Here is a 52,725-nt window from a genome sequence, read left to right as displayed (position 1 = left end):
AACTCCTAGCAGATGCACCCGTAGGGATATTGGCGTGAGTTTAGACAGTAAGTGGAGTTACGGCCAATAGAAATCTTACAGGTTTATTGAAAGTTCACGAACAAACCTTGTTTTTTAAGTAACAAAAGTATTTTAAGTTTTTACGTGTATTCCCTTAGTGTTTTAGCTAGGTTATACCGTAGTGTTATCGAAACTTCATTCTGCACAACTTCGAATTAACCAGTGCAGTTTGGTTGTGCAATCGCCATTTAACTCTTCATCCATAAATTCAGGTGCTATCTATGAGGCTGTTTAATCGCTCTGCTAAGCGGCGTGCTGCTCAAGGTTTTGCTGCTCCAAACAATGTTCAAAGAGCGCAGACTCAAACCTTCATCCTTGAACCCATCTTGACGCCCAGTGGTTTGGTCGATGGAGGAGATGAGACACCTGACCTCGCTGTTTTAGACGCAGATGCGGCCTATAGTACGGATAGTGGAATTGTAAATATCAATCTCGATGCAGGAAGCACTGCTCCTTCAGATGCAGAGCTGGCAACAGATGGAGATAGCTTTCAGGAGCCAATCCCGAATGATACTAGCTCTACCCTAAATATGGATGTGGATGGGGAGCTAGGTGAAGGGATAGAGGACTTCCCTGATTTTGATATGGGTGATGAAGAGATTGAGCCCATTGCCTTTATCTATCAAGCTGACTTTGAGCCAACCGAATCCCCTGTTGATTTAGAGGAGAATATAGAGAGTTTTAATCTCAGTTCAAACTCCCCATTAGACTCAACAGAATTTGACATAGAAGCCGATGTTAAGACCGAGCTGAGCCTTGATGCAGATGATGCAGCACAAAGCGACATTGATGCTGAAGTTAGCGAGCAAAACATTGATCCCACAACTGTAACGGATGCTGAGCAAACGGCTGAGGAGTTACCAGAGGGTGAAGCAAGCACAGATGTAGAGATTGAGCTGACCGTTTTAGAAGAAGCACCCCCCAGAGTTAGGTTTGATTCTGGGGTCTTCACAGTGGGGGAGACTGGGGAAGTTGGGATTGATTTCTTGTTCGATGGCGGTAGCTACAAAGGTGAGCTAGCTGTCTTCAGTTTGGATGGAATGGAGCAGTTTGAACCTGGATCTGAAGCGTTTATTCAGGAAGCAGCCCGCCGTGCTTTAAGTGATTCTGATCTGGGTCATGTGGTCATTCGCGATCGCCTAGAAGCAGCCAAGTTTAGTGGCAGCTTAGGTGAGAGCACTAACTGGAACATGGGTGAATATCTGGGCGTGAAGACGTTTACCATGCGACCAGGCGATGAATTCGGCATCATGCTAGCGCCAAATGGTCAGGTTCAGACAGTTTTTGATAATCCAGCTGTTCATGGTGCGAAGCTGCCCTTGTTCTCAATGTCAACTGCTAACCCAGATGATGCTTTTCATGTGGGCCAAGCTGTAGATGTGACAGGCGAGGGTAACACCTTTGTTATGGAAGACCAACGAGTTGATAAAGGTAGCGACCGCGATTACAACGATTTAATTTTTCAGATTCGGGGAGCTACAGGTAAGGCAGCCTCCCTTGATGAATATATTGCCCCGGCAAAAGACTGGCGTCCCAGTGATATGGGACAAGCCTTGATTGAATACGCGAAGCCCTACATTACTCCAGATAATTCTATTGCTCCAAGCCTAATCATTCCAGCTTTGGAAGGTCCAGAACCTGTTCTATCAACAGCAGATCCTACAGTCTTAGATACAGCTGGCCCATACTCTGACGACCCAATTGACTTCAGTTCTACATCTTCAGATCCTCAGTCTCCAGAGCTGAGTTCAATTGCTCCGGATAAATCTTTTATTCCAACAACAGATCCTAATGATTCGAGCATTCTAGATTCAATTTCAACTTCAGCAATTGGTACAGAACATTTTGAGTTCTCTAAAGAAAACCAACCCCTAATAGGCATTATTGATACAGGATTCAGTACTAACAACCCTGACATTGACTACAGCAAAATCTTCTTGGGACGCGATCTCATTGATGGGGATGCTAACCCATTGCTGTTATCTGGGGAGGGAAATGAGCACGGTACCCATATTTTAGGGATTATTGGGGCGACTCAGGACAACGGAGTTGGAATTGATGGTATTAATGACGATGCACCCCTGTGGGTGGGACGTGCCGTTGGTTCTGGAAAATGGGCAGATTCTTTAGTTGAATTTGTAGATGCTGCTAAGGAGTCAGGACAACCAAATGCCGTAGTTAACCTCAGTCTTGACTTGACTCAAGTTAACCCCGATGGCAGTGTAACGACCCGATATGAGTTTACTCCGGCTGAGAGGGCAGCGATTGAATATGCCCGTCAGCATAATGTACTGATTGTGGCAGCGGCTGGTAATGATGGCGGTGTGATGTCCGTACTAGGTCAAGCTTCGCAGGAGTTTGACAACATTATCACTGCAGGTGCGGCTGAACGAATTAATGGCGAAGTAGCACTCTCCAAAGCTTTTGACCGCGATGCTTATTCATCTTATGGTAGCGGTTTGGATATTATGGCTCCCGGTGGAACAGTTGAGAATCCAGAACTGTCTACCACTGGCGATGGTGTAGGTGCAATGGCAGGAACTTCTATAGCCAGTGCTAAAGTCACAGGTGCAGTGTCTCAGGTTTGGGCGGCCAACTCTAGTTTGAGCTACCGCCAAGTGATTGAAATTCTCAAGAATAGTGCAACCGATCTGAAAACGCCGGGATGGGATGGCGAAACAGGTGCTGGTTTACTGAATATAGCTGCGGCAGTGCATTTGGCAAAGGCAACAAAACCCGAAGAATATGATGTGCCAGCGACGCTAATTCCTGAGACTTGGAGTGGTGAAGGAAGGGTAACTCCTACTGAACGGGCAGCTTCAACTGAATTCATGGGCAAATATTATGAGTGGGAGTCATACACAATTCGGTCTGGAGATACGCTGAGTGCTATTGCTTATCGAACCATGGGCAATGGAACAGTATCCTATTACAACTTTATTGCCCAGAGAAATGGTATTGCTAATCCCAATCTAATTTATCCAGGTCGCACGATCCAGGTTCCACGAGAAGTCTCTGCTCCAGCACCTCAGCCACAACCCACAACTCCTGACTGGCAAAGAGCAATTGAAAATGAATGGCAACAGACCAAGCACTTACTCGGTAACCCCACGAGCGAGTATAAGGATGCAACGCGATCGCCGCAAGGGACGAGTGGTAAATACCGCGACTACGAAAACGGTACGATTCATTGGACGCCGCAGCATGGTGCTGTTGCTGTCTGGATTGATTTGCAACGGGAATATAGCGAATACTACTCTCCAAGCGGCTCTGGGGGTTGGCTAGGCTTCCCCACGCGGCGGGAGTATCCGTGGAACGGTGGAATGCGAACAGATTTTGAAGGTGGATACATCTATTGGAACGGGCAACGGGCAAAAGCTTATCGTTCTTGGGAGATGCCAAATGGTACTCAACCTAATCCGCAACCACAGCCAATTCCTCAAGTTCCGATTAATGACAAATCTGATAATTATCGTAAAGGGCCAGTGAACCCCTTTGCCTATAACTGGATAGGACAATGCACTTGGTATACCTATGGTCGAATGCTGGAAACTGGGTTGCTACCCGCAGCTATTAAGGCCAATGCTTTGTTCCGCGGTCATGCGGGAACATGGAAGCGAGATGCCGAAAGGGTGGGCTTGCCTGTCACCTCTACACCAACCGCTGGTGCACGAGGGATTGTAGTCTGGCCTCCCAATGTCAAAGGCGCTGGAAGTGTAGGACACGTTGCCTTCTTGGAAGAGGTCTACCCTGATGGTCGCATCCGCATTACTGAGGCGAACTGGCCTACAGGTAGTTGGGTTAAGGAACGTATCCTAACTCCGGCTCAATATGCTGGAGTGTCTTTTGTCCGTCTGGAAAATGCTCAGACAAATTCCTATTACACACCTCCAGCAACGCCTGGACAGCAGCGACAGTACATTGTCCGCTCCGGTGATACGTTATCAGGAATCGCCCAGCGTGAACTGGGGAATGCTAACCGTTGGCGTGAAATTCAGAAACCAGGCGGCGGTACGTTTACTGAAGCTGAGGCACGGCTGATACAACCAGGACAATCGGTTTATTTACCTGTAAGTTATCAGTCAGGACCAGGTACACCTATTACTCCTGTTCCTAATTCTAAACCAACGCCTGCTGGTATCAACATCATCAGTACGTCTCCAGTGAGCGGACGAGGTGTACTAAAAGCTAACACTAACTTCCGCTCGTACCCCTGGGTAAACCCAAGTACAAACCCCACTCTGCTGTCCGCGAACACTGTCTTCACGCTGGTTGAGTACTTAAAGACAAATGACCATACATACCCTTATTGGTATAAAGTACAGCTTGACAACGGTCAAAGAGGATACCTCTGGGCTAATAATGTTCAGAAAATTAACTTTGGAAATCAGCTACCTAGAACAGGTGTAGGTGCAGACGAAATTCCAGATATTAATTCTCTATCGCTGTCTACGAATAGCTCCGACCTAGCTACAACTTACAGGATTGGTTCCCCCACTCGACCTGACATTAAGCACGATGACGGTTTTTCAAAATTCCCCAAAGAGTCACCGACATGGAATGACTATCTCCTTTTTGAAGAATGGAGGTTGAAGGCGAACGTAGCTTGGACACCCAACCCCTGGAGATATTTACCGGATGGAGCAGCAGCGTACTTTCATTACCAGGATGGTAGAGGGGCAAACCGCAATTTCTCTTATGACACGTTTGTTAATGATGATGCAAACGGTAAGATTGCACTGAGAAACTTGATTCTTGATGCACAGAGTGGAGCCGAGAACCTTTATCGTCAAATCATTGTACAATACCCTGCCTACGCGAGTAAGGAAGTCCAGTTCAACATAACCAGCAGTCCAATTGTGGTTGGTAGCGATCCGAGATTTCCTTACCCTGAGACGGAAAATTGGGAAAAAGCGATAGGTGGCCACTCAGTATGGTTAAGTAGTTCAGTAACTGTCACCCCTGGTCAAACACCAAGCTACAAGCTGAATTTTACACTGCACGCTGAGGATCGGTATAACTTCAATCCAGGCCAGTCAGACATTGCATCTGGAACTCCTGATGCAGAAAATGGAAGGCTTGTAGTTGTTGGTTTGGCTAATGAGTATATGCAATACTCGACTTTAGAACGTGAGGTTACTTGGAAAGAAGGCGATCTGAATGGTGCAACAGTTAGCAACGGTTCAGGTCGGCGCTAAGTTTTTAATTTTGGCGTTGCTGAAAAGTAATGATTTTTCCACGAAAGAGCCTGTTCTGGGGATAGCTATATCGTTATCAAATCAGCAACGCCTTAATTTTTAATTAGGTTGGGCGTTTAGAGAATACTACAAACTATGACTTCAAAATTATGGGTTTCAGTTAGAAGTCTGCTATTTGTCTCGTTCTTTGTCCTACTGCTCAGTTGTCAACCATCGCAAGTCAAACCTAAACTAGCTTCAAATAATATGGCAGTCTCTACCAATGTCAAAACATTAGGCAAGTATATTAGCTTGCCCAGTCCGCCAATTAGAGTTTTCTGGCAGACAATGAACATTACTAAACCGAGCTTAGCACCTGGGCCTACGGATTGGTCATTGATTGGAGTTCTCACATTCAGTGAGGAGGCACTTGAAAATATCATGCAAGAATCAGTTCGCTCTCAGCAAATGAATCGCCCATATATCCAAGAACAGTTTGTCTTAGATTGGTTTCCTCTAGAGCTGAAAAACAGCTTAACACCATCTGAGACACCCGGTTTTTTAAGAATTAATCAGGATGGCTATGAGCCTGACTTTTTCGAAAAAGCACCTCTCCTGCATGGTTACTTCGTTAGGGTTGGAAAAACTACAGATGTCTTTCTTTATCTTCATACACAATGAAGAAAAACCGCGATTACACCAACAACTAAGTACAGGACAAAGTCTTGCAAAGCCTGATTCATAAGGGTTTCATAAGAATTACCACATTCTTTAACCATGAAACCCTTATGAATTAGGTTACTCCGCTTACAGAAGGTACTGGAATGGGCCAATCTCAAACTGGCATCCGTTGTCACTGATATTAGTGGCGTGTCTGCCAGAGCCATGCTCAAAGCGCTAGCAAGGGAACCGAGAACCCAGAAGCTCTAGCAGAGCATGCAAAAGGACGACTGCGGCGCAAACAACCTGCCTCAAGCGAAGCCCTCACAGGCTGAGTACGAGAACATCATCGCTTTTTGATCCAAACCCACCTCGAACAACTGGAGTTCCTCGAAACTCATCTGCAACAGTTCGATGAGCGCATTGAGCAGTTAATTCAGTCTCAATCTCCCCCAATTCACTCTGAGCATCCCAGACCTTCCGACTCCTCTTGCCCTGATGGCTTTGAGGGATGGTGATCATGGCAGCAGACAATGACGCTCCTCGATACCATTCCTGGGGTGGCTCGTCGCAGTGCCGAACTGCTGTTGGCAGAAGTCGGGGTAGATATGGGGTGCTTTCCCAGTGCGGCTCACTTGTGTAAGTGGGCGGGAATTTGTCCGGGTAATCATGAGAGTGCAGCCAACGATAATTCGGATAAGACGCCCCCGAATTATCGTTGGCTGCGGGGGATGTTGGTGCAGATGGCGAATGCGGCGGTGCGCTGTAGAACCTCCTACTTTGCCAGCGCCTATCGTCGCTTAGACCCGAGACGAGGGCACAAGCGAGCAATCATTGCCGTGGCCCATCGATTGTTGATCGCGGTCTATCACATGTTGAAGCAACATCAGTCCTATCGTGATTACCGGGCTAGCGACACTGGGCAGCGCTCTCAATCACAACGTTTGAAGAAACAGCAGGTGGAACGGTTAGGCTATCAGGTTCAACTCGTTCCGCTTACCTTGCTCAACCACAGGTGTAGAGCTTGATTTTCAAAGCATGTTTAATCAACTCATCAATTAATCTATGTTTCAAAACGTCATAGCACTGATGAGTTCTGATACGTTAGCACTACGATATTTTGACTGCTGCAATGTTGAGCGGGTACGAACGAGTCTCTGCAGATGATCAAAACTTGACTCTGCAACACAATGCACTGCTAGATACAGGTTGCGATCGCGTTTTCTCAGACAAGATGAGCGGAGCCAAAGCCGATCGCCTTGAGCTGAAACAAGCTTTTAACTTTGCTTGGCCAGGAGACACGTTAGTCGTCTGGCGGTTCAACTGCTTAGGGCGATCGCTCAAAGACTTGATTACTTTGGTTGAGGAATTGGAGGGGCGCAAGATTGGATTCCGATCGCTTCAAGAGAGTATTGATACAACCCTAGTTGTGGCTGATGCTGGCGGCAAACTGCTTACAAAATCCATTAACTTCCCAGAAGATTTGGGTCATATCCAGGCGCGATACGCTCGAGAACATCAGCTAGGCCTAATTCTTTAAATCCAGTCTCAGCTTTTCTTTTGCCAATTGCCACTCCGTCGAATTGATGTTTTTCTGTAAACTCTTAACTATTAAGCGTAGAGTTGCTTCCGAAAAAGCTCTTCAGTTGAAAACCTCTTAAAAAGTAATATTTTATGGGTCGAGTTATTTCACTTTTTAATCAGGCTGGTGGAGTTGGAAAATCAACTCTAGCTTTGAACATAGGCTATGGTCTGGCCAAAAGAAAACGTCGAGTGCTTCTAGTGGACATGGACCCCCAATCATCATTAACTACCTTTCTTGGAGTGGACCCAGGACAAGTAGACCGTAGCGTTTATCATGCGATCGTACCGGAAGAGCAATTGCCGATCCTGAAAAATATCCACAAGATGGATCTCGTACCCGCTCAACTCAAGCTTTCAGATGCAGAGCAGGAGTTGGTAACTGCTTATATGCGAGATACCCGGCTCAAAGATGCCTTAGAGCCAGTCCAGGAGCAGTATGATTTCATCCTGATTGACTGTCCACCCAGTTTAGGAATGTTGAGCTACATTTCGTTGGTAGCTTCTGACTATATTCTGGTCCCGATTCAGACTCAATTCAAGGCGTTTCAGGGAACTGATATGCTTTTGCAGACGCTTCAGAAAGTGAAGGCTAAGCCAAACCGTAAGCTACAGATTGCAGGCTTTATCCCGACCATGTATGACGGACGCAATTCTCATGATGAGTTGACGTTGAAGGCCATCCAAGAACAACTTGCTCCCATTGCGAAGGTTTTTCCGTTTATTCCTAAGTCAACTACATTTGCAGATGCTTCAATGGAACGAGTTCCCTTAGCGGTGTACAGCCCAAAGCACCCAGCTAAGAAAATACTAGATGGATTAGCGAAAGACTTGGAGAAGTTGGCATGAATCGAAAGCGAGAGCGTGTGTTTGGAGGCAAGATCACAGCTCCAGTCACTTTATTTGAAAATGTGGAGGTCTCGTCCTCGCCGGAGAAGTTGGCGATCGCCCAAATTCAGCTTCCTGCTCAACAGCCTCGTCGCTATTTCGATCCTCAAAAGATGGAGCAGTTGGTATGCTCCGTTAAAGAGCATGGCATCTTAGAGCCCCTACTTGTTCGTACGCTTGAGCATTCAGATAGCTATGAATTGGTCGCTGGCGAACGGCGTTACCGTGCTGCTCAGGATGCAGGATTAACTGAAGTGCCGGTTATCATCCGCGATCTGTCCGATGAGCAAGCCATTCAAATTGCTTTAATTGAAAACCTTCAGCGTGAGGACCTCAACCCTATCGAAGAAACAGAAGGGGTATTGCAACTTCTATCTTTAAAGCTTCAAATCCCGATTATTGAGGTGCCAAAGCTTCTTTACCGGATGCAGCATGAAGCTAAAGGTGAGGTTGCCCATAACGTTATGGGCAATGACGAAAATAGAGCGGTCCAAGAGGTGTTTGCTAATTTAGGAACGATGGCTTGGGAATCTTTTGTCAACAATCGGCTTCCTCTGCTTAATCTTCCACAAGACGTTTTAGAGTTTTTGCGTCAAGGGAAGCTTGCCTATACAAAAGCCCAGGCGATCGCTCGAGTCAAGGACGATAATCAGCGTCGGAATTTGTTGAAGCAAGCCATTTCTCAGGATCTTTCACTGACCCAAATTAAAGAGGAAATTTCTAGGCTTAGGGCGGCTTGGATAGCGGATGATGAGCAGAGTACACCATCTCTAAAAGGGCAGATTGATGATGCCTTGCGTCTGATCAAGCGATCCAAAGTCTGGACAGACACGAAAAAACAAAAGCGCTTAGAGAAAGTCTTGGCAGAGCTTAAATCCTTGATCTCCGATGCTGAATAGTTGAATTACGAGCTACTGGAGTGCTTTGAAAGGAATAAATGATTCTTTGAAACCCTCTCTCAATGCAATCGAAGACAAGGCTCAGAGCCCTGGTACTTTTTGGAGAATCTTTTGAGTCACTAACATCTCAAATTGAGAACGGATAGCTCTTGCAGTAACTCGATTAGAAATCAAAACTCCCGCCTCAATGTTGCGTTTATGAGCTGCTTCTGTAAAATTGGCTGAGGTAATAAAGACTCGCTCTTCATCAACTACAACACATTTAGCATGTAGGCACGCATTAGCATTAGTGGATAACTCGAGTGCCCTTGGGTCATGAAATACCTCTGGTAATTTTTGTCCTGGCCAAACGTGTTTGCGAAAATTTTCTGAAAATTGCCGTAACAAAATAGAAGCTGGCATCTTATCGTTGTACTGGCGTTTGACGTTCAGGAACATTCGGACGCTGAGTTGAGGCTTGGCATTCATCCGATCTACTAATGGACGAAATAGCTCATGCCCTTTAGCTCCTTGATCGATCGCAAAGCTAGAAATGAGAACGCTGTGACAGGCACTACTGAACAACTCTCGTACCACCACTGCCGTCTCTCTACTTTCAGTCCCAATCGCTTCAGGGCCTGTCCAGACTAGATCAACCTGCTCTTGTTTTTGATGAGAGACTGCTCGTTCCTGTGCCAGCAATTTCAGCATGTAAGCTATGTGTGCTGTATCCATTCCTTGCTGGCGCAACTTGTTGAGCTCGCTCGAGATTACAGCTCCAAGTTCTTCTGGAACGTAGCTGGCCAAAGAGAATCGGTGGACCGGAAAACTGAGCCGTCCCATCTCCAATGCAGCAGCCAATCCACTCAGGGCAGGACGACTCAAACTCAGGAAAGGAGCCATCATTGCAGTGTATCTGGAAAGAACTCAGATCCCAACCCTGCTACTGTGTTCACTATCAATGCCCGATCCAACATTTCATTACGGCGTTCACAGGAGGTTTCAGCAATCAACAAGCAGCCATGACATGCCGCACCATGCAGCAGACGGTCTTCCTGTTCATCATTGGGTTGATGCTGGGCACAAACTGGATCATTAGAGCATAGCCGCCCATACTCCAAAGCCTTGCCCAGATGATACTCAATGCGTCTACCCACCTCAACGAGTCCGCCGAGAGTTCCTTCTGAACCTGAGGTTCCGGTATGCAGCAAGATCCCATAACCAATCTCGTCAAAGGCATAAATCCGTTCACGAATTGCACTAGAGGCGTAGCCACAATCGAGCGACACTGCGGTAATGAGCAAATGGGAAAGGGAGTGCAACATGATGTAAGCTGCCCCTGGAAATCTTGCTTTATCACGGGGAATGCCTCTAGTGTCTAGCCACTTGTAAAAGCCCTGTTCTAGCTTCTGGGTACGAGCTTTTACAGCTGGGCGCTTTAGCCACTGCTCGATCGCTGCTTTATTGAGACTGATAAAAACCCCTTCACCCAGATTCTCGATCGTCGGTACCCATTTGGGCTCGAAGTCTAAATCTGCCCGACGGATATTAATCGCCAAGTCATCGATTTCACCTTCAATGTTGGACATTGCAGCTTCAAAGCGGGTGAATCCGATGAGTGCAACGACTTCACGCAGGCGATGAACTAGAACAACGCGATCAATAGACGATCGCCACTTTGAATCGAGTGTGTCAAGGCGACGAGCGTAACCCTGAAACTCCTGGTCACCAGACGGAACCTCTTTACCCATTTCTTCTGGGCAGGCGAGCAAAGCTTCTAGTTCCACCTGCTTAATACTTTTTTCTGGGGTAGTCAGCCCACTTTTACGGCGCTTAATTTCTGTCCAAACAGTATTGGCTCCAAACCCAGCGAGATCGGCAAATTTAGGCTTTTTGAGTTCCTTTTGAATATCTGTCAGATCCTCGGCATATTGCAAATCTTCTTCGTAAAAACGATCAACCGCCTTCTTGAGTTCAGCGTCTTGATCTGGCATGGAAATAACACTGAGGATTTGGGTGAAATAAGCATTGCTCGCAGAACGTACCAGCAAACGGTTGTACTCTGGTTGATTCGTTTCAACAATGTCACCAGCCTTGTTGATAACGTGTCCCACACAAGCCTCTTGCCCGCGTGAACTAAGCCAGGGGCGATGCCCTAGGCACTTTCCTAGCACTTTGGAATCTTTTAGTTTTGCTTCAGAAAGCGGTCGTCGTTTGCCACATTCGCAACGAACAAAGATTTCTTCAAAGTCATTCCCAGAACCGCCTTCATCTAACCAGAGTGGCCTGCGGCAGGGTGTCTCAAAATCGTTATGAGCAAACGCATACCAGTTAATGTCGCTCAAGTGCCCATTGGTACAGGCTTGGACAAAGCGAACGGGCACCGCCTGAACTTGTTTGCCCTCAAATTTCAATCCATCTTTGACTGCGCTCCAGGAGACTAATGGGCGCGTGCGGTAGACCTTCCGATTGATTTCAAAGGTTCGGTCTACTTGAGCTAAAAACCAGGTCGGGAAGACAAAGGCATCAATCCCAGTCATGGCTGCTTGAGGATCGTTGGATTTCTGGGGTGGGGTATAAAGCTGAATGTCCTGTCCGTCTAGAAGCCTCAGACTTTTTGCTACTTTATATCGCAGACGGTCTTCCCGAATAAATTGGCGATCGCCTTTCCAGTACGTCAGCCCAGAAATCACCACAGAGCGAGTCGGCAAATCAACCATTGAGCCGGGACCAAAGGTGGTCAGAACTTGGCTCTGACGCAATTCGCCGCTAGGTTTGCGTTTCTTATCACTCATTTGCTTTCGTCCTCCACGCTCATGCCATAGGGATCTCGCACCCACAGATTGACGGTTGCTTCCACCTCCCGCAAACTGCGATACGCCTTAAATTTTTGTCGTTCCAATGGTTCTTTATCCGTGTCCGGGTTTAAGGCATCGAGCAATAATGCAGGTGCTAAATCCGCTTCCCGCTGATATTGCAGCCGCTTATCCCGATCGGCAATCTGTTTCCAAGTATCAATCAAATCCAGTACCTGTGCTCTCACCTGTTGGCGTAGCGTACTCGTCGTCATCGCATTTAAGTCGGGACTGTGAGCCTCAGCTCGACTGACAATTGTTTCAATCACGGCATCAATGGCATCCGCTTGGCTAGCAATATTCGAGGCTCCCAAAGCAGAGGTCATTTCTGGAATACTCAGACGAGCCAGCGCTACAACCACACCTGCTAAGCCTCGATCGAGAGCTCGTGGCGAAAACGGGGTGACGCTAGTAGCTTCCACTGCCCGGTAGAAACTGTTATGCCAGCTTTGGAACCGCTCGTAGTGAGAGCGATCGCGAGGGCGATGAATATTCAGCAGCGTCACAACTAAACCTGGCTTCTTCGCCTCTCGGCCCACTCGGCTAGTGGCTTGAATGTATTCAGCCGCTGTCTTCGGTTGCCCTAAAACGACCATCAATCCCAGTCGCACGATATCAAGACCGACTGAAATCATATTAGTGGCGAGCGCAACATCAACGCGCTCTTCCTCATGAAATGGGAGTGCTAGACGACGCTTCGTATTGGCAACTTTGTTGGTACTGACCCGCGACGTAAGTTCTTCTGGTTCATCGTCAATCTTGCGGTTGGAGAACGGTCCAGCTGACTCCCCATGCCGCAAGCGATCGCCATATTTAGCGAGTCGGGAGCTGACCTCATCTTCCACAATCCGGCGGCTTCCCCCTAGTTCACGCAGAGAGTTGAAGTATCCCATCAACGTCATGTAAGGATCAGCGGGATTGTCTTTGTTGCGCTTGCCGCCCTGTTCTACATATTGCTTATAAGCAGCTGCCATTAATGCCAGGTAGGTTCTCAGCAAAACCACTTTTAGGCTACGCCCTTGAGCGGCAACCCCCAGATAGAGACGCCCAGGGACTTCAAAATCTGTTTTGGCAAAGAAAGAATCATGCCGCTCAGGGCTCGGCGGTGGAAAAATATCAACATGGCTGCGTCCAAAAAGCGCCTGAATCTGGCGACTAGCTCGGCGGACGGTTGCAGTGGACGCGATGATTTTGGGTCGAATCAGTTTGTCATTTTCTGTATAGGAACAGAGGGTGTCGATCGCTGTTTCATACAGCCCAACCATCGTGCCTAGTGGGCCAGATATCAGATGTAACTCATCTTGAATTACCAGATCTGGGGGTGGCAAATAATGCTCCATTCGCTTGCCCGCCACTGTCGGATCTCCAGCGCTATAAAATCCCTCGCCCTCGTTGTAGTGGCTGACGCGCCCAAACAGTGCGCCCGTTTGTCCAACCCAAGGAAGTGCCGCAAACTTGTCAACTGTGGCAATGATAAAACAGGGCAATCGTCGATAAATTGGTTCATCCACAGCAAGAATCGGTAGGGGGTTGCGGCTGCGGAAATCACAATCTCGGTTGACGCAAGCCACCGTAAGATTTTTTGGGGCATCTTCGGTTGGGTGCAGCTGAAAGGAGTTGGCAGAAAACTTCTCTCCACACCAGGGACAACGCTCTAAGGGAATGGGGGAAGACTTGCTTTTGCTATCTCGTTTGAATGCGAGAGTGCGTTCACGGGCGGAGTATTCATCTTTATCCCCCCGCTTACCCATTTTATTAGGGGTAGCACTTTGACCCACCCAAAGCCCAATCTCAAAAGGCAGCTGACCTAACTTAGCTGGATCTTTCTGCCGTTCTAGTTCTAAAGCACAGATCAGACGAGCTGCTCGCTCCAATTGATCCAAAGTGAGCAGCCGTAGGGTATAGCGCATTAACACACTCATTCCCGATGACTGTATTCCTGGATGCTTGAGGCGGCGCAGTACCAGCGTAAAAGCTGCCAGTCCCAAATAAGCTTCGGTTTTGCCGCCGCCTGTGGGGAAAAACAGCAGATCAACAATTTCTCGATTGTGGTGATTGGGTTGAGCAATGCTGACTAGATTGAGGAGGATAAAGGCAAGCTGAAAGGGTCGCCACTCAGGAGGGTCAAAGCTGTCCGGTGGTGCACCTCGGTCTTGACTTAATTGGCGACGACGGGCGACCTCGACGACTCTATTGGCAATCCGAAATGCCTCTAGAACGGTGGCATCATTTAGGGCATGAAGACCCGCATCAATGCGATCGCAGGCGCGACTGGCATCGTTCAACAATTGGGCGACTTTTTCAGCATACGGTGGTGCGAGTGGGGTATTGCGCTGAGCCTCAATCCAAGTGCGATATTCCGTCACCATTGGGTTAAGCATCTGCCGAATGGCATCCGCACTTTCCGCATCAGCTAAAGCTTTCATGCCCAATCTCACACCTGCGATCGGGGCGGGCTCAACTCTGGGCACAGTGGCGGTGGGAATCCAAGTCGTGCAGACCTCCGTGCAGTGACCCGGATGCATCGAGTGGGCCAGCGCTGAAACGTTGTGACCAACCGCAAACTCGTAATCATGGCGATATTGGAGACTGGCAACTGCTTCATCCCAATCGTCGCTGTCCACACCCCGCAGGTCTGAGCGAGGCACAAATCCCGCCGCACACTGCACCATCAGGCAGGTTTGGAAGGCGAAGGTGGTATCTTTCTCGCTGGCTTGCATCTTGCGATAGTTCACCAGAAAAATAGACACCGAAAGGGTCCCCACCTCAAACCGAGGGTCGTGAACCGGACGGGAGTTGACGACTAGGGTTAACCCACTGCCACCAGGGATATCGATTTCAAAGGAGTCCTCGACGGCTGCGATTGGCACAGTGAGGGTTGCTGCTTGGGGAAGACGCTTCCATCCCTGAGGCTTTCGTTTCTTTTGCTCGTCTGACTCTTGAGTTTCAGAGGTGTCCCCTTCCAGTTCAATGGGAAGATAGTCGCCCCAACTGGCTGTGGCTTGCAGCTCTTTGGTTTGCTGCGAGACCAGGAAACTCAGCCCCATAGACGAGGGGAACAATGCTTTCCGAGCTGCGGCGGCTTCGGGAGTTTGGCTATCTTCGCTAGAGTCCCCTGCCCCGACCTCATCTGATATCTCATCTGCGGTGGGATCGGAGCGATCGTCAGGTTTTGCCCCAAAGGGAGCTAGGAAACCAGTGAGATACCACTTGGAAGGAGCTTGGGTTAGCACTTCCTCAGCGTGCTCGGTGTCGGTGGGTTGGGGACCTACTAGGTCAAGCTGGAGAGCATTGACTAAGGTGGAGCGAATTTCAGCGGAGATGAGTTGGGGCACAAACACTAACCTGATTAAGATTCAGGGACAGCTAACGAGGCAGGATATCGTCTAGACGAAGCTGAAGATGGGGCAGTAGGGGAGAGTGGATGGGTTGCCCTAGGCGATATTGCTGAAGGGTATATTCTTCGCCTGCAAGTTGACAGACCGTTAAGGTGGGTTGTTTGGGTTTGCCAATAAAAGCGATGCCGCCTAAGCCGCGATAGTCCACAATCCAGTATTCAGGAATGCCAAGCAGTGCATATTCTTCAACTTTGCGGGCGTAATCAGTCTCCCAGTTGGTGCTGACTACTTCCACAACTAGCTTGATTGATCGCCCCAGCGTAATGACGGGTTCGTATTCCCATCGAGGTTCGCTAGAAAGCACAGTTTCATCTAAAACAACAACGTCGGGGCGGCGAGCTGTAGCAGTGTCAGAGAAGGGACGAATTAGGCAAGTGCGGGGAATAAACCAGGGGTGTTGTGCCTCAGTGATGGCGATGCCAATTTTGGTTGCCAGTTTGCCGCCAACCGCTTCGTGCGGTCCCGTTGGTTCCATGTCGATGAGTTCTCCGTCGGCGAGTTCGTAGCGAAAGTCATCACTATAGTGGGCGATGAATTCATCGAAGGTGAGGGTTTGAGTGGGAGTGTAGGTCATGGCACTGGCTCCTGGTTAGAATTCACCTGCCTTCAGTGTATTCCAGCGATCGAGTTGCTCCTTGGCCGGCGGAATAGCTCAAGTGACGGAGTAGGGAGTGAAGTAGTTTCTATGTCGGTAGCTATTCGAAAGTCAAGCCAGTTTTGTCAGGCAGCAGTAGAAGCGTGACTTACGGAACCATCCAACCGCCAAAGTTGCTTTAGCCGCTTGAGAAGTTCTCTTTGTCGGCGCTCAATGACGTCAGGAGTCCATTTCTGTTCTTTCAATACCTGGGTTGTGAGGGCAAAGGGTGCAACCCCATCGCTACCAGTAAAGTACTTCTCTTTTTTGGCCTCAAACTCAAAGTTTTGAGCCTTACTGTTCTTAGAGCGGGAAAGTAGCACTAGGTTACCTAGACGATGAACATGCTGATTTCTCAGGTCCTCGTTAGGAAACCATTTCATCCATTGACTATTCACATTTGGATTTTGGGGCAGAACGTGCTCGACTGTAATTTTAGGGAAAGTATAGATCGCTTCTCCATTAGATAAGGTGGTATCGAGGCGTAATAAGACATATAGGCGAGTCTTGGTGTTGCAGTAGATGTCACCATTTAAGTTTTCAACTATAGAGGTGCATTCGTTTGAAGTCAGTTGTAGTGGAGAATTTGGAGCATACAAATCTGCATCTTTTTCAATGCTTGCAAGTAAATTCCCGTAGCGTTTGATGCGATCGTTAATGTTGGAGCGGCGAATCATGAGCCCGGAGGCTAATCGATCGAGGTCTCGGAAGAAGCGCAGTACTTGGTTCGGCTGGTGGCGATATTTAGATAAATAGAGGATAGCTGGGGGAATCCAGTCAGCGTTATCAATGCGATTCAGGTACTTGAACAGTGTATTGATCTCTTCAGAATTTTGGATGCTTTGGTAGTCAGCATCTGCAATATTGGCATAAGCTTCTGCCAAAGGGCAGAGAACCGTATCCATGAAATGAGCAGGTTTATCGCTTGGTTTTACATGCTCGCGAAATTCCTTGAGAACGCTATCTTGAGACTTGGCTTTACGATGGATCATGCGAATGTGGGAAAAAAGGTCTTGAAAAGCCTCTCTTCCCAGCAGTTCTTCGGCATCTTCCCACTGTTTGTTATAGACTTCTTGCTGAGTTTCTGGGATTCGACCAATGATTTCGGATTTGAGGATATCCGTATGGGATAGATCTAGCCCCCGATCGTTGAGAACCGAAAAAATGCGATAGGCAGAATCCAGATCGGGTGTAGAAACAATAACTAACAGACAACCCGTGATAATAAATTGAGCTAACCGGAAACACTGATCAGATGGAATCTGTTCAAGTCGCTTTAGGAATATGAGCGCATTGTCTCGAATGTGAGCCTGGCTATCGGTTAGAACTGCATCTTTTAATCCAACTAGTTTTTTAAGGCCGCCTTGGTCTTGGATGTATTTTTGAAAAAAATTCGCATCTCGATCACGTAAAGTGAGACGGTAGCGGTTCTTGTTACCCGTGAATTCATCTCCCTCCTCGTAAAGGAATTTGGTCAATCTGTCTGGATTACGTTCAGGTGGAAGTACCTCACGCAGGACAGCAATAAGGATAGCCAACGTTGTTAAGCGCTGTTGCCCATCAACTACCTCTGCTTCTGGGAAGCCTTCAGGTTTGATCAGGACGATGCTGCCCAGGAAATAAGGGTTAATTTCATTGATGGGATCGTCGCTATCGCCTAAAAAGCCTAGTAGGTCATCTAACAATGCTTCTGCTTGCTCAGTTTCCCAAGCATAAGGACGTTGATAGAGGGGAATGAAGAAAACGAAGTCATCACAGAAGACCTTTTGAACAGGGTACTCCGCACCGTGGATTTTAGTTGGCATGGTTGGCTTATAGGGTTAACTAACTGTGATAAATCAGGCTATTGGTGTTTAGCAGGGAATCGGGGGAGTGACCTAAGTCTCTTGAGCTGGTCTAGCAAAGTGGGCAGTAATGTTGTAGACCCTGAGCATCGTTTTAATAATGTCTCTGAATGCTCGAAATGACTTTCTCTAGAGAGCTAAGCTGTCTCTCTGATAGGCGAACTTTGCAACCACCCCTGCAATGACTCCATAAAAAATGAGCCAACCAACGTGGAGCAAAAGTTGATTATCATAATCCATGCCCGCAGCAAACTGAATAATTTCTCTGTAATGGAAGAATGGAGAGGCAACAATTAGATCCTTGATGTAGGCTGGATTTTCAATAGGAATCAAACCACTAGAAACGACTCCCAATGGAATTAAAAGCGCCGCAATTGGGTCAAGCGCTTTAGGTGAAACCACATAGCCTAAGGCAAGACCAAGAATTGCAAATGGAATAATGCCTAGAAGTAGACCAGTACCAAGGACTAGCCATTGAGCTAAACTTTGTTCTGCCCCAAACTTGAAAATACCAATGGCAAAAATGGTAGAAAGACTGCATATTAGAACAACCATATTTGAAGCAAGCTTGGCAGCGATATAAACGCTTGGCCTTAGGGGTGTTACCTTCAGCAGTTTCAGCCATCCTTCAACCCGTTCAATCGCAATACGCTTGCCTAAACGCTCAAGCGAAAATATTAAGAGGCTGATTGTGCTGAAGAGAACAATCCCGTTGTGGAGTTTCTCAACATCATTACCTAATGGCATAACTGCTATTAGACCTGAAAATAGGAAAACTCCTGCAAGGTAGGTTGGAGATCTAAAGAGCTGTAGCATTTCTGCCCAGGTTTGGTGAATCAGTACCTTCAAAGGATTTGTCGATTGGTGAACCAAAGAACTAACCGATTGATCCTTAATAGGTACTTTCTGTTGAGATTGTTTATCGTAGGTCAGTTTTCCGTCTGCCAAAGTGATGATGTGGGTAGCGAGACTCTGAAGCTTGTCTTGATCAGATTTAATATGAGTGACCATTAAAATTGTCACTCCATTCTTCTGACAGTGCTCAACCTGCTGCCAGAAGGCCTCTTGACCTTCTATATCTAGATTTTTGGTAGGCTCGTCTAAAATCAGCAGCTTAGGATTGCCGACAAGTGCGATCGCAAAGTAAAGCCGTTGCTTCTGTCCACCTGCCAAATCGCTGGGGAAGGCATTTTGTTTATCTGTCAGACCAACAGTTTCAAGGATTGCTTGCGTTGAAATGGCATTAGGGTAGTAGCTTCTAACCAGGTCAACGAGTTCTCTAACTTTTAGACTACTAGGCGGTGTAACCTCCTGAAAAACTGTGCCTATTTGGAGCTTAGATTCTGGAGACTTGGGTGAAGTCCCAAAGAGTTTAACGCTACCGCTATCCGGTTCTTGCAATCCAAGAATAATCTTGAGCAAGGTGCTTTTGCCTGCACCATTGGCACCACGCAACACAACAAAATCACCTTGCCGTACTGTCAAATCAACGTTCTGTAAAACCATTCGTCTGCGAAACAGACCTTCTTGAAATCCTTTGGTGACGTTTTCTACTTTGATGAGGTTCATAGTTATTAGTCCTAATTTGTTTTCTTAGCGAAAGGATTGGAATAGCCACCAAGCAGCAACGCCAGCAGCGGCAGCAGGTATTAGAGGTACCCCTATTAAAGTCAGTGCCACAAGCACAATTGCACCGCCTGCAAGTGACAATGGATCAGGACCTTGAGGAATAACGTGATCTGTAACGACATTAAATTTGATCAATACGATAAAGACGGCTCCGAAAACGAGAAGGAAAAACCCGGCTTTCAGAATCCGAGTCATAAATATAGGAAGGCTAAGCCAAGCAAGCTTTATCGTGGACCACTGAATGCTGTTTGAGGGATTTTCCATAGTTTCTCTCTAAATAGTTTGAACAAGGTTTTCGGCCATGCTGCTTAACTGCCAGACGAAAGAAGTGTGCTTGCAGCTAACCACACAATAATTCCGACTCCAGCCGCGATCACAATTGGAGTTTCCATCACAGCTAGACCCACTACTGCTATAGACCCAGCAGCCATCCCTACCAAATTTGATGAAGCACTATTACTACTGCTCTCTTCCTCACCCTTTTGGGGGCTTGGTTCAGTGGATACAGTCCTTGTAACCGCTTTTGTCGTTTGACGATTAGCTTCTGAAGCTTTTTCTGTAGGTTGAGAAGATCCAAAACTATCTGAAATTTCTGGTGGACATCCTTTTGCTGAAAGGTCTGTCCACTCCAGAAGAGGTTTACAGGAATGCTGAAGCTGTATGGTGTATACAGTCAGCAGTGATGCCCAACTTACTAGCAGCAAGACGCTAAGAGATTTGGCTGCCTGATGCTGAAGTGAGGTTAACCAAAGAGAAACCTGATTGGTTGCCTGCATGAGTAAAAGGTAGTGTGTACTCTCAAACTAAACCCCTTGAGAAAACAGCAATAGCAGTTATTCTTCTAAAAGATTTTTGTTCTTTTCTAGGGTTCCCTTTGTCTTTAAAGGATTCACACTGCTATCGGTTTCTATGAAGAAAAATGGAGCCAGCTTAAGGAAAATAGTTAGTTGAAAGGCAAAGGTTGCAGTAACAAAGCTGGTAGAAGCTTTCAGATCAGATCGTTCAGTCCACGTTTCCAATTGCAACTAGAACGGCTACAGGTGAGGAATATCTGTCCTGTTTCTCCACTTTGTGCACCACGCAGGGATGAACCGCAGGCTTCACAGGTGCGTCCCATGAATTGGGCATAAAGAGTTGCGTCTTGCCGATTCATGTTTCGTCCCTGGTGGGGATGTCTGACACAAGTGATACGGGGATGAGAATATCGATTTTGAGCAGGTTGGGGCCAGAGGGGCTGAGCACAAAGTTCACAGGAGCCAAATGGAGCTTGATCGCCTGCGAGCTTTTGTGCCACACTTGCTCCGCTATCGGAAGGAGTGAGCTGAAAAAAGGTGTAAAGAAGATTTACTGTGTTGGAAAGGTTGATTTTGAAAACAGGAACTTGGGCATTGGGACTGGTGTATACCCAGAGAGTTTTCTGATCAATGCCAACAATGCCCATACTGCTAAAAGAATCGGCGCGCCATACTCGGGTGTTAGGCAAGCCATTAACAATGGATGCTGCTTCTGAGCCACGCACAATTACATTCAGTCCAGATCGCAGCGATGCTAGAGAGAAATGTTGAGCGGGATAGAGCCGTGTGGGCCAGTCAATCGCAACGGCATGTTGGGCAGCAGCAAGATCCTCCTGGATGGCCAGCCGAGCGGCGGTTGGATTGGGATAGATCGTGACACCGGGCAGGGCAAATTGCCAGGGAACAGAATTGGATGCATCGGTAAATATTAAAGGTAGAACTTGAGAGCTACTGCGAAGGCGATCGCTAAATTTGCGAAAGATATTGAATGAATCTAGCTGTTGCCGTAGGAAAGAGTCATTAAATAGCCCAATAAATTTGCCTTGGGCACGGCTAATGGCAACGTTGGCAAGCCGAGCGGCGGTACTTTGGGGGCCGCCTTGTAGCAACTTTCCTATTTTTTTCTGGGGAGTGCTATCAACCGCATCAAAGATGATTAAATGCTGCTCAGATCCTTGAAAGCGGTGAACAGTTGATGCTTTGACTTGTTCTTGTTTCGTTTCTTTTAAGATGCGATGCAGTAGACGAGCTTGAGCTTTATAGGGTGTGATGATGCCGATACTTTCTGTTTCTGCTTGCTGGGCTTTATAGGCAATGTCTGCGGCGATGAGAGCAGAGATGAGGTTGAAGCGGCTGTGGTTTTCTTGGTCGCTATAGCAAAAGGCAAAAGCACCGCTGAGATCGTAGAAGATGAGGGACTTCCCTGGGTTTGGTGGAGCATCGACGATCGCCTGTGTATCAGCTTGCACTGTCTCGCCATCTTTAAGCCAACTACTGTAGAAGAGGTGGTTGGAGACTGCGGCAATGGTGGGGTGCATCCGATATTGAGTTTGGAGGAGCACCATGCGATCGTCGGGTTGCTCGCGGTTAACGCGATCGATGATGCCTGACTCTTCAAAAATGTCGCGTTGCAGCCAAGTTTGAGTATTGTCGGTGTCAGCCTGAGAGATGGGGCCTAGTTGGCGGAAGTCACCAAAAATAGCGATACGACGTTTTGCTAATGTTGCGGCATAGGCACAGTGAGGAATGTAAGCCATGCTGGCTTCATCAATGATGACTGCGTCAAATTGGCGTTCGTAAATCTCCTGGGCGATCGCGGCCTTCGACAGAGTACAACCGACCACCATTGCTTTTCGGACTAGCTCAGATTCCCTCTGGCGTAATTGTTGTTTCAGAGGTTGCAGCTTTTCCCGAATTTGGGCAATTCTCTCTTGCAGGTTGTTCTTTTGGAGAGTGGTTAAATTAGAGGCACGAGATTGTCGAGCCAGCTCTCTTCTCTGCTGTTCAAGAGTCTCAATCTCTTCAATCAGTTGAGGATTTTGTTTTTTGGCAATGCCCCGAATATTTAGTAAAGGGTATTTATCGTAAGTACCAGGGGTCGCAATGCCAAAGCGGAGGATCAAGCCTTCTCTGTAATAGCTAGATTGGCAGAGGTATTCACCAAGGCTTTTCATCGCGGCATCTACCGCTGTGTTGCTGTGGGCGAGTACTAGAACAGATTCACCTGCATGAACCAGAGAAGCAACCGTCAGCCCAAGCGTACTCGTTTTTCCGGTTCCAGGTGGCCCCCAGATAAAGCTCACTGGATGTTGGAGAGTATGAGTAATGGCTTCGGCTTGATAGGAATTATATTTAAGGGTCTGTTGAATTTGAGCTTCGATGCGAGGGGCAAAGTCACTAAATTGACTGTTGTTAGTTGAGGCAGATTTGGTTGAGCTGCTTAGCAAGTCTACGGCGAGTTGGCGGTTAGCGTTTTTGCTAGCGGTCGCGGTATCGAGGCGTTTCTGTAATTCCTGAAGTAGAAACCAGGGTTCGGTTGTCATCCGGGCAGATGGCACCTGCTCACCAATGTTTTTCTCAATGGCAATGAGGAGATCAAAACCTTCGATCGACAACAGAATTCCCGGATAGCGTTGTTTTTGATGAACGAGATCAACTGGCGTATCGTCAGGAAAGCGAATTTCGGTGTCTGTGGTGAAGGAATAAAGGTGCTTGCCACTCCGCTTACCAAGATGGCGACCATCGGTGATGGTGGTGGTTTGTCCACCTAACTTTCGTAAGGATTTAATCTCATCACCAAGAGCCTGATGGAATTGCTTTTGATACTTTGTGAATGGTGAGGTAGCGACTGAATTCGTAGAGGTCATGGCTTGGTGGTTTCCTCTGCGCTGTTAAACAGAGGCAAATCACCATAAGCAGTAGCGGACGCACGAGCTGACGTTTTGGTTTTGGTGTCAACTTTACGCCGGGGGGTACGACCTAATTTCTCTTCCTCAGCCCGTTCTTGGTTGAGTTTCAGCAGGCGGGCAAGGACTTCATCATGGACTTCTTCGGGCCAGCGGTAGCGCCAGGGTTTCTTACGTTTGCTAGTGCCTTCGTCGTCGTCTTCGTAGTCGAGCAGGAATTCACAGTCGGTGGGGATGTCTGTCCAACCGTAGGCATCGAGGACAGCACGATCCATCTGGGCATGGAGTTCGCGCAGTTTGAGGATGTCGGGGTTGGTTTCGTCAGGGTCGTGGAAACGGTTGTAGGTAGCAGTGAGTCCTTCGTTGTGGCGCACCATTAGATCGGCGCGGAATTCGTAGTAAGCTTTGCCTGCGGCTTCGAGGGTGAGATCGTTTCCCCAGTTAGGAGGAAAGGGAAAGGTTTCAAAGCAAGTCGATGGAGTATAGCGAAGTAAATCTAATGCAGTACTACTAAAAAATCGTCCCCAAATATCATGGGTGCGAGATTGGAGAACAGCGAAGGCAGAATATGAACTAAATGCAAAAACTACTAGCTGTTCTGAACAGACTATAGAAGTTGGTAAAAAAACAAAAGCTTCTGACCTTACTCTGGAAATGACTAGAACTCTATCTAGCGAATGACTAGCCTCCTTGAGACTAGGTCGATCTGTATGCCACTGCCACCATCGTTTAGCTAATGCTTCAGATTGAGAATTCTTAGGTCTACTCTCTCGATCTGGTTTTACCTTAGATTCGACAATTGCAACAAGCCGAGGGTATCTTTCTCTGCATTCCTCAAGACTCATTCGTCCAAAACCAATAACATAGCGTTTAGGTGTGAATGATGGGGAAGCGTTAATCTCTGCTCCGCTGGCGTATGGGAAAATAACTTCTGAATAGCTGGTATCACTGCTAATAATTTCATGCATAACTCCAATTGATGTCGCATCAATGGAATTATCTTCAAACAAAAATCCCTGTCCACTAGTATTACAGCCTTGGAAGCTCTTTCTAGAATTCTCAATTAATTCAGTAGGATTATTATTTCCACCTGTATGAAATAAGAAGGCTGTAATCACATCAACAGCTGTTCCATTGAGTATTTTGGTTCCTTGATATGATCCTTTATAAATATTGATAACGCTTACTACTACGCTTGCTAATCCAGGCCATTTTACTCGCTTATATGCCCTGTAAATTGTGCCTCCATTATTACAAATGAACCTTAAACCAGTAGTGCGTGTATCTCCTTGAGCAATAGTATTTGTGGCAATTAAACCAAGAGTTCTATCTTTGCGAAGCAAATTAAAAGCTCGTCGGAAAAAGTGGGCAACAAGGTCTCCATTACCATGAGATTCAACGTGCTGTGTTATGAACCAGGATTGATATGTATGCCCGAAAACCGTAGATATCCTGTTACCACCTAAAAATGGCGGATTACCTACGATCGCATCAAATCCTGGATTCTCTCGTTCAAACACTTCAGGAAACTCTAATTCCCAGTTAAACGGCTGTATTGCCTTGGTTCCCGTTGTTAATCTGGCAGCAATTGCTTGAATCTCTGATTCATCTACCAATTCCTTCTCATAACCAATCAACTTACCGCCAAATTCCTCACGATATTTTTGCCGTTGTTTGGCATTGTCACCCGCAAAAAAAGAAGCAACTGCAACTTTTGCAGTTAATCGAGCAGGTTTCAGCGTCCGATCCACATCCTGCAATAATGCCTGTTTTGCCTCCGCATCCCCATCCGTCCGCGTATCCGAGGTTTGAATCTGCTGTCGATATGCCAGAGCCCTCGTTGCCGATTGCTTGATCAACCGCTTGTGGTCTTCAAAAAACGTCGGTTCATAGGCGGCACTCGCCCCAAAGCTACCAATCTCCGCTCTGGTCAACCCCACCAACGAATCACCACACTTGAGCGCATGATCCAAAAACGTAAACGGCAAGTCTTTTGCCAGCGTCACCAACCACAGCGACAACCGCGCCAGGTTCACCGCAAACGGATTCTTATCCACCCCATACAAACACCGATACGCCACCAATCGCCGCGCTACCACCACATCCTCCACCGTTTCCGGCAGATCCGCAGGCTTCCCGTGATAATTCCAGGCTTCCACCAGCTTGTCTGCCAACTGCCGACAGGCTTCCACCAAAAACGCCGCAGAACCCATCGCCAGATCGCACACCTTCAGATCCAACAACTGCTCTGGTGTGGGATGCTCTCCTAAATTCTTCAGCACAGGTTCCAGCGTTTTCTCCACGATCGGCTGCGTCAACTTCCGAGGTGTGTAGTGAGATCCCGATCGCCGCCGTTCCTCTCCCGGTTGCAAAAACAGACTGCCTGCCGCTAACAAGTTAGGGGTTCGCAGTGAAACCCGCCGACCAATGGCAGCGGCAATGTCTTCTGCGGTTTTTGCCTCCTTCAACTCCTTCAGGGCTGCCCCTTTCAGTTCACACTCTGCCGTTTTCAGGAGATTAACACGATCGGCTGGCTTTGCTGCCAAAATCTTGTCTACATCAACCACCACATCCTTCGGGCGAACGGCGATCGATCGTCCGTGGGCAATCTCCACCTCGTAACCCATGATCGCCTCATAGACCGAGCCAATCTGCTCAACGTCAAGGGCACGATAGGACAGCCGCTCCCCATCCAGCACCAGCAGCTTATCCAGCATCCGGCAAATCACCCCATCTGAGATGCGAGGGGCTTCAATTCTGCCGAATGTGGCAAAGTGAGAAGCGATCGGGCGACCTTCCAAAAACGGATACTCATCGGGGTCAAATAACTGCCCATGCCGCGCCGGAAGGTACTCTTCGGTGGGTCCACCCCCGTCATACACCAGACGAAACAGACTCAACAGCGTCGCCCACGCCCCATACCGCTGATCCATTGTGTCCGGGTAGTTGCCTGCATCCTCTCGCAACTTCTCATACAGCCCCGACACCGCGTAGTTGCGCTGATACACTTCATCATCTGGCATCAGTCCTTCATCTTCGGCATACAGCAGAAACACCAACCGCATCAAAGTGGCGATCAGTCCTCCATAGATATGCTGTGGGTCAGTTTCAGCTAGCTCTCTGAGGATCTTTTCATTCACTGCCGCATCCGCCGCCTGAAATCCTCGCAGCAGTTCCCACAGCGCATCTAAAACCTGACCCGACAGCTTGGTTGAAACTTCTGCTTGATAGTTACGGCTATCCTCTAACAGCCGCTTCAATCGTTGATTTTCAGGCACATTAAACAGCCGATCCTCCCCCAGCAGCAGATCGAGCGCACCCAAGATCAACCGCCCCGGCACCTCCGTCATCGCTTGGATTGGAAAGGTCAGATGCCCAGAAGACTCCCCCTTAGGCGCGTAGACCAACCGAAGCTCTATCCCATTTACCAGCAGTCCTGCATTAACGCCCGTCTCCCGCAGCAACCGCTCAAACTTAGCTTGAATGCTGGCTTGCCAGCCATGCCCGTTTGTAGTGGCTGGATCATCCTCATCAAAAGGCAACCCCGGCGCAACTTCCTGAATCAAAAGAACCCACTGATCGCTGTCCGGATCACGAACCGCATACGTCGGCTTCAATACCTCCCCGTAACTGGGCAAAGACACCGATACCTCTTCTGGCAAGTCATCTTGGTTGGATGCGCCGATGAGGTCACGATCGCGCCACCCAAAAATCTTTTGCGTAAATGCTGGGAAGTTCTCAATCCAGGCGATCTTGTCATCCTGATGACGAGGAATAGGATCTGTTGAAATGACTGCTAACAATCGATCTTGTAGATCGACCGGTCTGCTGCGATCGATCACTGCTTGCGCTTTGATCAATGCTGGCGGTGAAACGACCAGACCCACAGGTTGTAGCAGACCCAACCATTCTTTGTGTCTGAGGATGTCTAAATCAGTTGCCATTGTTCCCTCTCCTCAATTCGACACAGGCCACAGGTAAATAATTCCCACAGGCTCAATGCGTTCCGCCTTGACCTGATACGTCTGTTGAATTCGCTTTGGCTCAGTCAAAATTTCTGTTTCTAGCTGAGTGATCCTGACCTCCCAATGCCGCCGATCGGCCTCGATTTGCCGCATTTCTTCGGGATTGAATAAGGACAGCTGCTGGATTTCGTATTGCTGAAACTGCTTCAAGATGCGATCGCGCTGCTCTTCTAGCAACGTTTTCATTTCTGCCGCTTCCTTTTCACCCCGTTGCTCCAACTTGCGTTTAGCGCGATCGCTCAGCTCTGTGGCACGGCGCTTTAGGTGAGACAACAAATCCTCTACATCGCGTGTAGTATGGGGCTTAAGCCGCTCTACCAAAGCAGGTGGCACTTCTCTTAAGCGAGGATGTGCCAGCGAATCCTCCAGAATTTGCATTACATCTTTTTTCTCGCCTTCACTTAAGGGCCGTAACCGTCCTCTCCCTCGCGTTTCTGGCTCAATCCAGTCTGCTGCCACTGAAATAATCTCGTCATGAAGTCGGGCAGCGCGATCGCCATATAGGGATAATCTGCCCAGAATTAGCACCCGTGGGATCGGGTCATCGGTTCGACAGACACAAGCACGAGTCAACTCGTCGTGCAAAAAGCCTTGAGAGAGAAATCGCCCCAGCAGTCGTTGGACGATGCGATGCTCCAGGTGTAGGTGAACGACCTTGCCATCAAGAGAACCAGGATCGCGAAAGACCACTGGACGAATTGGTGCTTCTTTGCGCCAATCCCAGAGCTTTTGCGTCTTTTGCCGAGGAGCCCGTAGCGTGTCCAGTGTGGTTGCCCAGGTTGGATCGGCTCCCGCTTGCTGGTCTAAGGCTGGGACAGACCACTGGCTACCCTCTTCCTCTACTAGCGCTGCTGCCTGCAATGATTTCAGTGGCTCAGCCCCGATGAGTTCTAAGGAGACAGATAAGGTGTCGCGGAAATGGCGATCGTCTAGCCCTAGCCACAGCTTGGAATCCCTGAGCATGGTTTCCAGTTCCACCTGCTGCTGCCGCAGTTTGTCCTGCCGCTGCCGAATCGCTTCTAACTCTTCTCTGATTGCCCCACCCCGTTCTTTGGACTCCCCATCTGCCTGGTCAGCTGAGTTGATCGCTTCTGTTAGCTGTTGTACATCAGCCTGCCGGATGCCCTTGTCTAGTAGCTGAGACACATGCTTCTCAACTACTGGCGACAGGCTCCCCAGTTCCTCCTGGATCTGCTTGGTCTTTTTCACCAGTACATCGAGCACCCGATCTTCTACCCGTTGAGACAGCACAAAGTAATGGCAGCGGACTTCGGGTTCGCGTTGAAGTTTACGGTCGATCCGCCCATTCCGCTGTTCCATCCGACTGGGATTCCAGGGCACATCGAAATGGAATAAGTCCGCGCAATAATTCTGGAGATTTACCCCTTCCCGTGCAGCATCAGTAGCAATCAGAATTCTTAAAGGATGTTGGGCAGGGTCAGTATTGAATGCCTGTTTAATGTACTCCCGGCGTTCTTCCCCCATTCCCCCGTGGAATGTATCAATGCGATCGTGCTCCCGGTGGGAGTTGGCAATGATGGCTCCAAGTTGCTGCTCCAAGTAGCGCTTAGTATCGGTGTACTCGGTAAAGATGAGGACCCGCCGATTTAGCCACTTTGCCTCTGGTGTTCCCAGGGAGGGACACAGATTCTGTCGTATCCAGGTTTCTAGCTTTTTAACTTTGCTATCCGGCTGATGACGCGCCTTTTCCGCAATCTGGGTCATCGCCTCCAACAGGTCTAACTCCTGCTGTGAAATAGCTGCACCAGAGGCTTGAGTTGCCTTCTCCATTTGGGTGGCTTCTTCATGCAGCACTTCGTCTTCATCCAAGTCTGCTCGATCATCATCTGCGCCTGGAGACTCTTGCAGGAGGGTTAAGCCTCGTTGAGTAATTGGTTGCTGTTCCGCTTGCCGCTCAGTTGCCTTACGGTGAACTCTTAACGTTCGGGCAAAGGCTTCAATTGAGGACAGCAGACGCTTCTGGAGAGAGGTCATCACCAACATCGCAGTCGTCTGGGTGGCTTTGGGAGCATCCTGCAATCGCTCTTCCCGACAAGCTCGGTATTGTTGGAGCAACCGAGCCAGCTTCAACTCAGGCGAGTCTTCCGGCAAACCCTTAATGACTACTGGAATAACTTCTCGCTTTGGGAAGTCAGCACTATTGATTTCTCGCAAATCCTGCTTGAGCCGCCGCACCATTACTGCGTCGAGCAGCTTTTTACTGCGAACCGGTACTCCTCGACAGAACCGTTGTGGGTCTAAAATTTCTAGCAGGGCAGCAAAGCTGTTGGAGTGCCCATTATGGGGTGTGGCAGACAGGAACAGTTTGTGTTCAAACCGAGGGGCAAGGTCACGTATCGTTCGGGTCAATTGAGAATCGATCGCATAGCGAGAAGCACTGGCAGGAGCCGCATTATGGGCTTCATCCAAAATCAGCATCGACCCCGCTGAAAAATCCTGTAGCCAGTCACGCAAAGGAGCCGCATAGGTTTCGTCCCGCAGCAGCGAATGGGAAATGATGAAGCGGGTATGGGTTTTCCAGGGATTGATGCCATAGCCCCGCTCTCGTCGCTTGGAAGCAACAAAGTCGCGATCGTAAACGATAAACGTTAGACCGAAGCGGCTTTCCATCTCATCTTTCCACTGGCGTACCACCGAGGGCGGGCAGGAGATGACGACTCGCTTAATCTTCTGCCGCAGCAGCATTTCGCGTAGGATTAAACCCGCTTCGATTGTTTTTCCGAGTCCTACGTCATCCGCAATAAACAGATTCACTCGTGGCATTCTGAGCGCTTTTCGTAGAGGCTCTAGCTGATATGCCTTTACCTCAATCCCAGCTCGATAGGGAGCTTGAAATAGCTTCGGGTCCGTAGCCGTGACACAATTCCACCGGAGGGCGTGCAGGTAAGCCGAAAAATAACGGGGATTATCAAAGCCTCGACTAGCAACCGATTCCCAAGACGAAGCCTCAAGGATCTGAGCATCAATTTCGCGTTCCCAAAAGACCTCTAGCGTGTCACCTTGAGCATCATCCTCAAGACACGCTAACCGCACCCTGGTATCACCTGTCGGTGAAACGGAAGGAATCACGTCTTCAACCAAGTACTGGCGTGAACGAACTCGAATAATTTGCCCAGGTTCGAGAATCGCAGATGTCATTTTTATTCCTTGACAAACGGTGATCTGATGCCGCTCCGTCCAAATCTTTGATGAGGGAAGTAAGTAGTCTTGTTTTCTTGAAGACGTTTTGCTCCAAAGTTAGGTTGCCCAGTTTTCTGACTAAGCATCTAAACGAGCTGCATTATGACTATGAGGCAATTAATCACGCTCTCGATGTCAGAGCAAGATAGAACCCGATTAGAAGCGATCGCGGGCGAACAGGCAGGGTCTAAAAGTCTAGCAATGTAGAAATCTCAAAAATTTCTGCCAATTGCAAAGTATGAGGTTGTGTTGTTCCCTTTAGTCACTCACCAATTGTTCGTTGGTAGGTCACTCCCGCCTCTTCTCGTAAACCCAGAATTCATCCGTTGGAGAAGCAAGATAGCCTGCCTGCTCTAGTCCAGCTAGCAGATGATTCGTCTTTGGAAAGAAACCACTGACTTTGGGATACTTTAGATGAACTGCCAGATGTCTCGTCTTTTGTAGCAAAACAGGAAGACTATCAACAGTTCCGGCGATGAACCCGACCCACAATGTTGAATCAGCACTCTCCAAATGACTTTGAATCAGCAAGCCCTGTAACTCGTGATCCTGCCAGTACCCCCAAACTTTTCCAACCCGTAATCGCTCCTGTAACTGCTCAAACGTGAGCGTTTGCCATTTAGCACCTCGACAGACAAATAGAGGGGGCGATCCGTGAATCTGATGGATCAATTGCCAAGCAACTTCACAGTCACTCTCCTGGAGTTGGCTTAGTGGCTCAATCGGTGCTGCGATCGCTTCCGCAGAATGCTCTACATAACAGGCAATCGGTTGATAACCCCGTCGCTTGAAGATTTCTGGCATAGCACTATTCCAACTGGCCACACAGCAGCGAATGGTCGAAATGCTCTTGGTTTGAAAATAGTGCTCGATTGCAGGGTCTAAACAACGAACTACCCCCTGCCCTCGGTACTGCGGATCGACTCGTAATGCCTCCCACCATCCTTCCTGTTCAGATAGTTGTACGACTCGCGTTATGCCGATCGGCTGGTCGTTAAACACAGCTACCAGAATCTGCCCACAAGGCTCTGCCAGCCACTGATCCCAAACAGCGTCGATATAGTCCTCTTCATGAGACCAGGTATGGCGACAGAAGCTCAAAACAGCGGTTTTATCCTCCGGTTGAGCTGGACGTACAATGATGTCTCTAGGCTCCATATTGTTTAATCCCTTAACCCTACTGTGTGTCTCAATGGGAGAGAGACTGAATTAGTAGCTGAAGTTTCCATGCAAGAATATTCACTCTGTCTAGCTTTGGATAGTGAAGAATTTTCAATATTAAAAAGCTCGGATATTTTTGGGAAAAGTAGGAATTCCCTGCCTCTAGAATCCTCTACTCCCATGAGGCGTAAGGCGAGAACATTTAAGTAAGTTTAAGGAATCCCCTCTTCACCCACCAGCCTCAGCTCATTCAAGGGCACTGTACCTTCCTCTGTGCCATGAGGATACTCGAGTCGGGCAGTGGCTCCCTCTAATCGCTTCACAATCCAGTAGCAAGCCTGCTGTACCCGCTTCACCAAACTCCCAACCTCAATTCTTGGTCCCTGGGGGCTATCCTCTTCCCTTTTTCTGCCGCTTGCCTGCTCCGGTGTAAGGCATTCTCCTGTCTGAGATCCTTTGATTTGAAGGTTTCCTTTTAATGCTGTCTCTACTCCGTTTGAGCCACCTGCCGATTGGTTTGAAACATATATATCAGGGGGTGGATCAGAGGGAGCGATCGCAATCGTTATGGAAGGCGCTAACCCTCCTTGGGTGGGCTGGATAGGGGTATCTCGCTGTTGCCACTGGGCAAAGATGGTCTCTCGCCCATCCTCGGGGGGTTGGTACTGGTAAACTCTGGTGCCCCCGCGTCGGCCATCGGGGGCGACATCGCGTCCCATACAGGTTAATTTCAGCCCCAATTTGCCCAGTAAGGCCTGTACAACCTCGATCGGCGTCATCTTCTCGGAAATGGTGAGATTCAAAACCGCTTTGAGGTCATGCGAGTACTGAACCGCGTGGTGGCGGAGCTGCTCCACATCGGCATCCCTGGCTCGTATGGATTTCTCTGGATTTAGGAGGTTGAGCACCCCCAGCGCCTTCAGCGTTTCAACTTGAGCCGTGAGCAGGCGCACATCCTGTAACGCTACTTTGCCGTCACCGCGTTCGAGGTGTCCTTGCCATTCCTTGAGGTCCCGCAACTGGACCAGGGCGGGGTCATGGGTGAGGTAGTAGTGCAGCTTGAGTTGGGCATACCAGCCCTCATCATCTTTAATCTTCAGCTCCGGGGTGATGGGAATGGCATAGCGGCGCTCCAACTCATACTTGTGTTGAGCATGGCGTTCATCTGCAGTCTTAGCCCGCTGGTCTTTGAGTCGCTCATACTCGCTCGCGCTGATGACGGGGGCAGAGGCGATCGCCTCTGCTTCTCTCAGGCAACTCATTTCCTGAATCCCTTTGATGTCTTGAACCACCTGTTCTGCCACGGTCTCATCTAGTGGCTGAAGCAGGTCATCGGTGACGGTCGTGACTTGGTGTCCTTCCATCACTAAGCCATTGCGGAACTCGTTTCGGTAACTCCACAGCGATACATTCACGCGGGCTGCCATCTTGGCCCAACTCCGCAGCGTGATCGGGTCGGTTTGGGCGTCAAGGTCAAAATCGACTTCCTTGAGCAGGGTAATGCTGTACTTCACTGCTTTGGTGGTGGAGTGAATCACGTCCTGATAGCTGCAACTGCCGTTCCCCACTTTGCCTGGACCAAATCGGGCTGCCCAAATGAACCGAGGGACCGGCTCTCGAACTCGGGCCAAGGCCTGCCGGGATTCGGCATCGGGGGTCACGCCCTGGAAGATGCCAAACACGGCTTTGAAATGCCCCCATACATCAATGGAGACACCAGTGCCAATGGTTGGGGTTGCCAGGACGATATCGTAGCCGGTGATGGCTTGATTGAGTCGTTCCACCATCCCGTAGGCGGGGTGCTGGGAGTCTGCGACGCTCTCAGAGTCGATGCGGAGAATCCGTTTGTCTGGGTAGCGCGATTGCAGGTACGTTTCGAGGTTCTTAGAACTCCACCGACTGCGGACCTTTTGGGAGTCCAGGGCGACGAATACGGCTCCCTGGGCAATGAAGTCTTCCATCCGCGCAATCAGTCTCGCTGGGTTCTTGGTGTCGTAGAACGACACGGCCCATCCGGTTTCGGGTCGCCATTGGTTCACCACTATCCAAGGTGCGATCGCGGCTTCAGCTAAGCCTAGGAGATAGTCAATGCTGACATCTGAGAGGTCAGCATCTTGAGCAATGATGAGGCCCCCACTGCCCAGTACGACCTGCACCAGGTCGCGGAGGGTTTCTAGGATCTTGACTCGCTGCTCATAACAGGTGCTGGAGTTGAGGGCGTGCCATAACACTTGCTCGACTTCATCGAGGATGACGATCGCCCCTTTCCAGAATTGGGGATTGAAGCGAGCTTGGGAAGTGGGATGCAGCGAATCAATACAGAGTCCGTAGCCGAGCAAGCCCTGGGTATCGGATTCCTTCACCTCCTCAATCCAGTCAATGCCGAGGCTGTCGCAGATGGCACGACCTAACTGGATGCGGTGGGTGATGACCAGAACTTTCCGTCCGGTGTGGGTCGCTTGGCGAATCAAAGACTGGAGCGCCGTCGTCTTCCCAGTACCCTTGGCGCTTTTGATGCAGGCCAAACCGGAACTGGGGTAGGGCAGCTCACCCAGGTAAGGCGTGTCTATGGTGAGGGTGGGTTGATAAGTTAGTGACCAAAGCTGTGAGGCGAGCCAGAACTGCAGGGGCAGGGCAGCGTCATAGAGGGCAGCGAAGGGCTGAGGCCCCTGAGCCACAATCAAGTCATCCACGCCTTTTTGCGGACCGGGAAGGGAGAGCACCTGAACCACGCATCCGGCACGCTCCAGCAGCTTGCCCAGTTTGGTGGTGGCTAGGGTGAGGTCTCGAATGGTTTTGGGTTTGGTTTCATAGTCGAAGCAAATGTAAACCGAGCGCTCAGCCGTGGCAAAGTGAGCGAGCTCGGGGATAAGCGACTGAGGGTTTCTGCGGTAGCCGTTAAAGATACCGGGCAGGGCGATCGCGGCGTATCCCTGCGTCAGTAAACAACCTGCTTTCTTCTCGCCTTCGGTGAGCATGACGGGAACGTTGTTCTCCCAAACCCAGTGCCAGAAACCGAGAGGGCGATCTTCGGGGGCGATCGCTAGGTTGTAGCGCTGAGCGACTTGGTTCCAGATATGGGGCGGGACATCCAGCAGGACCAGGCGACTCGAGCCAGGACCGAGGCTGGGGCTGAGGTACTTGGCAGGCTTGCCTTTGGCGCGATCCAGGACCGGGGTAGCAGCATCTGGTTTGAAGCGGCCCCAGTCCATTGGTTGCCAGCGGTTGAGCGGGTCAACTCCACTGACCCACCAACCGCGCAGGTGGGAGCGGGGTTTTTGCCCGAAGCGGGTAATGTTCCAGTTCAGTCGCTCGGCGATCGGGAAAAGACTATCGGCGTAACTGCTGGTAGCCGTGTCGGTGAGGGTTTCAACGTTGAGCGCAATAATGCCGAGGTCAACGCCACTCTCTTGCCATTCTTGAACATGATCTGCGGCGGCTTGGGAGAACCGACCTGACTGGGTTTTTTGAAGGCTAGGTGTAGAGGCAGGTGTCGGGTTTCCCAAGAACAAGGAACTTAAATTGCTACTCTTACTTTCCAAGCGATGGACCAACATAGCTCTCTGGGGTGAAACCTGACATTTCTGCCTCAAAAGAGTAGCACCCTCGATTTTTAGACTAAAGAAAGTGAGATCTGATCAAATTGATCAATATGATCAGACAAGTACTAAAGCCTGAAAAGATTACTACGCAAGGGTTTCAAAAATCTTGCGTATCACTCAGTGGAAGTTTCCGTATCACTCAGTGGAAGTTTCCGTATCACTCAGTGGAAAAAAATTAGTACTTTTAAGTACTTAAGGATAGACATAAAAAAGCCAAACCCCTTGTCTAATAAAGAATTTCGCAATTTCTGAATTAGTACTTAAATTGGCTGTTGCGTATCACTCAGTGGAAAAAAACGAGTACTTTAGACGTTTTTAGGCATTTTTCTGCCAAAAATTATTGGAGGAATAGGTCCGCGTATCACTTGGTGGAAGTTATCAAGTACTTCCTGCGTATCACTCAGTGGAAGTTTTTGAGTAACTTTGCCGATTCCTGCTGACTAACGTGGAGAGCTTGATTTTAAGCGTATCGCCTAGTGGAAGTTATCAAGTACTTCCTGCGTATCACTCAGTGGAAGTTATCAAGTACTTCCTACTTAAAACCTTTGAAGGTAGCTAAAAAGCAGCTCTTTAAAGGAGTATCAGCGTATTACCTAGTGAAAGTTTCCAAACACTTTTTGTACTCGTTCTACTGGGTCTAATGAGAAATTCTTAGAATTCTGCTGAGACGTTCAGCATACAAGGGCTTGAGGGGTTTGTCCTGCAACTTATTCTCGATGTTGCGAACCCAACTCTGGCTCATCCCCATCGCGATCGCCACATCCATCTGGCTCAATCTTGCTTCTTGGCGCAGCTTCTTAACCATAGCGCCTGTTAATTTTTGATCTGGAAAAGCCTCGTCCTCGATAACTTCTGTATCGATAGTAATGATATCTTCTGAGGCATTAGGTGCTAGAAGCTTCCTGCCACCGGGTTTAGAGAGCTGTTTGGTTATCTCAGCTTTGCTTTTTTCAAATCGGACTAATTCTCCCTCAATAGGCGCGGGTGGGATGATAATGACGATTCCTTGAAGCCAAGTATCAAAGAAACCATCTGGCATTCGCTGCTCTTGGGTAGTACTATCTGCTGATTCAAATTCGTCGCCCACTCCCTTTGGTGCTACCGCCCAACTAGGCAGTAGGTCTTTGGGAAAGCTTTCATCGAACTGGATGGCAAATTTAACCTCGGTTAAGTCTTCCAGCAAAATGTAGAACCGTTTGACGAAGCGGGAACGTTTTAGCTTCTCCTTCCGAATCAGGTCAACTTCCTGAACTGACATGACAGCTTCCAGCAACGTCTGAATACGGTATTTTCCGCTGGGGTGGGAACGCCGATTTTGAATCAGATAAAGTGCCAGTGCTGCTGCCAATTCCTTTTTGTAGGGGTCGATCGAGAGTACATCTTGATTAATGAAACCGTATTGATACAGCGCAGTCCGCCGCTTCTCCCCTTCTCGATTGAGAAAGTTGCGTGTCCACTGGCCCGCCTGAACTTCAACTTCAACTTCAATCAACTCACCCGGATTGCCATTGATGTCGTTCTGATACTGCTCTTTGACATTCACAATCCAGATCAGCGATCGCTCAATAATGGTCAGATCTAAGTAGCCTTCCTGCCACTGAATCTTGGCACCCAAAGTGCCTAATACCCAGGCTAGATCTGCGATCGCCTTCAACTTGTCGGCCTTTTTAAGTTTGTTACCTGTATGAATCCTCAGAATTTTGATCAGGTCACTCCCCAGAAGGGTGAACGTTTCTTTCCAGGGCTCTTCCTGTTGAGCGGCGTAAGTCGCGAAAACCGCATGGAGGCGAGCAGCATGGATGCCGTAAAGCCGTAGAATTTCTGGTTCAGCGAAGCTGGTGATGAAGCCAGGTTGATGCTTCTGTTTGTTGAGGATGTAAAACTCGATGTGCCGCCCCTTACCGAAAGAGCGACGAAAGTAAAGGCGGTTCTGTTCGTATTCGCTCCAATCGGGATGCCGCAAAAAAGCCTGAGTTGCACTAATAACAGGTGCACCTGTTGCCGTCATTTCAACCTGCTTGTGCGTGAACAGGGGGAATTTGGTTTCAGAGAGTGTCCGCGCTCGACTGGCCCGTTTCCTGCCACCCTTAGCTGGACGTACAGCTATTTCGCTGAGTTCTAATTGAGACTCGGTGTTTTTGGCTTTTGAACTTTTTGACTTACCGTTTGAAGGCATTAGTTCACCTAGTCAATGGGTGGTCAGATCAGAACTAGAAATAACAGTGACTGGATTACGTTTTCGAGTCAGTATTTATTCCTTTTCTCTTTACTTTTACTCCTGAAACAATTGTTTGGGTTATTGTACTGCCTTGGATAGCTGAAACCCATTATTTTTTCAAGCGATTGACGACAAACCGTTAGCGTCGATGAGCGCGGCTCAGGGCACAATTGGGGTTTTAATTCATGACTCAACAGTGATTTAGTCCAAACTAAGCTCAATAGGTGCGATCGCTGGGATGTTCAGCCTTTCAGCTAAACTTCGGTTTACACAACTGCTCAGGTTAGAACGCAGGACTTCCATCTAGTAGCTAAAACTGTTTTCGCTCAGTTCAGCCATCGCCCCTCTAATTTTCCCGATCTGAGAATGCAACCAAGCCACCGAGATGAGCATTACCCCTTTCCCCTTCACTTAACTCAAGCGATCGCGTAGCAGTACGGCTGGATTGTCATCATGATTTGCTGGAGCGTAAGTAAAGAAATTACTAATTTCCCTGTAAGTAATGGCGATCGCTCTAGCGTAGGAGGGACGGTTGCTTTTTATTCGGAGGGGTGGCTGTACTCTTGAGCGACTGCGGCGACCTTGTAAGGGCAGGGATGATGTTTTACTGTGGTTTGCTGCAACGTGAGAAAGAATTCAGTACTAGAGCGATCGCCCCGCTTGGTAGATGCAGGAGCGAGCGCTTTTTTTGACTAATTAGAATGGGCAGCCATCCTCAGGAGTCCAGGTTTCATTGATTTTCCAGCAAGCATCAAAGTGGTTGCGGACAATGCGAGTAATGAAGGCAAAGCGATCGTTGTTAGTTACGAGGTCCACGAGCCGTTCATTACCTTGGCAATCTTCAAGTTGGATGATTAACCGGATGGGCTGTTTCGTGAGCGGACGGTCTTGATCTATCACCGAGAGATAGGTGTAGCCATCTGCTAAGGAGAGGCTGTCGATGCGGGCTGGAGCAATAGAACGAACTTGCTCCTCTAGATAGGTTTCAAGTTCTAGTTGAGCTGTTGCTTGAATGCGGCCAAAGCCCAGCTCTTCTTCAGCAAAAACAGGCGCGATTGGCTCGACGCGGTCAGGTGCGTATACCATAGTGGTTAAGACCTTTGGCTTAAGGTTTATTTCAGAGAGAGGGCGGTTCGTTTTCCAGGCGTGACCGTCTTCTCTTCGCACTATAGTAGCGCTACTTTAATGCAAAAGTAAAGTTAATTCGTGTAAATAGTAGCTTGACGGTAGCGCTACCTTGGACTAACTTTACTGTAGTAGAGTTCAAAGAGGCGCTATGTTAGTACAACCAGCTGCGACAGACGTGACGACAGACAAAAAGAGAGTTTCTCTCTACGTAGATGAAGAACTTAAAGCTGATTTGGAGCTTTTGGCAAAGGCCAGAAAGCGATCGCTCAGCAATCTGATTGAAGTGATTTGTCAAGAGGCAGTAGATGAAGCCAAGAAGAGAGGGGAACTTGCGTGACCTCTGGTGTCTACTGCATCACCAACTTGGTGACTGGTGCCCAGTATGTAGGTAGAGCCAAGCGAATAGAGGAGCGATATCGTCAGCATATTTTTGCCTTAACCTCAGGCAGCCATAACAATAAGCGACTTCTTGAAGACTGGAAGAACTACAAAGCTGAGACTTTCAGGTTTCAAATTCTGGAAGAATGCTGCGATCGCTATTTACTTTCATCATTAGAGTCAGCTTGGATTGCGAGGTTGCAGCCAGAATATAACGTCAATTCCGAGAACGTTAGAGCATCATCTTTTACCGCTTCAACGAGTTACTGAAACGGGTGGAGCTAACACCGGAAGAGGTTGCTCAACGCCTCAACAAAAGCCCACAAACGATTCGTAACTGGTTGTCAGGTCGGGCTATCCCAAGACTTGACCCTGATGAATATGTTCTTGTCTTCAACGTATTTGCTTGCACGCCCCTAGAATTCGCACAAGCATTTAGTTCTTAAAAAGTTGAAGGCGATCGCTCGGCCTGAGAAACTTCGCGATCGCTTCTGTACTCCACCTCCAACTGTTAACCAAGGTGAAGCCATGAATATCCTATCCGACTCCGTGTTAGTGGAGTCTAAATCCACGCGCGCGAGCCACTTAGTGCAACTCAATCACGACCGTGCCACTGAAATCTTAAGCAGAGTCAAGTCGCTCTGCTTTTCTGTCTGGCGAGGATCAGGGCTTGCAACTGGCAACATCCATCAAGCGGAATATCGCCGTCTCAGCGATGCGATCGGGGAGGCCGTCTAATGCCAAAGCTTCATCAGAAATCAGAAATCCGTATGCTCCCCCTCCCCGCAGAGTTGCCTGGGCCTCAGTATCAGTTTGGGCAGGTAGTGCAATGGTCTGGGCTCCAAGGCTGTGTGCACTGGGGCATCATCCGAGGCTTACAGTACTGGACTCCTCGCATGTCCGCTGAAATTGCTCACAGCCTGAAGGGGGTGGGTTGGTCCTACTTAGTTGAAGTGGACCCAGACAGTTGCAAGAGCGCTGGGATCGAAGATGTACAGGAGCAAGACCTAGAGCTGCGAGAGGTGCAACCATGATGAGCAGCACCTCTCCTAACCTGACTTACCTCAAGCTCTGCAAAGAGTACGTCCAGATCACCCAGCGCAACTACTGCGCCGCTAAAATCATTGCCATCATCGAAGGCTGGCAACAGTGGAAAGCCAAGCACAAGCTGGATGATTGGGTACGTCTCACTCTGGAGCAAATTCGAGAGCACCTGTTTGAGGAGTACAGCATTGAAACCATCCGCCAAGCCCTCGACAAACTGACCAACCAACTGTGCCTGCTCAAGCGGCGCAACAACCCTAAGGCGAAATACGATCGCGCCTACCAGTACCAACTCAATTGGGAAACCATTGAAAAAGCGATCGCCCAAAAACAGGCTAAAACCCTTGCTCCGTCTCATTTCACAAATCTAGGAGATGATGCCTTGGATTCTGGGAGTTCATCTCCTAGCTCAGGGGTCATCAACTCCAAAACGAATGGTGATCATATAGAAATAGATTCCACTCTAGAGACCTCAATAGACACCACAACAACGGAGCCACCCACCCTCCCTGTTGTTATGGATTTAGGGGAATTCTCCGAGCTAGTAAGCGCACCCCTTCCTGTTAAGTCTCAACCCGTTCTAAAAGCATCTGGGTCAGAAGTGGAACAGGTTGCAGAGGACGACTCTTCCGCCGCTGCTCACGAAGCAATTTTTGAAAAAATTGAACAAGCAGGATTTCCGCTTACCTCGCCTTTGAAGGCTGAAGTTCTAGCCGCTCCATTGAACGTGGTCACGGATGCCCTAGCTGCTGCCGTTGAGTATCGAGACAGGCATGAGGTAAGGAATCCGATCGGCTTGCTCAGGGATGCGATTAGTCAATGCTGGAAACTGGGAGCCAGTGAACACCCCAAAGCAGTTAAAGCAGCAGAACCAGGCTTCAAAGAATGGTTCGACTTAGCTCATAAGCTGAGGTTGGTGACTGCCAGTCAATTGATTGAAGGAGAGCAATACATCCTGACTAATGAGGAGGAGTGGGAGCCTTGGGATTTTCTAGCTGCGGCTTTTCCTGTGGCACGATTGAGGCAGATGCTGGCTTAAGGACAGGTTGATTGCTCTGCCTAGAATTAAAAAGAGTCTCTGCCTGAAGAAAATCGTCAGCAAATTGCATGACTCGCTGAGTAAAATCTAGCTCACCCTTACTATCACGGTTAGTCCAGTATCTACCTTGCAGCCGAACAGTAGGCTTTCCAGTAATATCAAGCGAGGTGGAACCATGATGCATTCTACTGTGATTCTCAAAACGACTATCAGGTCGATTCAAATACATATAGTCGAGTGATCCACTGACTCCATCATCGGAAATTACAGCGAGAGACGACTTAGACCTGGATTCATTCGTCAGCATAACAACTGAAACAGTAGTTGCAGATTGACGAATCACTAAGTAAGCAACCTTGACTGACGGAGACGATCCCGTTGTGGGATCGATCCAAAATGATTCTAAAGTCCCCTTCCATGTACCCCGCAGATCGCGTGGAACTTTTGGGAGCTTCTGGACAAAGGGCAGATGCCAAGCCCAGTGATCCCAGATAGTAAGAGCAGTAACCGATACAAAGACAGCGGCGGAGAAAAAACGGAGCCACTGTAGGTCTAGGGTTCCGCCAGTAAACCATATTCCAGCGGCGAAGACGGTAACGACTATCGCTGCAATAACTTGAACAAGGATGCCTCGATTCATGAAGCGTAGCCTAGATAATTCAAAGCTGTGTGGGCGAATTCTCTTCCATCACTTCGTTTCCACTTCTGTTCATTATGGAAAAGATAAAAGCATTCATTTACCTCACGCCATCGATCGTTACCACTGGCTGATTCTTCGCCTTGAAGGTTCTGCCAAATGTGTATTAGTACATCTTGCACTACCTCTGTCCAAGTTTTGTGAGCAAAGACCTTATCTGGACAGTTATAAACTAAACATTCGATGAAATAAGATGGCAATTCTTGGTAAACCTCTTGACCAACCATTGCGTTTTCAACCCGCTTGAGTATGCGAACTGCTTTTTTATAAGCATTGTTAGTACGCTTGTTTTTATCCTTGCCGTTTTGTAGCTGTTGAGCAGGGTAGTTAACTATTTTTTTATCACCTTTGGTGAATATCTTCGTTCCCTGTATATAGCTGTTCGAAGATAAATAATAACGATAGGTGAAGCAGGGCACTACGTCTGCATCCACCCTGGCTGAACTAGAGTTGATTTGGATAGCAGTTGAACCAGATGTATCAACTTGTCCTGGAAATTTCTTTTCCAGAGCAGCTACAAGCTCAGATCTCAACTTTTTCGGTGTCCATATGCCTTGATATGGGCTACTAGGCTCATACGTTCCTTGCTCAGCCTCCCCCCAATAAATTGCTTCTGTACACTCTACAGCTATATCAACATCACTATCAGCCCGAACATTAGTGTTATTAGCGTAGGAGCCTTTTGCATATACGCTTAGCAGACAATTTTCAAAAGGCTCGTGTGCGTTGATTGCATCGCGGATCATTCGCTCTGTACGCTCTTGCTTATCTTGTTCACTGTCGCTTGATGGTTTAGTCCAGCTAATAAAGGTATCTTCAAGATTCATTTTGATGAGTTTGTACTTAGACAGGAGTCTGTATATTTGTGCGATCGCTACAAGTCCCAAATTGGGACAACTGACTAACGAAGATGAGTGTGAGGCTTGGAGTTGTTGGCGGCTACTGAGCGACCGCGCGATTGAGGCAAATGCTCGCTCAATAATTATGTCTGTTCGGCTCCAATGAAAAGATAGGTACTGGGCATACAGTTACCTATCCATCGTCTCGTCTTCTTTAAGTGCAAGCATTTCTCCGAGTAAAAAGTAAGTTTGCATGATGCATAATCTCACTTCAAACTCTGTTACCTCAGCATGAACACCCTTGCATGCAAGATCATGAGCAAGGTCTAATCGACGATCTAGGTCTTCGAAAGCACTGAATACAAGGTTCTTCGACGTTTTTGATTGTATGCGCGCAGCCGCAAACTCACGTAGCCGATTGAGATACTGATCTTCACCAAGCTGTCGATCTATGCCGTCAGAGCACTGCACAGGTTCATTCATGGGTGGATAGAGGAAGTCGGCAATAGTTTTAATCAGACGCCGCAAGGAAGTTAGTGCATGTGTGCGCGCTTCCAATCCTCCCTCCTCAAGTCGGCAAAGAGCCATCTTAAGTTGTTCAAGTCCATTGGGCGCGTTAGCTGCAAGCCAATCCTGCACTTTCTTGCTTGGCCCAACAAAAAGGCTTTCTGCTTCGGCAGCAAGCCAAAGTTTAGCTTCACTCGTGATGAGGAAGTCAATCACTTTTCTTCTGATACGTTCAAGAACCTGTCTTCTGAAAAGAATTGAAAGTTTGTATTTTTCGGAAGATTCTAAGTTCATCATGTGCCACTTCCGCTCCTCTTGCGGAGGCAGATTCGCTGGGGTACGACTAGGTATTGTGTCAGCCATTTCCTCAAAAAATTGGATTGAATCTTCAATCTCAGCAACACTCATTCCTAAGCTCTGCCCCTTTTCGATCCCTAGCCGTTCAGAATCACAATCGCTGAGTTCGCGCGATGAAATAAATTTCTGGATGCATTGCTTCCATCGAATGTGAGCCTCCTGCTCACCGAATCTTTCGACAAGCATCATTCTAAATCGCTTGCGCTCCTCTTCTGTTAGCGCATCACGCTCTGATATGAGCCAGATTTTGGCTTCCAAATCGTCAACATGCTCTGCAACCCTAGCTGCAACCTCGATCAAACGTCGAAGCGATACGTCAGAAACCAGCGATAGCTCAAGTGCTTTTTCGATAAGTTTTAAGAGTTCAATGCGGTTCATTTTAGTTGTGTTTAACGGCTTGCAGCGGACGAATGCTATCTCTGTTTTTTGAGCATCCCTTCAATCAGCTGCAAAGCCATCGGTGATGGTTGAGTGCGGTTATTCTCCCAACGGTTCACTGTCTGGAAAGACACCCCCAGCTTGGCTGCAAACTTTTCCTGGGACAGCTTCAGTTGCTGCCTCAATTCCCGGATGGTCTGACCAATTTGGGGTTGTTCGCTGGTGAGCATGAGACTGGACTTTGGCAATGAAACCGAGAGTGTAAGCTACGGAGCGGGTAATATAACTTCTGTTATAGCTTGTGTTTCTTTGAGTCAGCAGAAGACACGCGATCGTTATCCTAGTCCTCACTCTCACAGATAAGTGCGACAACTAATTACGAGTATTGCTAGACGCCTCAAAACTCAAAAAACCAATGTATAGACGTGAAGTGACTCTAGAGCAGATGCGGGAGGCTGCCGCTCAACAAACTCGCGAACTACGTGAAATGGCTCAGAGCCTTTCATTCTGGATGGATGGCGTCCACCATCCATCCGAAGGACAAAATTTAGAGTATGTGGTTCGTTCCTACCTTCGAAGACGAATCCCTCAACGCTTCGAGGTCTCTACTGGGTTTGTCTCAACCCTCGAAGCCAATACAAACACTAACGGTGAACGAAAAATCACCCGAAACGTATCGCGACAGTTTGACATTCTTATTTGGGATGCAGAGACCTTTCCCCCTCTGTTTCGGGCCGATGAGTTTGTGATTGTAACCCCAGAATCTATAAGAGTAATAATTGAGGTAACTAGGCACTTAACCCCAAATAAATTACGTCAAGACTTAGAAAAGTTTGATGGCCTACATAACCTGTATTCCATGGAGCGGCAAAGATTTCGGCCATACACGGCGATCGTTGCTTTTTCTGGATGTAAAACAAAAAATTTACTACAAACTCTAGAGCAGTTTTACCTCTTCGATTCAAGCTTACCTGTCTCATTTCGATATAGTGTTCTTCGCGCTAAAGGACTTGATACTCGTAAAGTGCCGATACCTGACTTCATGCAATCGATCTGCGTTTTAGATCAAGGGCTAATCAGAGCTGAGGTAGAGAACATGCTAATAGCTCCGATGAAAAGGGTTGTAAGGTACATGGCCTATGCAAATGAACCTAACCTAGAAACCTCGTTCGGCTTTTTTGAAAGGGATGTGGTGTTAACACTTTCTCAATCTGCTGCTGAAGCGTCTGGACAATGGGAGCCGTCTGTCGATATTTACCGGGAGTTCACGCATGGCTCTATACAGAAAGCCTGTGGTTCACTGGTTGTTGAAGACTGGGAATCAATTTTCCCAAGTCTCAATGTGATGGATCAGGGAAGACAGCGCAAACCTGAGTCTCCTAGTCATGTGCCGAACGTCTCTAAGTTTGTTGGTGCAGACTTCCTCAGTGATCATCCACGACCGGCAATGTATATCGAGCGCTTTGGTTCTAAAAGGGTTTGGGCCTTTGAGCGCCATGAGGGAGGCATTTTCGCGCGTGGTCTGTACTCTCAGGGTTGCCGGGTAGGATTATGGCGTTTATTTGCTTTCGACAAAGACAGGCATCAGAGCTTTGCTGACACTTTAGAAAGGGCTGAAGAGAGTTTTCAGGAAAAGCTTCAGGAAAAGCTTCGGAAGTTTGAAACTATTAAATGGGAAGATACTCCATCTTCTTTATAAGCATCGAAGCTAGTAGGCTTTGGTGGCACTATGACGATCCCCTTCCGTCTCTTCTTGTCTCTTCCCTACACCAAACCCGATCGCCCTACCTTACGGAGCACTCAGTCCAAAATTAGAAATTTTCTGATTTTCAAAGCTTGGTCTAGGTTCTACGTTACGAGAGCGATCTGTCCCCAAATTAAGCTCTCTGTTCGAGATACAGAGTGGTGAATGCATTGTTAGTCTACTGAGCTTCTACAAACTGGCTTAAATCCAATTACTCTACCCCTCTATACGAAGCAGTAATAAACCTGTACCGCACGCTATTATTTCTGTTCGAGCTGGAACAGGCGTCCCGCTCAAAGGCAGTAGTAAGCCTGTGCCGCACGCTATTATTTTTGGTTGAGTTGGAACAGGTGTCCCGTTTAAGGATGGCCGATAATGCTGGATCGCCTGTTTCTCCAGCCTAGCCAAAACTTTACCTAGGTCTATAGCTCTTTTCGGTACTGGATCGGGTAAAACCCTGTAGCGAATTTCAGCGCCTTGCATTTCTCTAAACTGCCCTTGGCGATGATGAGCTACATGTCGTCTTCTCAAGTTACGTGCCAGACCCACATACATGACTGGCTCGTCGGGATGACCGACATAGTAAATCCCAGGCTCAGATGGCAAATCACTACGTTGCCTGTAGGGCAAAATCGGCATTTTTCTATAATCAAGATTCAACTTCATGCTGCTTTGCCGCTCAGGCACGACTCTATCAAGGTTGCCCGTGAAATAAGGCCATTTAACTTTTCCTCAATTGGGGAACGTAACCTCGTCACTGAACTGCTGCTCATCCCTGCTCGTTGTCCAAAGTTTAGACATCTGCTTTTAAGGTCTCTGTTGAGACCAGGGGTGGCAGTCACGGGAGCAACCATTAGTGGCTTTGTAGCGGGTATGAGTTGTCATAGCAGGCTATATAGAGTGAGTTATAACAGGAAGAAGTATTTTCTCTGTGCAAGCTGAGTATGCCTGAGCCACTGAATAGCTTGATTCCAGATGCGATCGCTCCTTCCCTACTGGCCCAGACTCCATCAGAGCAGACACACGCTCTATGACAATCTCTCCCAATGCCCGAGAGCAAGTTCAGGCGATTCTAAATGCCTTACCTGAAACTGAGTTGCAACAGTGGTTAGCGTCATTGCAAGGAGCGGGTTCGACTCAAATTAACTTGGGCAATGCGAAGGGATATCAAGTTAAGGTCGAAGGCGGAACCGCTTACATCGGGGAATGGCACATTGAGGCGGACGTGTTGAAAACAGTGTTGAGTCAGCTATTGAGCGATCGCCGGGCTGCTGAAGTAACAGGCATTCCCCAGAATATTCCTCACAGGGGTGCGGTCAAGTTTGTGGGGCGAGAAGATGATTTAAAGCGGTTGCACATCCAGTTGCAGCAGAATGAGCGTCTTGCCATTACTGCGGTGCAGGGAATGGGAGGGATTGGTAAAACTGAGCTGGCTTTGCAGTATGCCTTATTCCATTACCAGCAGCAGACCTACCCCGGTGGAGTGTGCTGGCTCCAGGCCAGAGAGCTGGATCTCGGTTCCCAGATTACCCGCTTTGCTCTGGCACAATTGGGACTAGCGATTCCTGATGGTTTAGAGTTGGCTGATCAAGTGGCTTTCTGCTGGCGGCGCTGGCCAGCAGGGGATGCACTGGTGGTACTCGATAATGTGACCGATTATCAGGCGATCGGTCCTTACCTGCCTCCAGTTGAACCCCGCTTCAAAGTGTTGATGACCACTCGCTTGCAGTTGGGAGCTTCGGTCAAGCAGGTGGCACTCGAGGTGCTCGAGGAAGCCCCTGCCTTAGAATTGCTCAAATCTCTGGCTGGAACCGAACGAATTGAGCAGCAATCAGATGCAGCCAAAGCTCTGTGTCGCTGGCTAGGTTACTTGCCCTTAGGGTTGGAACTTGTCGGTCGGTATTTAGCTCGAAAACCAGATTTGACAATCAGCCAGATGCAGCAGCGTTTGCAAGCAAAACAGCTAGAAGCCAGGGCTTTGTCTCAGGTAGAAGATGGGATGACGGCTGCTTTAGGGGTTGTGGCTGCCTTTGAGTTGAGCTGGAAAGAGTTGAGTGAACCCGCTCAAGAGTTAGGCTACCTGCTGAGTCTCTTTGCTCCTGAGCCGATTCCCTGGTCTTTAGTAGAGCAGTGTTATGCAGAGCAGGAGACAGAGGAATTAGAAGAGACGCGAGACCAGGGGTTAATAACGCTGAGTCTGCTCCAACGGCAGGGGCAGGGCCGCTATCAGCTCCATCAACTGATTCGCGAGTTTTTCCAAGCCAAGTTCGCGCAATCCTACCAGGCGGATGGACTGAAGCAGCGGTTCTGTCAGGTCATGGTTGAGGTGGCTCAGCAGATTCCTAATACCCTTACCCAAGCGAAAGTTGCTGAGGTCACCCCTGCCATGCCCCATGTGGCAGAAGCAGCTCTTGCGTTGACAGAGTATTTCAGCGATGAAGAATTGATTTTGCTCTATATCGGACTGGGACAGTTTTACGAAGGGCAGGGAGCCTATGGCCTAGCGTTGCCTTGGCGTGAGCAGTGCTTGTCTACAATGCAAACCCGCCTAGGAACGGAGCATCTCGCTGTAGCCATCAGTCTCAATAATCTGGCAGGACTCTACGAGTCTCAGGGGCGCTATGAGGAAGCAGAACCCCTCTATAAACAGGACCTAGAGCTGAGGCAGCGGCTGTTGGGAGCGGAGCATCTCGCTGTAGCCGTCAGTCTCAATAATCTGGCAGGACTCTACAAGTCTCAGGGGCGCTATGAGGCGGCTGAGCCCCTGTTGCAACAAGCCCTAGAACTGAGACAGCGACTGCTGGGAGCGGAGTATCCCCTTGTTGCTGCCAGTCTCAATAACCTAGCAGCACTTTACGAGTTTCAGGGGCGCTATGAGGCGGCTGAGTCCCTTTATCAACAAGCCCTAGAACTGAATCAACGGCTGCTGGGAGCGGAGCATCCCACTGTAGCCATCAGTCTCAATAACCTGGCATTGCTCTACCGGGATCAGGGGCGCTATGAGGCGGCTGAGCCCCTGTTGCAACAAGCCCTAGAACTGAATCAACGGCTGCTAGGAGCGGAGCATCCCCTTGTTGCTACCAGTCTTAATAACCTGGCATTGCTCTACCGGGATCAGGGGCGCTATGAGGCGGCTGAGCCTCTGTTGCAACAGGCCCTAGAACTGAGGCAACGGCTGTTGGGAGCGGAGCATCCCGATGTGGCTCAAAGTCTCAATAACCTAGCAGCACTCTACGAGTCTCAGGGGCGCTATGAGGCGGCTGAGCCCCTCTATCAACAGGCTCTAGAACTGAGGCAACGGCTGTTGGGAGCGGAGCATCCCGATGTGGCTCAAAGTCTCAATAATCTGGCAGGACTCTGCTGTGCTCAGGGGCGCTATGAGGCGGCTGAGTCCCTCTATCAACAGGGCATAGAACTGAATCAACGGCTGCTGGGAGCGGAGCATCCCGATGTGGCTCACAGTTTTCATAATCTGGCAGGACTCTACTATGCTCAGGGGCGCTATGAGGCTGCGAAGCCCCTTTTGCAGCAGGCTATAGACATTGCCGATCACTGCTTAGGAGCCGACCACCCAGATACTGTTTTCTTCCGCAACAACCTGAAAGTTCTGCGCGCTCGCCTCTCCCAACGGTGACCCAGACTACTACACCTGCTATATCAAGCCTTAAGCCATGCCCTACCCTAGAAGCAGTTCTTTAACCATCAGGACTCAAAGCAATGACCTCTAGCCAACAAACCCAAATCGGTGAACTGATTCGTTCTCTGCGTCAGGAATTGGAACTGACCCAGGAAAAGTTTACGGCCAAAGTGGGCGTCACCTTCCCTACTGTCAACCGCTGGGAAACCAACCGTGCCTACCCTTCCCCACTGGCCCTTGAAAAACTGGAGACGATCGCGCACCAATTGGGCGATCGCGGCCAACAATTGCTATCTACTTACCGCTCCACAAAGGTGTCAAACCGTACCTCCGCTTTATAAAGCAGGCTATAACAGAAGCAATAATTCTCTTTGAAGAACTAGTTATGGCAGACGCATTCACACTCACGGCTGGAGCGATCGTCACCCTGGCTGTGCAGAAAGCGATCGAATCAGGAGCAGGGGAACTGGCCAAGAAGTTTACTGAAAAAGCGATCGCCAAAATGGATGACCTCCGCAAAGCCATTTGGACAAGGCTACGGGGTAAGTCCGAAAAGCTCGATGAAGCGCTAGCCAAAGCTGAACAGGGCGATCGCACGGCTATTGACACAGTTGCTAAATACCTGGATGTGGCAATGGAAGACTATCCTGACTTTGCTACTGAAGTGCAGGCGATCGCACAAGAGATTCATGCTGGCAAGTTGGTGGATAACAGCAGCATGACTCAGAACAATTACGACAACGCCCGAGGCTGGCAAACCAAAGTGGAAGGCGGGACTGCTTACATCGGTGAGATTCATCAATACGGCCATGACAAACCTGCTAATCCTTAGTCTGAGCCGTGACCATGCCAGAGGCGATCGCTCAACTGTGCCAGATTATTGCTCAAAAATTGCAGACCCAGCCGGAGATATCCCAAGCTGAGCTGATGCAACATGTGGAAGCGGCGATCGCAGTTGTTCTCCTCCCGTGGTCATAAAGACGAAGCGTTCTGGAATGAATGAGCTAAGCATATTCCGTGACTTGAGCAATAGAGGGCATTCGGCAATGAAGCGATCGCTAGCCGACGCAGTGAGCTTCGATTTGAGAGATTAATTAGTTTGAATTTTAAGCGCTTAAAGCCGCTTCTACAAAAGCATAGAGCTGCCTTAATCTTGAGCCCATATCCTCTGAATATGAACTGTACCTGAAGCAGCGATCGCCTCCTCCCCCACCGGAACTTTTGAATTGGCCCCTTTTGACCCAAATCCCGCCTGCACGGACTCAAGGGGCCTAAAACCCCAATTCAAACCAATTCAAACCAATTCAAAAGTTCGATCGCCTGCTCTGCCAACCATCCCAGCACCTAGCTCACCCACAAAAACCACCCCAACTAGCATCAACAACGGTGCTTGAAGGGGTCTTCATAGGGACAGATGGGCACCTTAGAGGTAAGGCGATCGCACTACTAAGGGGACTTAATCAGTGGCGCGATCGCCCCATTTAGCATCTAACTCAAATTCCGAAAATTTCTGAATATTAAAGCTTGTCAGTTTTGTGTCACCAGCGCGATCGCCTGGGGCTGATGGGGGTTAGCACTCATACTTTCAGGCGAACTGCTTTGACCCAGATGAGTAGTTTGGAGGTGTCGGCGCTGCAACTGGATGGGGCGATCGCGGCGCTAATTTCTAAATTCAGATCTTTCAGTGCCGTCAAGTAACCCTGTTTAGTTCATCTGAAGCGATCGCTTAGGTAGCATTACAAAGCAAGTATGAGTTGGTAACATATCCCTCTAACCCTCCAGGAGCTATAACATAGTAAAACTCTGAGGTATTAGGAGCCAATCCTTGGACGCTGACTTCGGTGCCATCTTTCAACACGCCCGCAATCAACGTTTCATTGCCTCCCCAAACTGTGGCTTCTTTGCGAAGGTTGACATAGCCTCCTGGTTCCAAGGTTTTGATGCGCATTTTGCCAGCGAAACGTGCACTCGAAGCAATGGTCACTAAAGAACGGAAGTCGAAGTTATCAACCACGACAGGTGCCTTTTCTCCAGCTACCAACAGACTGGCTCCACGTCGTCCCTCACCCAAAAACTTGATCAACGTACCGTTAGCCAGTGACCGCAAGGTGCCATCTGGGCGGCGAGCTACCAAGCCTAACCCATCAGAAGTTTTGACTTGATAAAAGCTCGATCGTTGGCAAGCATTTTCAGGAATTGGTTTTAGGCCTGAAGGCATAGCGTGAGATAGATTCGCAGCGCTTATGGCTCCAACTACTGTAGCCAAACTTAACCCCGCGATCGCCCAGCGTTGTGACAGAAATTCCATAGTGTTTCTCTCAGAAGCAATGAAACAGTAAACATCAGGCTCAAACGTTTCTCTCCAGCAACTTCACAACAGGCCCCTTAGGATTTCGGATGTGACTGATGGTTGCTTCCTAAAAGCGTTAACCCACCCCCTCGCATGCACAATCAAGGCCCAATTGAAGCGAAGCTGTCACCGGATGCAATTAGCCCTAATTCAGAGTCTGAAACAACGCAAACTCGTTATTTGGTTGAGGCTCGCGTGGAGGATGATAGAACTTTTTGCTACAAAACAACTACGCTCAATCCCTTGTTCTATGAGAATTTCAGCTTAATTGCACTTCTTGATAGCCTCGCTTCAAACACCCCAATGAGCAAGTCATACGTTACGGCACCCGGTTCAAGCGCCAACAACATCACTGAATTACCACGGCTCAAAGCAGTCGTAGTTGCGTTGGGCACTGATCTTGCCGTCACGAAATTCCAGAAACACGGCAAAGCGGGCACGCATCGTGTCACCTGCGGCAAGCGTGCCGACGGCGTGGGCAAGTGTTCCACTCCATTGCACTTCCAGCACGACAAGGTTGCTGGCTTCAACAATGTTTATTATATCGTAGGATTGGCGTGCCATGATTTGCTTGCCGCGCTCGTTCCCCTCAAGCAAAGCGTTAAGATCGCGCGTAGCTCCGTTTGGGACGAGCCGATTAGGAAACTCCTCTTGCACCACATCATCCGTGAAAAACGTGGAGAGTTCGTCACGTCCGACGCCTCGCTCCAATGCGCTCAAATACTGGCGTGCAACGGTGAGATGTGTATTCATGCTGCTCTCGTCACTGGGCTCAGCTGTAAACAAACTCATCAATCGTGCGAAGAACTGAAACGTTGATTTAAGAACAAGCTTATTGACAGTTGTGGAGCGCTGCAAGCTGCGTTTTGATTCAGATGCATTAACTGTAAAACGAAGAACCCGATACTGTTGGCGAAATTCGATGGGGATCACACCTGCCTTAATTTGGAGCTAGAGCCGCAAAACGGGAAATCCGAGTTTTTGCTCTCGGCACTCTTGTCAGCCAGTTGACTAAGCGATCGAGATTCATCGCTGCGGCAATGGCAATATTCTGCAAATGCGTCTTTGACAGACCTCGATAGCGACTTTGCCTTAAGCCAAACGCTCGCACTCCTT

At 48.7% G+C, this 52,725-nt stretch carries 43 protein-coding genes; 20 read left to right on the top strand and 23 right to left on the bottom strand.

Annotated features, from left to right (window positions below; translation table 11 throughout):
• Positions 1-281: 281 nt before the first annotated feature.
• The 7 genes from NDA01_RS23560 (at position 282) to NDA01_RS23530 (ending at position 9,265) form a co-directional block, all read left to right on the top strand.
• Positions 282-5,258, top strand: coding sequence for a S8 family serine peptidase (locus tag NDA01_RS23560; protein ID WP_348229902.1), 4,977 nt, complete (start codon positions 282-284; stop codon positions 5,256-5,258).
• Positions 5,259-5,504: 246 nt separating this feature from the next.
• Positions 5,505-5,918, top strand: a complete 414-nt coding sequence (locus tag NDA01_RS23555; RefSeq protein ID WP_348229901.1) for a hypothetical protein — start codon at positions 5,505-5,507, stop codon at positions 5,916-5,918.
• 335 nt (positions 5,919-6,253) lie between these two features.
• Entirely contained in the window at positions 6,254-6,415 is a 162-nt protein-coding gene (locus NDA01_RS23550) for a hypothetical protein (protein ID WP_348229900.1), read from the top strand.
• Positions 6,416-6,430: 15 nt separating this feature from the next.
• Positions 6,431-6,925: a transposase gene (locus tag NDA01_RS23545; RefSeq protein WP_348229899.1), complete on the top strand. Its 495-nt coding sequence runs from the start codon at positions 6,431-6,433 to the stop codon at positions 6,923-6,925.
• Between the two features lie 92 nt (positions 6,926-7,017).
• Positions 7,018-7,437, top strand: coding sequence for a recombinase family protein (locus NDA01_RS23540; protein WP_348229898.1), 420 nt, complete (start codon positions 7,018-7,020; stop codon positions 7,435-7,437).
• Positions 7,438-7,571: 134 nt separating this feature from the next.
• Entirely contained in the window at positions 7,572-8,327 is a 756-nt protein-coding gene (locus NDA01_RS23535; protein ID WP_348229897.1) for a ParA family protein, read from the top strand.
• Positions 8,324-9,265 (top strand): ParB/RepB/Spo0J family partition protein, encoded by a 942-nt coding sequence (locus tag NDA01_RS23530; RefSeq protein ID WP_348229896.1) that lies wholly within the window; start codon positions 8,324-8,326, stop codon positions 9,263-9,265. The genes NDA01_RS23535 and NDA01_RS23530 overlap by 4 nt, the downstream gene beginning before the upstream one ends.
• Positions 9,266-9,346: 81 nt before the next feature.
• Here the strand turns inward: NDA01_RS23530 and drmC are convergent, their stop codons facing one another.
• From drmC to NDA01_RS23455, 15 genes are all read right to left on the bottom strand, one after another.
• Positions 9,347-10,150, bottom strand: coding sequence for a DISARM system phospholipase D-like protein DrmC (gene drmC / locus NDA01_RS23525; protein WP_348229895.1), 804 nt, complete (start codon positions 10,148-10,150; stop codon positions 9,347-9,349).
• Positions 10,147-12,039 (bottom strand): DrmB family protein, encoded by a 1,893-nt coding sequence (gene drmB, locus NDA01_RS23520; RefSeq protein WP_348229894.1) that lies wholly within the window; start codon positions 12,037-12,039, stop codon positions 10,147-10,149. The genes drmC and drmB overlap by 4 nt, the downstream gene beginning before the upstream one ends.
• Positions 12,036-15,434 (bottom strand): DISARM system helicase DrmA, encoded by a 3,399-nt coding sequence (drmA, locus tag NDA01_RS23515; protein ID WP_348229893.1) that lies wholly within the window; start codon positions 15,432-15,434, stop codon positions 12,036-12,038. Before drmA ends, drmB begins: the two co-directional genes overlap by 4 nt.
• Positions 15,435-15,465: 31 nt before the next feature.
• On the bottom strand, positions 15,466-16,071 hold the full coding sequence (locus NDA01_RS23510) for a Uma2 family endonuclease (protein ID WP_348229892.1): 606 nt from the start codon (positions 16,069-16,071) through the stop codon (positions 15,466-15,468).
• A gap of 146 nt (positions 16,072-16,217) precedes the next feature.
• Positions 16,218-17,936, bottom strand: a complete 1,719-nt coding sequence (locus tag NDA01_RS23505) for a DUF262 domain-containing protein (RefSeq protein ID WP_348229891.1) — start codon at positions 17,934-17,936, stop codon at positions 16,218-16,220.
• A gap of 168 nt (positions 17,937-18,104) precedes the next feature.
• Positions 18,105-19,544, bottom strand: a complete 1,440-nt coding sequence (locus NDA01_RS23500; RefSeq protein ID WP_348229890.1) for an ABC transporter ATP-binding protein/permease — start codon at positions 19,542-19,544, stop codon at positions 18,105-18,107.
• A gap of 24 nt (positions 19,545-19,568) precedes the next feature.
• Positions 19,569-19,868 (bottom strand): hypothetical protein, encoded by a 300-nt coding sequence (locus NDA01_RS23495; RefSeq protein ID WP_348229889.1) that lies wholly within the window; start codon positions 19,866-19,868, stop codon positions 19,569-19,571.
• A gap of 44 nt (positions 19,869-19,912) precedes the next feature.
• A complete protein-coding gene (locus tag NDA01_RS23490) occupies positions 19,913-20,380 on the bottom strand; it encodes a hypothetical protein (RefSeq protein ID WP_348229888.1) in 468 nt (155 codons plus the stop codon).
• A 212-nt stretch (positions 20,381-20,592) separates the two neighbouring features.
• A complete protein-coding gene (locus NDA01_RS23485) occupies positions 20,593-23,265 on the bottom strand; it encodes a DEAD/DEAH box helicase (protein ID WP_348229887.1) in 2,673 nt (890 codons plus the stop codon).
• A complete protein-coding gene (locus NDA01_RS23480) occupies positions 23,262-27,248 on the bottom strand; it encodes an Eco57I restriction-modification methylase domain-containing protein (protein ID WP_348229886.1) in 3,987 nt (1,328 codons plus the stop codon). The genes NDA01_RS23485 and NDA01_RS23480 overlap by 4 nt, the downstream gene beginning before the upstream one ends.
• Before the next feature lie 12 nt (positions 27,249-27,260).
• Positions 27,261-30,488, bottom strand: coding sequence for a DISARM system SNF2-like helicase DrmD (drmD, locus tag NDA01_RS23475; RefSeq protein WP_348229885.1), 3,228 nt, complete (start codon positions 30,486-30,488; stop codon positions 27,261-27,263).
• 330 nt (positions 30,489-30,818) lie between these two features.
• Entirely contained in the window at positions 30,819-31,688 is an 870-nt protein-coding gene (locus NDA01_RS23470) for a GNAT family N-acetyltransferase (RefSeq protein ID WP_348229884.1), read from the bottom strand.
• Between the two features lie 215 nt (positions 31,689-31,903).
• The gene (locus NDA01_RS23465; RefSeq protein ID WP_348229883.1) at positions 31,904-35,197 is read right to left on the bottom strand and encodes a plasmid replication protein, CyRepA1 family; all 3,294 of its coding nucleotides are present in this window, start codon (positions 35,195-35,197) and stop codon (positions 31,904-31,906) included.
• A gap of 733 nt (positions 35,198-35,930) precedes the next feature.
• The gene (locus NDA01_RS23460; RefSeq protein WP_348229882.1) at positions 35,931-37,301 is read right to left on the bottom strand and encodes a helix-turn-helix domain-containing protein; all 1,371 of its coding nucleotides are present in this window, start codon (positions 37,299-37,301) and stop codon (positions 35,931-35,933) included.
• 906 nt (positions 37,302-38,207) lie between these two features.
• Positions 38,208-38,597: a hypothetical protein gene (locus NDA01_RS23455; RefSeq protein WP_348229881.1), complete on the bottom strand. Its 390-nt coding sequence runs from the start codon at positions 38,595-38,597 to the stop codon at positions 38,208-38,210.
• 190 nt (positions 38,598-38,787) lie between these two features.
• Here NDA01_RS23455 and NDA01_RS23450 point away from each other — a divergent pair, with 190 nt between their 5' ends.
• From NDA01_RS23450 to NDA01_RS23430, 6 genes are read left to right on the top strand one after another with little or no spacing between them, the layout of a single operon-like run.
• Positions 38,788-38,976 carry a ribbon-helix-helix domain-containing protein gene (locus NDA01_RS23450; RefSeq protein WP_348229880.1) on the top strand — a complete coding sequence of 63 codons (189 nt, stop codon included), beginning with the start codon at positions 38,788-38,790 and terminating at the stop codon, positions 38,974-38,976.
• Positions 38,973-39,287 (top strand): GIY-YIG nuclease family protein, encoded by a 315-nt coding sequence (locus NDA01_RS23445; protein WP_348229879.1) that lies wholly within the window; start codon positions 38,973-38,975, stop codon positions 39,285-39,287. The genes NDA01_RS23450 and NDA01_RS23445 overlap by 4 nt, the downstream gene beginning before the upstream one ends.
• 5 nt (positions 39,288-39,292) lie before the next feature.
• On the top strand, positions 39,293-39,463 hold the full coding sequence (locus tag NDA01_RS31965; RefSeq protein WP_431193506.1) for a helix-turn-helix domain-containing protein: 171 nt from the start codon (positions 39,293-39,295) through the stop codon (positions 39,461-39,463).
• Between the two features lie 4 nt (positions 39,464-39,467).
• Entirely contained in the window at positions 39,468-39,755 is a 288-nt protein-coding gene (locus NDA01_RS23440) for a hypothetical protein (protein WP_348229878.1), read from the top strand.
• On the top strand, positions 39,755-40,051 hold the full coding sequence (locus tag NDA01_RS23435) for a hypothetical protein (RefSeq protein WP_348229877.1): 297 nt from the start codon (positions 39,755-39,757) through the stop codon (positions 40,049-40,051). Before NDA01_RS23440 ends, NDA01_RS23435 begins: the two co-directional genes overlap by 1 nt.
• Positions 40,048-41,100, top strand: coding sequence for a hypothetical protein (locus tag NDA01_RS23430; RefSeq protein WP_348229876.1), 1,053 nt, complete (start codon positions 40,048-40,050; stop codon positions 41,098-41,100). Before NDA01_RS23435 ends, NDA01_RS23430 begins: the two co-directional genes overlap by 4 nt.
• Here the strand turns inward: NDA01_RS23430 and NDA01_RS31960 are convergent.
• From NDA01_RS31960 to NDA01_RS23415, 4 genes are all read right to left on the bottom strand, one after another.
• Positions 41,021-41,740 (bottom strand): Cap15 family cyclic dinucleotide receptor domain-containing protein, encoded by a 720-nt coding sequence (locus tag NDA01_RS31960; protein ID WP_431193505.1) that lies wholly within the window; start codon positions 41,738-41,740, stop codon positions 41,021-41,023. The genes NDA01_RS23430 and NDA01_RS31960 overlap by 80 nt on opposite strands.
• Positions 41,737-42,624, bottom strand: a complete 888-nt coding sequence (locus NDA01_RS23425; RefSeq protein WP_348229875.1) for a nucleotidyltransferase domain-containing protein — start codon at positions 42,622-42,624, stop codon at positions 41,737-41,739. Before NDA01_RS23425 ends, NDA01_RS31960 begins: the two co-directional genes overlap by 4 nt.
• Before the next feature lie 201 nt (positions 42,625-42,825).
• Positions 42,826-43,878: a hypothetical protein gene (locus tag NDA01_RS23420; RefSeq protein ID WP_348229874.1), complete on the bottom strand. Its 1,053-nt coding sequence runs from the start codon at positions 43,876-43,878 to the stop codon at positions 42,826-42,828.
• A 35-nt stretch (positions 43,879-43,913) separates the two neighbouring features.
• Positions 43,914-44,108, bottom strand: a complete 195-nt coding sequence (locus NDA01_RS23415; protein WP_348229873.1) for a helix-turn-helix domain-containing protein — start codon at positions 44,106-44,108, stop codon at positions 43,914-43,916.
• A 185-nt stretch (positions 44,109-44,293) separates the two neighbouring features.
• Here NDA01_RS23415 and NDA01_RS23410 point away from each other — a divergent pair, with 185 nt between their 5' ends.
• Entirely contained in the window at positions 44,294-45,577 is a 1,284-nt protein-coding gene (locus tag NDA01_RS23410; RefSeq protein ID WP_348229872.1) for a DUF6602 domain-containing protein, read from the top strand.
• Positions 45,578-45,607: 30 nt separating this feature from the next.
• Positions 45,608-45,787 (top strand): hypothetical protein, encoded by a 180-nt coding sequence (locus tag NDA01_RS23405; protein WP_348229871.1) that lies wholly within the window; start codon positions 45,608-45,610, stop codon positions 45,785-45,787.
• A gap of 51 nt (positions 45,788-45,838) precedes the next feature.
• Here the strand turns inward: NDA01_RS23405 and NDA01_RS23400 are convergent, their stop codons facing one another.
• Positions 45,839-46,288 carry a GIY-YIG nuclease family protein gene (locus NDA01_RS23400; protein WP_348229870.1) on the bottom strand — a complete coding sequence of 150 codons (450 nt, stop codon included), beginning with the start codon at positions 46,286-46,288 and terminating at the stop codon, positions 45,839-45,841.
• A gap of 364 nt (positions 46,289-46,652) precedes the next feature.
• Between NDA01_RS23400 and NDA01_RS23395 the strand changes: the two genes are divergently transcribed.
• From NDA01_RS23395 to NDA01_RS23375, 5 genes are all read left to right on the top strand, one after another.
• The gene (locus NDA01_RS23395) at positions 46,653-49,256 is read left to right on the top strand and encodes a tetratricopeptide repeat protein (RefSeq protein WP_348229869.1); all 2,604 of its coding nucleotides are present in this window, start codon (positions 46,653-46,655) and stop codon (positions 49,254-49,256) included.
• Positions 49,257-49,339: 83 nt separating this feature from the next.
• Complete coding sequence (locus NDA01_RS23390; protein WP_348229868.1) at positions 49,340-49,600, top strand: helix-turn-helix domain-containing protein; 261 nt, start codon at positions 49,340-49,342, stop codon at positions 49,598-49,600.
• A gap of 44 nt (positions 49,601-49,644) precedes the next feature.
• Positions 49,645-50,091 carry a hypothetical protein gene (locus tag NDA01_RS23385; protein ID WP_348229867.1) on the top strand — a complete coding sequence of 149 codons (447 nt, stop codon included), beginning with the start codon at positions 49,645-49,647 and terminating at the stop codon, positions 50,089-50,091.
• A gap of 8 nt (positions 50,092-50,099) precedes the next feature.
• Positions 50,100-50,237: a hypothetical protein gene (locus NDA01_RS23380; RefSeq protein ID WP_348229866.1), complete on the top strand. Its 138-nt coding sequence runs from the start codon at positions 50,100-50,102 to the stop codon at positions 50,235-50,237.
• A gap of 546 nt (positions 50,238-50,783) precedes the next feature.
• Positions 50,784-50,957 carry a hypothetical protein gene (locus tag NDA01_RS23375; RefSeq protein ID WP_348229865.1) on the top strand — a complete coding sequence of 58 codons (174 nt, stop codon included), beginning with the start codon at positions 50,784-50,786 and terminating at the stop codon, positions 50,955-50,957.
• Between the two features lie 28 nt (positions 50,958-50,985).
• Here the strand turns inward: NDA01_RS23375 and NDA01_RS23370 are convergent, their stop codons facing one another.
• From NDA01_RS23370 to NDA01_RS32215, 3 genes are all read right to left on the bottom strand, one after another.
• Positions 50,986-51,567 carry an SH3 domain-containing protein gene (locus NDA01_RS23370; RefSeq protein ID WP_348229864.1) on the bottom strand — a complete coding sequence of 194 codons (582 nt, stop codon included), beginning with the start codon at positions 51,565-51,567 and terminating at the stop codon, positions 50,986-50,988.
• Between the two features lie 399 nt (positions 51,568-51,966).
• The gene (locus NDA01_RS23365) at positions 51,967-52,542 is read right to left on the bottom strand and encodes a nuclear transport factor 2 family protein (protein ID WP_348229863.1); all 576 of its coding nucleotides are present in this window, start codon (positions 52,540-52,542) and stop codon (positions 51,967-51,969) included.
• 7 nt (positions 52,543-52,549) lie between these two features.
• The coding region (locus tag NDA01_RS32215) for a transposase (protein WP_348229903.1) at positions 52,550-52,725 on the bottom strand (176 nt) is incomplete at its 5' end.

The sequence above is a fragment of the Trichocoleus desertorum AS-A10 genome (genome assembly GCF_039962155.1).
In the GTDB taxonomy this organism is placed as follows: domain Bacteria; phylum Cyanobacteriota; class Cyanobacteriia; order FACHB-46; family FACHB-46; genus Trichocoleus.
Note: the sequence above shows the minus strand (reverse complement) of the source record. Positions and strands in the feature narration are given on the sequence as shown.

Coding starts and splice junctions, on each gene's coding strand:
- NDA01_RS23385 (WP_348229867.1), top strand. CDS start 49,645: ATGGCAGACGCATTCACACTCACGGCTGGAGCGATCGTCACCCTGGCT.
- NDA01_RS23435 (WP_348229877.1), top strand. CDS start 39,755: ATGCCAAAGCTTCATCAGAAATCAGAAATCCGTATGCTCCCCCTCCCC.
- NDA01_RS23530 (WP_348229896.1), top strand. CDS start 8,324: ATGAATCGAAAGCGAGAGCGTGTGTTTGGAGGCAAGATCACAGCTCCA.
- NDA01_RS23485 (WP_348229887.1), bottom strand. CDS start 23,265: ATGACCTCTACGAATTCAGTCGCTACCTCACCATTCACAAAGTATCAA.
- NDA01_RS23500 (WP_348229890.1), bottom strand. CDS start 19,544: ATGAACCTCATCAAAGTAGAAAACGTCACCAAAGGATTTCAAGAAGGT.
- NDA01_RS23450 (WP_348229880.1), top strand. CDS start 38,788: ATGTTAGTACAACCAGCTGCGACAGACGTGACGACAGACAAAAAGAGA.
- NDA01_RS23510 (WP_348229892.1), bottom strand. CDS start 16,071: ATGACCTACACTCCCACTCAAACCCTCACCTTCGATGAATTCATCGCC.
- NDA01_RS23390 (WP_348229868.1), top strand. CDS start 49,340: ATGACCTCTAGCCAACAAACCCAAATCGGTGAACTGATTCGTTCTCTG.
- NDA01_RS23405 (WP_348229871.1), top strand. CDS start 45,608: ATGACGATCCCCTTCCGTCTCTTCTTGTCTCTTCCCTACACCAAACCC.
- NDA01_RS23430 (WP_348229876.1), top strand. CDS start 40,048: ATGATGAGCAGCACCTCTCCTAACCTGACTTACCTCAAGCTCTGCAAA.
- NDA01_RS23480 (WP_348229886.1), bottom strand. CDS start 27,248: ATGGCAACTGATTTAGACATCCTCAGACACAAAGAATGGTTGGGTCTG.
- NDA01_RS31960 (WP_431193505.1), bottom strand. CDS start 41,740: ATGAATCGAGGCATCCTTGTTCAAGTTATTGCAGCGATAGTCGTTACC.
- NDA01_RS23415 (WP_348229873.1), bottom strand. CDS start 44,108: ATGCTCACCAGCGAACAACCCCAAATTGGTCAGACCATCCGGGAATTG.
- NDA01_RS23555 (WP_348229901.1), top strand. CDS start 5,505: ATGGCAGTCTCTACCAATGTCAAAACATTAGGCAAGTATATTAGCTTG.
- NDA01_RS23370 (WP_348229864.1), bottom strand. CDS start 51,567: ATGGAATTTCTGTCACAACGCTGGGCGATCGCGGGGTTAAGTTTGGCT.
- NDA01_RS23470 (WP_348229884.1), bottom strand. CDS start 31,688: ATGGAGCCTAGAGACATCATTGTACGTCCAGCTCAACCGGAGGATAAA.
- NDA01_RS23410 (WP_348229872.1), top strand. CDS start 44,294: ATGTATAGACGTGAAGTGACTCTAGAGCAGATGCGGGAGGCTGCCGCT.
- NDA01_RS23560 (WP_348229902.1), top strand. CDS start 282: ATGAGGCTGTTTAATCGCTCTGCTAAGCGGCGTGCTGCTCAAGGTTTT.
- NDA01_RS23535 (WP_348229897.1), top strand. CDS start 7,572: ATGGGTCGAGTTATTTCACTTTTTAATCAGGCTGGTGGAGTTGGAAAA.
- drmC (WP_348229895.1), bottom strand. CDS start 10,150: ATGATGGCTCCTTTCCTGAGTTTGAGTCGTCCTGCCCTGAGTGGATTG.
- drmB (WP_348229894.1), bottom strand. CDS start 12,039: ATGAGTGATAAGAAACGCAAACCTAGCGGCGAATTGCGTCAGAGCCAA.
- NDA01_RS23460 (WP_348229882.1), bottom strand. CDS start 37,301: ATGACGGCAACAGGTGCACCTGTTATTAGTGCAACTCAGGCTTTTTTG.
- NDA01_RS23455 (WP_348229881.1), bottom strand. CDS start 38,597: ATGGTATACGCACCTGACCGCGTCGAGCCAATCGCGCCTGTTTTTGCT.
- NDA01_RS23395 (WP_348229869.1), top strand. CDS start 46,653: ATGACAATCTCTCCCAATGCCCGAGAGCAAGTTCAGGCGATTCTAAAT.
- NDA01_RS23545 (WP_348229899.1), top strand. CDS start 6,431: ATGACGCTCCTCGATACCATTCCTGGGGTGGCTCGTCGCAGTGCCGAA.
- NDA01_RS23495 (WP_348229889.1), bottom strand. CDS start 19,868: ATGGAAAATCCCTCAAACAGCATTCAGTGGTCCACGATAAAGCTTGCT.
- NDA01_RS23400 (WP_348229870.1), bottom strand. CDS start 46,288: ATGAAGTTGAATCTTGATTATAGAAAAATGCCGATTTTGCCCTACAGG.
- NDA01_RS23425 (WP_348229875.1), bottom strand. CDS start 42,624: ATGAATCTTGAAGATACCTTTATTAGCTGGACTAAACCATCAAGCGAC.
- NDA01_RS23420 (WP_348229874.1), bottom strand. CDS start 43,878: ATGAACCGCATTGAACTCTTAAAACTTATCGAAAAAGCACTTGAGCTA.
- NDA01_RS23505 (WP_348229891.1), bottom strand. CDS start 17,936: ATGCCAACTAAAATCCACGGTGCGGAGTACCCTGTTCAAAAGGTCTTC.
- drmD (WP_348229885.1), bottom strand. CDS start 30,488: ATGACATCTGCGATTCTCGAACCTGGGCAAATTATTCGAGTTCGTTCA.
- NDA01_RS23490 (WP_348229888.1), bottom strand. CDS start 20,380: ATGCAGGCAACCAATCAGGTTTCTCTTTGGTTAACCTCACTTCAGCAT.